Annotated in this window: 54 protein-coding genes, 1 tRNA gene and 1 rRNA gene (1 of these 56 only partly in view); 25 read left to right on the top strand and 31 right to left on the bottom strand. The window is 35.5% G+C overall.

Going from position 1 to position 57,671, the window contains the following annotated elements; all coding sequences use genetic code 11:
* Positions 1–26: 26 nt before the first annotated feature.
* The 6 genes from ABVM53_RS01710 to ABVM53_RS01685 form a co-directional block, all read right to left on the bottom strand.
* Positions 27–878 (bottom strand): substrate-binding domain-containing protein, encoded by an 852-nt coding sequence (locus ABVM53_RS01710; RefSeq protein WP_405328751.1) that lies wholly within the window; start codon positions 876–878, stop codon positions 27–29.
* Positions 879–881: 3 nt separating this feature from the next.
* Positions 882–2,933 (bottom strand): polyphosphate kinase 1, encoded by a 2,052-nt coding sequence (gene ppk1 / locus ABVM53_RS01705; RefSeq protein ID WP_405328748.1) that lies wholly within the window; start codon positions 2,931–2,933, stop codon positions 882–884.
* Between the two features lie 70 nt (positions 2,934–3,003).
* Positions 3,004–3,876: a nucleoside phosphorylase gene (locus ABVM53_RS01700; protein ID WP_405328745.1), complete on the bottom strand. Its 873-nt coding sequence runs from the start codon at positions 3,874–3,876 to the stop codon at positions 3,004–3,006.
* Positions 3,857–4,813, bottom strand: coding sequence for a DUF1835 domain-containing protein (locus ABVM53_RS01695; protein ID WP_405328742.1), 957 nt, complete (start codon positions 4,811–4,813; stop codon positions 3,857–3,859). Before ABVM53_RS01695 ends, ABVM53_RS01700 begins: the two co-directional genes overlap by 20 nt.
* A gap of 10 nt (positions 4,814–4,823) precedes the next feature.
* Positions 4,824–5,156: a translation initiation factor gene (locus tag ABVM53_RS01690; protein ID WP_405328740.1), complete on the bottom strand. Its 333-nt coding sequence runs from the start codon at positions 5,154–5,156 to the stop codon at positions 4,824–4,826.
* Between the two features lie 3 nt (positions 5,157–5,159).
* Positions 5,160–6,110 (bottom strand): isopenicillin N synthase family dioxygenase, encoded by a 951-nt coding sequence (locus tag ABVM53_RS01685; protein WP_405330836.1) that lies wholly within the window; start codon positions 6,108–6,110, stop codon positions 5,160–5,162.
* Positions 6,111–6,262: 152 nt separating this feature from the next.
* On the opposite strand from ABVM53_RS01685, the gene ABVM53_RS01680 reads away from it, so the two are divergent.
* From ABVM53_RS01680 to ABVM53_RS01625, 12 genes are all read left to right on the top strand, one after another.
* A complete protein-coding gene (locus ABVM53_RS01680) occupies positions 6,263–8,272 on the top strand; it encodes a thiamine pyrophosphate-dependent enzyme (RefSeq protein WP_405328737.1) in 2,010 nt (669 codons plus the stop codon).
* 145 nt (positions 8,273–8,417) lie between these two features.
* Positions 8,418–8,576 (top strand): DUF1328 family protein, encoded by a 159-nt coding sequence (locus ABVM53_RS01675; RefSeq protein WP_128757448.1) that lies wholly within the window; start codon positions 8,418–8,420, stop codon positions 8,574–8,576.
* Between the two features lie 24 nt (positions 8,577–8,600).
* Positions 8,601–9,083: a lipocalin family protein gene (locus ABVM53_RS01670; RefSeq protein WP_128757447.1), complete on the top strand. Its 483-nt coding sequence runs from the start codon at positions 8,601–8,603 to the stop codon at positions 9,081–9,083.
* 86 nt (positions 9,084–9,169) lie between these two features.
* A complete protein-coding gene (locus ABVM53_RS01665; RefSeq protein ID WP_128757446.1) occupies positions 9,170–9,874 on the top strand; it encodes an OmpA family protein in 705 nt (234 codons plus the stop codon).
* A 106-nt stretch (positions 9,875–9,980) separates the two neighbouring features.
* Complete coding sequence (locus ABVM53_RS01660; RefSeq protein WP_405328734.1) at positions 9,981–11,105, top strand: NAD(P)/FAD-dependent oxidoreductase; 1,125 nt, start codon at positions 9,981–9,983, stop codon at positions 11,103–11,105.
* Entirely contained in the window at positions 11,102–11,803 is a 702-nt protein-coding gene (locus tag ABVM53_RS01655) for a methyltransferase domain-containing protein (RefSeq protein ID WP_405328731.1), read from the top strand. The genes ABVM53_RS01660 and ABVM53_RS01655 overlap by 4 nt, the downstream gene beginning before the upstream one ends.
* A complete protein-coding gene (locus ABVM53_RS01650; protein WP_405328728.1) occupies positions 11,779–12,846 on the top strand; it encodes a type III polyketide synthase in 1,068 nt (355 codons plus the stop codon). Before ABVM53_RS01655 ends, ABVM53_RS01650 begins: the two co-directional genes overlap by 25 nt.
* Positions 12,840–13,646 carry an enoyl-ACP reductase gene (locus ABVM53_RS01645; protein WP_405328725.1) on the top strand — a complete coding sequence of 269 codons (807 nt, stop codon included), beginning with the start codon at positions 12,840–12,842 and terminating at the stop codon, positions 13,644–13,646. Before ABVM53_RS01650 ends, ABVM53_RS01645 begins: the two co-directional genes overlap by 7 nt.
* 26 nt (positions 13,647–13,672) lie before the next feature.
* Positions 13,673–14,692 carry a threonine aldolase family protein gene (locus ABVM53_RS01640; RefSeq protein WP_405328722.1) on the top strand — a complete coding sequence of 340 codons (1,020 nt, stop codon included), beginning with the start codon at positions 13,673–13,675 and terminating at the stop codon, positions 14,690–14,692.
* Between the two features lie 261 nt (positions 14,693–14,953).
* Positions 14,954–18,307 carry a DUF2126 domain-containing protein gene (locus ABVM53_RS01635; RefSeq protein ID WP_405328720.1) on the top strand — a complete coding sequence of 1,118 codons (3,354 nt, stop codon included), beginning with the start codon at positions 14,954–14,956 and terminating at the stop codon, positions 18,305–18,307.
* 16 nt (positions 18,308–18,323) lie between these two features.
* Positions 18,324–20,882, top strand: a complete 2,559-nt coding sequence (locus ABVM53_RS01630; protein ID WP_405328717.1) for a circularly permuted type 2 ATP-grasp protein — start codon at positions 18,324–18,326, stop codon at positions 20,880–20,882.
* Positions 20,882–21,772, top strand: coding sequence for a transglutaminase N-terminal domain-containing protein (locus tag ABVM53_RS01625; RefSeq protein ID WP_405328714.1), 891 nt, complete (start codon positions 20,882–20,884; stop codon positions 21,770–21,772). Before ABVM53_RS01630 ends, ABVM53_RS01625 begins: the two co-directional genes overlap by 1 nt.
* A 2-nt stretch (positions 21,773–21,774) precedes the next feature.
* Here ABVM53_RS01625 and ABVM53_RS01620 read toward each other — a convergent pair whose 3' ends face one another.
* From ABVM53_RS01620 to ABVM53_RS01605, 4 genes are all read right to left on the bottom strand, one after another.
* Positions 21,775–22,233, bottom strand: a complete 459-nt coding sequence (locus ABVM53_RS01620; RefSeq protein ID WP_128757437.1) for a GNAT family N-acetyltransferase — start codon at positions 22,231–22,233, stop codon at positions 21,775–21,777.
* Between the two features lie 231 nt (positions 22,234–22,464).
* Entirely contained in the window at positions 22,465–22,698 is a 234-nt protein-coding gene (locus ABVM53_RS01615) for a hypothetical protein (protein ID WP_405328711.1), read from the bottom strand.
* 240 nt (positions 22,699–22,938) lie between these two features.
* Positions 22,939–24,249, bottom strand: coding sequence for a xylose isomerase (xylA, locus tag ABVM53_RS01610; RefSeq protein WP_405328708.1), 1,311 nt, complete (start codon positions 24,247–24,249; stop codon positions 22,939–22,941).
* A 2-nt stretch (positions 24,250–24,251) separates the two neighbouring features.
* Positions 24,252–25,742, bottom strand: a complete 1,491-nt coding sequence (locus ABVM53_RS01605) for an FGGY family carbohydrate kinase (RefSeq protein WP_405328705.1) — start codon at positions 25,740–25,742, stop codon at positions 24,252–24,254.
* A gap of 132 nt (positions 25,743–25,874) precedes the next feature.
* On the opposite strand from ABVM53_RS01605, the gene ABVM53_RS01600 reads away from it, so the two are divergent.
* Positions 25,875–26,576 carry an NUDIX hydrolase gene (locus ABVM53_RS01600; RefSeq protein ID WP_405328702.1) on the top strand — a complete coding sequence of 234 codons (702 nt, stop codon included), beginning with the start codon at positions 25,875–25,877 and terminating at the stop codon, positions 26,574–26,576.
* Positions 26,577–26,584: 8 nt separating this feature from the next.
* On the opposite strand, the gene ABVM53_RS01595 is transcribed toward ABVM53_RS01600, so the two are convergent.
* Positions 26,585–27,508: a mechanosensitive ion channel family protein gene (locus tag ABVM53_RS01595; protein ID WP_405328699.1), complete on the bottom strand. Its 924-nt coding sequence runs from the start codon at positions 27,506–27,508 to the stop codon at positions 26,585–26,587.
* A gap of 562 nt (positions 27,509–28,070) precedes the next feature.
* Positions 28,071–28,144: transfer RNA gene (locus ABVM53_RS01590), tRNA-Met, on the bottom strand.
* Between the two features lie 175 nt (positions 28,145–28,319).
* On the opposite strand from ABVM53_RS01590, the gene ABVM53_RS01585 reads away from it, so the two are divergent.
* The gene (locus ABVM53_RS01585; RefSeq protein WP_028375975.1) at positions 28,320–28,712 is read left to right on the top strand and encodes an START-like domain-containing protein; all 393 of its coding nucleotides are present in this window, start codon (positions 28,320–28,322) and stop codon (positions 28,710–28,712) included.
* 52 nt (positions 28,713–28,764) lie between these two features.
* Positions 28,765–29,604, top strand: a complete 840-nt coding sequence (locus tag ABVM53_RS01580) for an aminotransferase class IV (protein ID WP_405328695.1) — start codon at positions 28,765–28,767, stop codon at positions 29,602–29,604.
* Between the two features lie 5 nt (positions 29,605–29,609).
* Here the strand turns inward: ABVM53_RS01580 and ABVM53_RS01575 are convergent, their stop codons facing one another.
* The 5 genes from ABVM53_RS01575 to ABVM53_RS01555 form a co-directional block, all read right to left on the bottom strand.
* Positions 29,610–30,170 carry a YqgE/AlgH family protein gene (locus tag ABVM53_RS01575; RefSeq protein WP_128757433.1) on the bottom strand — a complete coding sequence of 187 codons (561 nt, stop codon included), beginning with the start codon at positions 30,168–30,170 and terminating at the stop codon, positions 29,610–29,612.
* A gap of 112 nt (positions 30,171–30,282) precedes the next feature.
* Positions 30,283–30,555: an HU family DNA-binding protein gene (locus ABVM53_RS01570; protein WP_128757432.1), complete on the bottom strand. Its 273-nt coding sequence runs from the start codon at positions 30,553–30,555 to the stop codon at positions 30,283–30,285.
* Positions 30,556–30,740: 185 nt separating this feature from the next.
* On the bottom strand, positions 30,741–31,700 hold the full coding sequence (gene fmt / locus ABVM53_RS01565; protein WP_405328691.1) for a methionyl-tRNA formyltransferase: 960 nt from the start codon (positions 31,698–31,700) through the stop codon (positions 30,741–30,743).
* On the bottom strand, positions 31,693–33,600 hold the full coding sequence (locus tag ABVM53_RS01560) for an ATP-dependent DNA helicase RecQ (RefSeq protein WP_405328688.1): 1,908 nt from the start codon (positions 33,598–33,600) through the stop codon (positions 31,693–31,695). Before ABVM53_RS01560 ends, fmt begins: the two co-directional genes overlap by 8 nt.
* Positions 33,591–34,133: an AAA family ATPase gene (locus ABVM53_RS01555; RefSeq protein WP_405328685.1), complete on the bottom strand. Its 543-nt coding sequence runs from the start codon at positions 34,131–34,133 to the stop codon at positions 33,591–33,593. The genes ABVM53_RS01560 and ABVM53_RS01555 overlap by 10 nt, the downstream gene beginning before the upstream one ends.
* A gap of 136 nt (positions 34,134–34,269) precedes the next feature.
* Between ABVM53_RS01555 and ABVM53_RS01550 the strand changes: the two genes are divergently transcribed.
* The 3 genes from ABVM53_RS01550 to murA all read left to right on the top strand — a co-directional run bounded on the left by ABVM53_RS01550 (position 34,270) and on the right by murA (position 36,651).
* Positions 34,270–34,560 (top strand): DUF493 family protein, encoded by a 291-nt coding sequence (locus ABVM53_RS01550; protein WP_128757428.1) that lies wholly within the window; start codon positions 34,270–34,272, stop codon positions 34,558–34,560.
* A gap of 120 nt (positions 34,561–34,680) precedes the next feature.
* Positions 34,681–35,319, top strand: a complete 639-nt coding sequence (locus ABVM53_RS01545) for a DUF4290 domain-containing protein (RefSeq protein WP_405328682.1) — start codon at positions 34,681–34,683, stop codon at positions 35,317–35,319.
* 18 nt (positions 35,320–35,337) lie between these two features.
* Positions 35,338–36,651: a UDP-N-acetylglucosamine 1-carboxyvinyltransferase gene (murA, locus tag ABVM53_RS01540; protein ID WP_128757426.1), complete on the top strand. Its 1,314-nt coding sequence runs from the start codon at positions 35,338–35,340 to the stop codon at positions 36,649–36,651.
* A gap of 69 nt (positions 36,652–36,720) precedes the next feature.
* Here the strand turns inward: murA and ABVM53_RS01535 are convergent, their stop codons facing one another.
* Complete coding sequence (locus tag ABVM53_RS01535) at positions 36,721–37,242, bottom strand: 5' nucleotidase, NT5C type (protein ID WP_405328678.1); 522 nt, start codon at positions 37,240–37,242, stop codon at positions 36,721–36,723.
* Positions 37,243–37,364: 122 nt separating this feature from the next.
* Between ABVM53_RS01535 and ABVM53_RS01530 the strand changes: the two genes are divergently transcribed.
* The gene (locus ABVM53_RS01530) at positions 37,365–37,664 is read left to right on the top strand and encodes a hypothetical protein (RefSeq protein ID WP_405328675.1); all 300 of its coding nucleotides are present in this window, start codon (positions 37,365–37,367) and stop codon (positions 37,662–37,664) included.
* Positions 37,642–38,328 (top strand): ATP-binding cassette domain-containing protein, encoded by a 687-nt coding sequence (locus ABVM53_RS01525; protein WP_405328672.1) that lies wholly within the window; start codon positions 37,642–37,644, stop codon positions 38,326–38,328. The genes ABVM53_RS01530 and ABVM53_RS01525 overlap by 23 nt, the downstream gene beginning before the upstream one ends.
* 22 nt (positions 38,329–38,350) lie before the next feature.
* Here the strand turns inward: ABVM53_RS01525 and ABVM53_RS01520 are convergent, their stop codons facing one another.
* Genes ABVM53_RS01520 through ABVM53_RS01510 form a run of 3 tightly spaced genes read right to left on the bottom strand, consistent with a single transcriptional unit; the run spans position 38,351 to position 40,899 of the window.
* Positions 38,351–39,655 (bottom strand): cryptochrome/photolyase family protein, encoded by a 1,305-nt coding sequence (locus tag ABVM53_RS01520; RefSeq protein WP_405328669.1) that lies wholly within the window; start codon positions 39,653–39,655, stop codon positions 38,351–38,353.
* Positions 39,656–39,684: 29 nt separating this feature from the next.
* Positions 39,685–40,383, bottom strand: coding sequence for an SDR family NAD(P)-dependent oxidoreductase (locus ABVM53_RS01515; protein WP_405328666.1), 699 nt, complete (start codon positions 40,381–40,383; stop codon positions 39,685–39,687).
* Between the two features lie 3 nt (positions 40,384–40,386).
* Positions 40,387–40,899, bottom strand: coding sequence for a cell division inhibitor (locus ABVM53_RS01510; RefSeq protein ID WP_405328663.1), 513 nt, complete (start codon positions 40,897–40,899; stop codon positions 40,387–40,389).
* A 280-nt stretch (positions 40,900–41,179) separates the two neighbouring features.
* Between ABVM53_RS01510 and ABVM53_RS01505 the strand changes: the two genes are divergently transcribed.
* Positions 41,180–42,019, top strand: a complete 840-nt coding sequence (locus ABVM53_RS01505) for a DUF2911 domain-containing protein (protein WP_405328660.1) — start codon at positions 41,180–41,182, stop codon at positions 42,017–42,019.
* Positions 42,020–42,069: 50 nt separating this feature from the next.
* On the opposite strand, the gene ABVM53_RS01500 is transcribed toward ABVM53_RS01505, so the two are convergent.
* From ABVM53_RS01500 to ABVM53_RS01460, 9 genes are all read right to left on the bottom strand, one after another.
* Positions 42,070–43,041 carry a Gfo/Idh/MocA family protein gene (locus ABVM53_RS01500; protein WP_405328657.1) on the bottom strand — a complete coding sequence of 324 codons (972 nt, stop codon included), beginning with the start codon at positions 43,039–43,041 and terminating at the stop codon, positions 42,070–42,072.
* The gene (locus tag ABVM53_RS01495; protein WP_405328654.1) at positions 43,041–44,768 is read right to left on the bottom strand and encodes a sodium:solute symporter; all 1,728 of its coding nucleotides are present in this window, start codon (positions 44,766–44,768) and stop codon (positions 43,041–43,043) included. Before ABVM53_RS01495 ends, ABVM53_RS01500 begins: the two co-directional genes overlap by 1 nt.
* 108 nt (positions 44,769–44,876) lie before the next feature.
* The gene (locus ABVM53_RS01490) at positions 44,877–47,375 is read right to left on the bottom strand and encodes a PIG-L family deacetylase (protein WP_405328652.1); all 2,499 of its coding nucleotides are present in this window, start codon (positions 47,373–47,375) and stop codon (positions 44,877–44,879) included.
* Between the two features lie 150 nt (positions 47,376–47,525).
* Positions 47,526–48,107, bottom strand: a complete 582-nt coding sequence (locus ABVM53_RS01485) for a Maf family nucleotide pyrophosphatase (protein WP_405328649.1) — start codon at positions 48,105–48,107, stop codon at positions 47,526–47,528.
* Positions 48,108–48,136: 29 nt separating this feature from the next.
* Entirely contained in the window at positions 48,137–49,048 is a 912-nt protein-coding gene (locus ABVM53_RS01480) for a geranylgeranylglycerol-phosphate geranylgeranyltransferase (protein WP_405328646.1), read from the bottom strand.
* A gap of 80 nt (positions 49,049–49,128) precedes the next feature.
* On the bottom strand, positions 49,129–49,863 hold the full coding sequence (locus ABVM53_RS01475; RefSeq protein WP_405328643.1) for a head GIN domain-containing protein: 735 nt from the start codon (positions 49,861–49,863) through the stop codon (positions 49,129–49,131).
* 25 nt (positions 49,864–49,888) lie between these two features.
* Positions 49,889–51,622, bottom strand: a complete 1,734-nt coding sequence (locus tag ABVM53_RS01470) for a PspC domain-containing protein (RefSeq protein ID WP_405328636.1) — start codon at positions 51,620–51,622, stop codon at positions 49,889–49,891.
* Positions 51,615–51,959 (bottom strand): PadR family transcriptional regulator, encoded by a 345-nt coding sequence (locus tag ABVM53_RS01465; RefSeq protein ID WP_128757411.1) that lies wholly within the window; start codon positions 51,957–51,959, stop codon positions 51,615–51,617. Before ABVM53_RS01465 ends, ABVM53_RS01470 begins: the two co-directional genes overlap by 8 nt.
* Before the next feature lie 67 nt (positions 51,960–52,026).
* The gene (locus ABVM53_RS01460; RefSeq protein WP_405328632.1) at positions 52,027–52,536 is read right to left on the bottom strand and encodes a DUF4870 domain-containing protein; all 510 of its coding nucleotides are present in this window, start codon (positions 52,534–52,536) and stop codon (positions 52,027–52,029) included.
* A gap of 143 nt (positions 52,537–52,679) precedes the next feature.
* Here ABVM53_RS01460 and ABVM53_RS01455 point away from each other — a divergent pair, with 143 nt between their 5' ends.
* From ABVM53_RS01455 to ABVM53_RS01445, 3 genes are all read left to right on the top strand, one after another.
* A complete protein-coding gene (locus tag ABVM53_RS01455; protein WP_371457226.1) occupies positions 52,680–53,147 on the top strand; it encodes a DUF4442 domain-containing protein in 468 nt (155 codons plus the stop codon).
* 64 nt (positions 53,148–53,211) lie between these two features.
* The gene (locus ABVM53_RS01450) at positions 53,212–54,012 is read left to right on the top strand and encodes a TIGR00266 family protein (RefSeq protein ID WP_405328629.1); all 801 of its coding nucleotides are present in this window, start codon (positions 53,212–53,214) and stop codon (positions 54,010–54,012) included.
* A gap of 135 nt (positions 54,013–54,147) precedes the next feature.
* Positions 54,148–54,345 carry a hypothetical protein gene (locus ABVM53_RS01445; RefSeq protein WP_128757407.1) on the top strand — a complete coding sequence of 66 codons (198 nt, stop codon included), beginning with the start codon at positions 54,148–54,150 and terminating at the stop codon, positions 54,343–54,345.
* A 52-nt stretch (positions 54,346–54,397) separates the two neighbouring features.
* On the opposite strand, the gene ABVM53_RS01440 is transcribed toward ABVM53_RS01445, so the two are convergent.
* The gene (locus ABVM53_RS01440) at positions 54,398–55,348 is read right to left on the bottom strand and encodes a LysR substrate-binding domain-containing protein (protein WP_128757406.1); all 951 of its coding nucleotides are present in this window, start codon (positions 55,346–55,348) and stop codon (positions 54,398–54,400) included.
* A gap of 976 nt (positions 55,349–56,324) precedes the next feature.
* Between ABVM53_RS01440 and ABVM53_RS01435 the strand changes: the two genes are divergently transcribed.
* Positions 56,325–57,671, top strand: a 16S ribosomal RNA gene (locus ABVM53_RS01435) (it continues 175 nt past the right edge of the window).

The raw sequence follows: 57,671 nt of genomic DNA, 5'->3' as shown, positions 1-57,671 counted from the left end.
CGAATTAACTACTTATAAAAGTTTCATTAAATGATAGTTAAATAAAAACTAACGTCTTGCTTTTTATCTATCATATCGAGTTCTAGAAGGTGGTTTTGTACATCTTCAATTTCACTATGGGGAAGTTGGTCCTGAGACCATTCTGTTTTTGAAAGCCAAGTTTTTATATCTTCTAATTTCTGATTGTAACGTTTTGCTAGAAGCACATCTACCTCATTGATGTTTTTGAAGGAAGATGTCTTAGTATTAAGAACTTCTAAAAAAGAACTGATGGCATCTTGTTTATCAGCTAAAGCCTTTGATGTTGCCGCAATTACAAAACTAGACCACGGGGTGGGGAAGTCGCTTACCCGTCTAAAAATATTTGAATCAACAAGTGGTTTAGTAGTATAATGTTCCCACATAAAGTAATCTGCTTCTCCTTTACTAAGAGATTGAATAGCATTGTCAAGATTATTTACTACAACACAATTTATGGCCTGGGTATTCCAATTTAATTTTTTTGCCTGAACATAAGCCATTACGTGAGATCCAGAACCAAACCGACTTATTGCAGGTCTGGTATCCTTCAAATCGTCTAGTGTATTAAATGGGCTATTAGCCGCTACGTGAACTCCCCAAATTAAAGGTGTCGATACATAATTTTGGATAATCTTAGATTCATTTCCTGCCGCGATATCTTTGACAATACCTTCAGTAAGAATTATAGCAATATCAATTTCTCCATTTCTAAGAGCTAAATTCATCGCTCCAGTACCTCCCGGAAACTCTATCCATTCAACATCGAGTCCCACATTTTTGAAGAGACCTTCTTCAATACTTAGATGTATGGGTAAATTAAAATGCTCAGGAACACCACCTATTTTAATTTTTGTCATTTGTTAGTTTTTTGATTTTAAGTAATCATAAATAGCATATTGAGAACGTATTTCAGCTTCTCCATCTAACTTCTCAACATATAGATTCTGCTCTTCTGCGTCTTGAATACGTGCCTTACAATTATCATTCAATTGCAGGATAAAAATGTCCTTCAATTCGGTGAATAGATTTTTATCATAAATAGGAACTAAAACTTCTATACGCCTGTCTAGATTACGAGTCATCCAGTCTGCAGAACCTATATACATTTGCTCATCACCACCATTATGAAACAAATAAATACGACCGTGTTCTAGATATCTATCAATAATGGAGGTGATGTAAATATTCTCGCTTAGTCCTTTTACTCCGGGTATTAAACACGTAAAACCTCTAATGATTAGACGAATTTGTACTCCTGCCTGGCTCGCTTTGTATAATAATTCTATGATATCTTTATCCTCAAGGCTATTCATTTTTGCGGTAATCTTTGCAGTCTTACCAGCCTGAGCTGCTTCAATTTCTGAATGAATTAGTTTTTCAAACGTACGCCTTGTAGTAAATGGAGAAATAAGTAAATGTTTATTTCTGGGCACAATAAGCTTACCTTCCAGAACTTCAAACACCCTACTTAATTCTTTGGCAATTTTGTTATTAGCAGTAAATAAGCCGTGGTCGCAATATATTTTAGAAGTATCACCATTAAAGTTTCCGGTCCCGATATAAGCGTATCGTTTAGATTTATCATTTTCGGTACGTTCTACCATTAGAATCTTTGAATGAACCTTAATACGTGGGTAACTATATATTACGCGCGCTCCTTTTTCTTCAAATTTGCGTCCCCACGTGATATTATTTTCTTCATCAAAACGTGCTTTGGCCTCTATAAATATGGTTACCTGCTTTCCATTTTCAATGGCCCTTAGTAACGAGGTTGTGAGTGCAGACTCATCTGCAACCCTGTATAATGATATTTTAATGTGAGTAACATCTTTGTCATTTGCAGCTTGTTCTACAAAGCGTTCTACATAGTTGAAACTCATAAATGGAAAATGCACTAAATGATCTTTACTACGTATAGCATCAAAATAATTTGTTGCATTCTCTAAGGCTTTATGCTTAATTACCGGCTTATCTTCATAATGAAGTTTTTCATTATTTGTAGGATCTGGAAACTTAAAGAAGTCATTAAAGTTATGATAGCGACCTCCGGGCATCATATCTATTTTGCCAAGCTTCAAAAGCTTTCGCAATTTTTTAGCAACTGGTTTTGGCATACTTGCATCATAGAGTAAACGTGTAGGTTGTCCTTCTTGACGTTGCTCTAAGGATTTATATATACGTTCTGCTAGTATACCATCTAGTTCATCATCGATATATAATTCTGCATCTCTAGAGAGTTTGATTTCATAAACTCCATCGATAGACTGTGAATCAAATATAGTAGCAATTTCGTGTCTTATAATGTCATCCAGGAAGGTAATAGAATAGGTGTCATCTTGTTTTCCTAATTCTACAAAACGATCATTTGTATCTGTGGGTATTTTTACAAATCCTATTTTTTTTGAATCTGAAAAGGTAACACAGAAATAGAGGCTTTGATTTTCAAGAAAGATTTCACTTTCTGTTGCAGGATTGAATAGAAAGGGATTAACTGTATTTTTAAGATGAGAAACATACCACACATTAGCAATCTGTTTCTGAACTTCTGTATATTCTTCGGAAGCAACAAGCACAATATGGTTTGCTGCTAATTCTGGTTTTATTTCATTGTTGAAGATTGCTCCAAAAATCTCTTGTTGCTCTTTTACTCTGGCAATTATCTCCTTAACAGTTTTATTAGGTCTTAACGCAAGTTTTTTACGAATGCTTTTTTCTACTCGTTTAATTTGCCTTAACTGACTTACACGTACCCTGAAATATTCATCAAGATTAGAAGAATAAATAGCTAAAAACTTCATTCGCTCAAAGAGCGGATTAAATCTTTTGTCTTGTGCTTCTTGTAAAACTCGAGCGTTAAAGCTTAGCCAGTTTAAATCTCTATGTTTTAAGTTATCAGCTATTTCTGAATCCATTTATGATCGTATTTTCATCAAAAATACGAAAGCCTGCTACGGTCTGAATTAAGCTTTTGTTAAAAGAAATTTATAGTAACGCGATTCGGTCTAGTGCTTGTATGATCATACGTTCAACGGTTTTTGATCCTTGTTTGCTAAAGGTGCCATTTATTCTATTTGCCATTATAGCATTAATAGAAATTGCACGGTGACCTAGTAATAAACTCAATGCGTAAATGCCTGATGTTTCCATCTCCAGATTTGTGATTTTCTCTGTATTATATTGAAAATTTTCAATCTTAGTATTCAACGCATTATCTGCAAGTTCAAGTCTTAGTTTCCGTCCTTGTGGACCATAAAACCCAATATTTGTCGCAGTTACACCTTTATAGGTGTTTTCATTATCAAAATGTGTGATTAAATCTGAATCCCCAGGCACACAATAGGGATAATTTTTAGCCTCATCCCATTGTGTTTGCTCTACAAATGCATTTTCAAATGCCAAATCTCTTAAATGCTTAGACTCGTAATAATGAAGGAGTCCATCAAACCCAAGTGCTTTTTTACTTATTAAAATCGAATCTATAGGTATGTTTTGCTGTATTGCGCCGCTCGTACCCAAACGTACGATATTTAAGGAAGTCAATTCTTCTTTGAGTTGGCGTGTTTTCAAATCAATATTAACTAAAGCATCAAGCTCATTTAAAACAATGTCAATATTGTCTGTTCCTATTCCCGTAGATATAACTGTTATTCGTTTATTTTTATAATAGCCCGTTTGCGTTTTAAATTCTCTTTTGTGTTTGCTAACCTCAATTTTATCAAAAAAACGGGTCACGCTTTCAACCCTTTCCGGATCGCCAACGGTGATTATAGTATCTGCAATTTCTTCTGGTAAAAGATTTAAATGGTAGATACTGCCATCTTCATTAAGTATTAATTCAGATTGTGGAAGTTGCATTCTCACTGTGTTTAATAAGTTTGTGATTTATAGGGTCATACAGATAATCATATTTACGTGTACCTCCAAACTGAAAATCATTTTTCAAAATTGAGTAAAAATTTGTGACACCTTCTAAAACCTGATTACCCTGTCGAGTTAATTGTAAAATACCATTCTTTTGTGCATAAAATGGGCGTAGGGTTTTAATCATATTTTCAATTTGCACATCTCCATAACCATAATACCCTTGGTAATTAAGTGCGTAATCGCATAACTGACTTTCACCTGTAATTTGATGCAGATCAATAAGCTTTAAAATATTTGTTTCAAGCGTATTTAATCCGGTGTTTATACTCGGAAAGCGCTCAATGTGAGCACGTATACAACTAGACAGGTAATTAAAATTAGATTTTTTGCTTATTTCTGCTTTCAGTTCGATTGGTTTCTCTTCACAATAAAGCTTCCATATATGATTCGCTACAGTCAAATCATCTTGCGTTAGCGCAAGTTTATTTGTGTAATGCATTGCTAGCTGTTCATCGGTGAGATCTGAAAGCGCTTTGAGTTGAGCAAGACCTTTTACCCAACCACTACAGACCATATAAATAGGTGCTGTTTTATGATGTTGCATTAAGTAGCTTATGGCTGCCAACATATTTATATGACAAAAAAGATCGAACTCAAACCAGAGGACGATCTTTTCATAATTTTGTAAGGTTGCTAATTTCTCAAGCTCGTGTTCAAATTTCTCTTCATAATCTGAAGGTGAAATTTTATATTGCTCACTAAGAAATTTTTTTCGGGTTTCAAAAAAACTCTGAGATCCTACTTCAACTGGTGTGGGGCCTTCGCATAGCATCTCTCTCCAAACAATAATGTCACCTTTGAGATTTAAACTTTCTAGACGTGTAGTTAAATTATCACCATTTGTGATATGCAATACAGAATTTCCCATAGCTTTAATATTAACCGCCTACCCGTTTTGTCTTAAAGCCTTTATCTTTTAAGAAAGACATTATTTTATCGCGGTAATCACCTTGAATTATTATTTTTTCTTTTTTAAAACTACCACCTACACCTAACATTGTTTTTAATTCTTTAGCAAGAATTTTAAAATCACTATCAGCTCCTGTGTATCCTTCTATAATTGTAATAGGCTTTCCCTTCCTTTTTTCGTATTTACATAATAGTGGATCTTCTTGCATCCAGATCCCTAAATCATTAGAATCTTCGGTATCATTAGACTCCTCAGGCGTATGATCTGGAAATAGATTTTTCAGTTGGTCAGAAAGGTCCATAAATTATTTTTTGATCAATCCGATTTCAACAAGACGTTGATGTAAAAATTCTCCAGCAGTAATATCTTCAAAAGCTTTTGGATGCTCTTCATCAATACATTCTTCTAGACAATTAAGAGGCATTTCGCTACGCGGATGCATAAAAAATGGAATGGAATAACGTGGTGTATCCCACTGCTCTTTAGGAGGATTAATTACACGATGAATTGTAGATCTCAACTTATTATTAGTAAGTCTCTCCAGCATATCACCTACATTTATCACTAGCTCGTCCTCGTTAGGAATCGCATCAATCCACTCTCCATCTTTACGTAAAACCTGCAAACCACCTGCCGAAGCACCCATTAAAAGTGTAATGAGATTAATATCGCCATGGGCACCTGCACGTACAGCACCTTTAGGTTCTTCTGTGATAGGAGGATAATGAATAGGTCTTAAGATGCTATTTCCATTTTTTGCCCAATGGTCAAAATAAAATTCATCCAATTCAAGATATAAAGCTAAAGCTCTTAAAACGTAAATTCCGGTTTTTTCAAGCATTTTGTAGGCTTGCATTCCAGTTTCGTTAAAATTTTCTAACTCTTTTACAGTTACATTTTCAGGATACTCTTCAATAAGATTTGCATCTGCTTCAGCCTCTTGGCCAAAGTGCCAAAATTCTTTTAAATCTCCCTCTTTTTTTCCTTTAGCGTGCTCTTTACCAAAAGATATATAACCCCGTTGTCCACCCAGACCTTCTATCTCATAGCCTTGTTTGATATCTTCAGGAAGATCAAAAAATGATTTAACTTCAGAATACAAATCATCTACTAAGGCATCATCAAGAAAATGATTTTTTAAGGATACAAAACCGATCTCTTCGTAGGCTTTACCTATCTCATTAACAAATTTTAATTTGCGGCTTTTATCTTCACTAAGAAAATCTGCTAGATCTACACTTGGAATATTATTCATAACTAATTGTGAATTCAATAAAACATTTGACTTTCAAATATAACATAATAGATAACCAAAAAATTATAACTAAACTTAAATAAATAAGGCTGCATTATAATTTCTGATTACAACAGAGATATTAATTACTTTTAAAATACCAAAAATGAAATATGATATTAACTCGTAATCTTTCCGATGTTTTAGAATTTGAACGGTATGGTCATGGCGATGAAGTACTTATAAACTTGTACAGAGATTTATTGAAACCTCGGGTTATTGAAGAGAAGATGCTTTTACTACTTCGCCAGGGAAAAATAACGAAATGGTTTAGTGGTATCGGGCAAGAAGCTATTGCAGTAGGGGTAACTGCCGCACTGCATTCTGATGAGTATATTTTACCTATGCATCGCAATCTGGGAGTTTTTACTCAAAGAAATGTGCCTTTAGATCGGTTATTTAGTCAATGGCAGGGAAAAGTAAATGGATTTACCAAAGGTAGAGATCGCAGTTTCCATTTTGGAACCCAAGAATATAAGATTATAGGAATGATATCGCATTTGGGTCCGCAGCTTGGCGTTGCAGATGGGATAGCTCTAGCTCATAAATTAAAAAAAGAAAAGAAAATCACAGCCGTTTTTACTGGTGAAGGAGGTACTAGTGAAGGGGATTTTCACGAGGCACTTAATGTTGCAGCGGTATGGGATTTACCGGTTTTATTCTGCATAGAAAATAATGGATACGGACTCTCAACACCTACAAATGAGCAATACAGATGTGAGCATTTAGCAGATAGGGGTAAAGGATATGGTATTGAAAGTCATATCGTACAGGGAAATAATATACTTGAAGTTTATAATCTGGTAAGCCGTGTGGCTCAGTCTATGCGGGAGAATCCCAGACCCGTATTATTAGAGTTTAAAACTTTTAGAATGCGTGGCCACGAAGAAGCCAGTGGTATTAAATATGTTCCCGAGCATTTATTATCCCATTGGCAAAACTTAGACCCTTTAGCAAATTATAGATCATTTTTACTGCGTGAGAATATTTTATCTGCGGAAAATGATACACTTATAAATTCTGAATTTGCAGAAGAAATTGACACAGCTCTTAGTAAGACGTTTTCTGAAGCCGAAATTGAATCTTCTGAAGCCCTAGAATTAAACGATGTTTATGCTCAGAATACCTCAAAAATAATTCATTCTAATGCTTCTTCTCTTAAAGAAATACGATTTATAGATGCAATTTCTCAAGCGCTCGATTTGAGTATGCGCAAATTTGATAACCTTGTAATTATGGGTCAGGATATCGCCGAGTATGGAGGAGCTTTTAAGGTTACAGAAGGTTTTTTAGCCACCTATGGAAAAGAACGGGTGCGCAATACGCCTATTTGTGAATCGGCAATTGTTGAGGTGGCAATGGGTCTGGCTATACATAATTTTAAAGCTGTTGTAGAAATGCAATTTGCAGATTTTGTGAGCAGCGGATTTAATCCTATTGTAAATTATTTAGCAAAATCACATTACCGATGGGGGCAATCTGCAGATGTGGTTATACGTATGCCTTGTGGAGCAGGAGTGGGAGCGGGACCCTTTCATAGCCAGACTAACGAGGCTTGGTTTACCCACACTCCAGGCTTAAAAGTTATTTATCCAGCTTTTCCTTATGATGCTAAGGGATTGTTAGCTGCGGCTATAGAAGATCCTAATCCCGTGCTTTTCTTTGAGCACAAAGCATTATATAGGACATACCGGCAAGAGGTTCCTCAGGACTATTATACATTAGAAATAGGTAAAGCATCGGTTATTAGAACTGGAGATCAAATTACAATTATATCGTATGGAGCACCGGTACATTGGGTTCTTGAAGTGTTAGAAACTGTAGAGGACGTGCGGGCAGATGTAATTGATTTGCGATCGCTGGTTCCCTTAGATTTTGAGACAATAAAAGCTTCAGTACACAAAACGGGCAAGGTATTATTAGTTACTGAAGATTCGTCTTTTGGGACGATAATGGCCGATATCTCGGCACGTATTTCAGAAGAGTTGTTTAATTATTTAGATGCCCCAGTTAAGCGTTTAAGTAGTATTGATACGCCCATTCCATTTGCAAATGCGCTGGAAGAGATTTATTTACCCAAGCGAAAAATTAAAGAGGCCTTACTCGAAGTACTTGCCTATTAATGTTAAAATTTTATTGAAATCCAAATGTGCATTAAAATTTGTTAACTGATTTTAACAGCTTCTAGTTAAACACTATTAATAAATAGAAACACATTCTAGGCTAACATTACTTTTGAATCATTACTAACCAAAAAAATCAAAAATTATGTTACGTTGGACAGTTATATTTATCGTCATTGCTATAATCGCAGCAATATTCGGATTTGGTGGAATAGCTTCAGGAGCTGAGAGCATCGCAAAAATCTTATTCTTTATTTTTATAGTATTATTCTTAATTAGTCTTTTATCAAGATTGTTTAGATAATATAGTACAAACCAAAATTCAATTATGAAAAAAGTAATCACACTGGTTTTAGTTTGTTTAGTTCTTGCATCTTGCGGATCTAGTCAAGTTGTAAAGGAGTCTAGAAAAACTCTTAAAGGCTATTGGAATTTAGATAATATCAATTACAACAATGCTACAGGCATTTATGATGTGACTCTTTTTGGAGACGCATCTTCAGAATGTTTTGTAGGAAGCACTTGGAGATTTATACCGAATAACAATTTTGGTAATTATGAAATCTCAGGTAGTACATGTTCAGATGGTCAGCGTTTCTTCGTATGGAGTATTCCAGAACAAGAAGGCACAACATCATATGATATTTTACTAAAGCCTACAGATGCTAAGATGAAATCTACAATGAACAATGCAGGTTTTAGACTTAACATCAATTACTTATCAGAAAACCAATTGACCTTTACACAAACCGTACAAGTTGATGGAAAACCATTCACAATCGTGATGAACTTTTCTAAAATTTCTGAATAACAATAATTTAATGTAATGCTTTCGATTTAAGTGAATTAACTTAAACTGAAAGCATTATTTTTATGCTAACTAATAATACAATAATTATGAAATCTATATTAAGAAATGTTTCGGTATTAGCTATTGCTATTACTATGCTTACAGGCTGTGAAGCCACTAAAAATGCTAATAATCAGCAAAAAGGTAGTGTAATAGGTGCTGCTGGTGGTGCTATTATAGGTGCGGTTATAGGAAACAACGTAGGTACAAAAGGTGACGGTGGTGCTTTAGGTGCTGTAATAGGTGGTGTTGTAGGTGGTGCTGCTGGTAATGTTATCGGTAAGCGTATGGATAACCAAGCAAAACGTATTGAAGAAGAAATTCCAGGAGCACAAGTAGAACGTGTTGATGATGGTATTATCGTGAACTTTGATGAAAACAGTGGTGTTTATTTTGCTACTGCAAAATATGATATCAATGCAGCCTCTCAACAAACTTTAAATGGTCTTTCTACAGTAATGAAAGAATACCCACAAACTAACGTACTTGTAGTAGGTCATACAGATAGCAGTGGTGCCGCAGAATACAATATGACATTGTCTAAAAATAGAGCACAAGCTGTGACTAACTATTTAACATCACAAGGTATTAGTGCTGGTAGATTTACTACGCAATGGTATGGTGAGGAGCAACCTAAGTATGATAATAATACTGCAGAAGGTCGTTCTAAAAACCGTCGTGTAACGTTAGCAATTGTTCCTAATCAAGAGATGAAGAATGAAGCTATTAAAGAAGCTGGCGAAGGTCAATAATTAAAAGTAATGCACACTTCTGTGTGAAATTAAAATATAAACCTCATTGTAAATTTCTTTACAATGAGGTTTTTTTATGCGCCGGAATGAGTATCTTCAATATGCTTTGAAGAGAATAGAACGAATAGGAATTATAGGTGGTGGACTTGCCGGTTTAACAGCTGCTTTGCATCTAAGTAAGGCCGGTTTTGAGGTGCTTCTTTTTGAAAAAGAAAATTATCCCAAACATAAAGTTTGCGGGGAATATATTTCTAATGAAATTCTACCGTATTGGACTACTCTAGGCGTAAATCCCTTTGAATGGGGAGCAGTGCCAATAACAAATTTTGAATTCACAACTGTTCAAGGTGAGCCCATTGAAGCCGAACTTCCTCTCGGAGGTTTTAGTATAAGTAGATATTTGCTTGATTTTAATTTAATGGCTGCAGCAAAAAAAGCAGGTGTAAGAATAGTGCAAGAGCAAGTGCAATCTGTAGAAAAAAACAACGAAATTTTCAGCCTTCAGACCTTGTTAGGTAACGAATACGAGGTGAATTTAGTTATTGGAAGTTATGGGAAAAGGTCTAATCTAGACAAAGCGCTCCATCGTAGATTTATAACTTTAAAGACTCCGTGGCTCGCTGTAAAAGGCCATTACTCAGGATCTGTAAATAGTAATACCGTGAGTTTACATAATTTTGATGGTGGCTATTGCGGTATTTCTAGTGTGGAGAAGAACAGAATAAACGTGTGTTATATAACACACCTGGATGCTTTTAAGGAACGGTCTAACCTAGAAAATTTTCAAGAGAATGTACTAGAAAGAAATCCGAAATTAAAGGCATTTTTTAAGGAGGCTACACCGCTATTTGAAAAACCATTAACCATAAGTCAAATCTCTTTTGATCACAAGAAGGTTGTAGAAAATCATATATTCATGTGTGGGGATAGTGCAGGTCTTATACATCCTTTATGTGGTAATGGGATGGCTATGGCTGTAAGAGGTGCTCAACTATTATCTGAGCATATCATTAAATTTGATACGGGTAATTGGAGTCGATCACAACTAGAAAGAAATTATGAAAAAAGCTGGAAAAAAGAATTTAATTCCCGATTACAAATTGGGAGTGCGCTGCAAACACTATTTCAAAATAGATTAGCGACACGCTATAGTTTTAAGCTTATACAGAACTTTCCATTTTTGTTAAAATACATAATTAAAGCTACTCACGGCAAACCTGTAAAGAATTGAAAAATAGAAAGCTTACTCCAGAATTAATGGATGACCCTACACTTGATCCTGTAACCCTTCAATCTGCTCTAAAGGATGTTACTTTAGTTAACAAATGGCTGGGAGGTGAACACATTACCGTTGAGGGAATTCACTATTTTATAAATAAATTTCCGCAGGAGAAGTATAAAATTGTAGATCTAGGTTGTGGTGATGGTGCTATGCTTCGAAAAATTGCAAACCATATGCGTGCACAACGTATACAGGTAGAATTAGTAGGACTCGATCTTAATGAAAAGAGTCTTGATCTGGCAAGACAACAATCTAAAGACTATCCTGAAATAGTATATAAAAAACAAGATATTCTACAATTAGAAAGTACCTCTTTTCAATGTGATATTATTATCTCTGTACTTACGATGCATCATTTTACAAATGATGAAATTCTTATATTTCTTAAACAATTTCTAAAGCTTTCTAAGTTAGGCGTGGTAATTAATGACTTACATCGTTCTAAAATTGCGCATATTCTGTTTAAAGGCTTTAGTACTGTATTTATGAAAACACATATAGCCCGGCACGATGGATTGATATCTATTGAACGGGCATTTAGTAAAAACGAATTATTAATGTTTACAAGCAAGCTCAAAGTCGCGTCTTTTAAATTGAACTGGCGATGGGCTTTTAGATATTTATGGATTTTAGAAAAACAGAAGTAAAAGTTACTAGTGTAGGTAAAGCGATTCCTCAATATCATAGGGAAACTCAGGATATAATGCCACTTTTAGACAGTTGGTTAGAAAATCAGGAGGAGCGCTTTCGCAGAAAGGTAAAGAAGATATTTACTAATGCTGCCGTTGATAAGCGGTACAGTATTATGGCTCCGGAAGAGGTGTTTACAGCTTCTTCTTTTGAAGAAAAAAATGAAATTTATTCTAGAGAGGTTATTAAACTTGGAGAAACAGCTTTAAAAGATGCCCTAGAAAAAGCGGATTGGGATGCACAAAGTATAGACTATATCATTACGGTAAGTTGTACTGGAATTATGATTCCGTCGTTAGACGCATATCTTATTAATAAATTGAAGCTGAGACAAGACATTGTTAGGCTTCCGGTCACCGAGATGGGCTGTGCTGCAGGAATTTCCGGAATTTTATATGCTAATGATTTTTTGAAAGCCAATCCCGGTAAACGTGCGGCAGTTATTGCGGTAGAAAGTCCCACAGCTACTTTTCAACTAGATGATTATTCAATGGCAAATATCGTGAGTGCTGCCATATTTGGGGATGGAGGTGCATGTGTATTATTATCCTCTAAAGAAGAAGATAGTGGTCCCAGGATAAAAGATACGGGAATGTATCATTTTTATGATGCAGAACATATGATGGGATTTAAACTTACAAATTCCGGATTAAAAATGATCTTAGACCCGAGTGTGCCAGATACTATTGCGTCGCACTTTCCTTTATTAATAAATCCGTTTTTAGAGAATAATAATCTTTCGATAGAACATATAAATCATTTGATTTTTCACCCTGGCGGAAAGAAAATTGTACAAACCGTTGAAGGCCTGTTTGGTGAGATGGATAAAAATATCGATGATACTAAAGAAGTTTTGAGAGCGTACGGCAATATGAGTAGTGTTACGGTGTTGTATGTATTAGAACGTTTTTTAAATAGAGAGATTGAAAATAGAGAATACGGACTAATGCTTAGTTTTGGACCTGGATTTTCTGCACAACGTATATTGTTACAATGGTAAATTTTGAATTTAACACAAAAGCACATTCAAATTCATGGGCACTTGTTTTAGGCGGTAGTAGTGGCTTGGGCTTTGCTTCAGTTAAAAAACTTGCACAGCACGGGTTGAATATTTGTATCGTACATCGTACAAGAAGAAGTAAACTTGAAGAATTTAATGCTGCTTGCGATAAGCTTAGAGAGCTTGGAGTAAAAATAAGTTGTTTTAATAAAGACGCTCTCCAGGAGGAAACCGTCGAAGAAGTGATCCGTTTTTTTAATGACCGGCAAGCTACTTTAAAATTACTCTTACACAGCATCGCTAAAGGAAATTTAAAACCCATCTATAGTACAGATAAAAGTATAGCAACCCTCACCGGTACAGACTTTCTACTTACTGCAGATGCAATGGCTGTGAGTCTTTATACTTGGGTAAAAGCCTTTGTAGCTGAAAAATTATTTGAAAAAAATAGCAGAATATTGACCTTTACGAGTGAGGGAAGCACAAAACCTTTACCTAATTATGCTGCGGTATCTATGGCTAAAGCTTCGCTTGAAGCTATAATACGTAGTATGGCTTATGAATATGCACCATTATATATAACAGCAAATTGCATACAAGCAGGAGTTACAAATACTGAAAGTTTAAAACTTATTCCGGGAAGTGATTTGTTAATAGATCAAGCATTAGAGCGCAATCCACAAAAGCGATTAACAACACCAGAAGATGTTGCCAATGTGGTTTACCTATTGGCAAAGCCTGAAGCAAACTGGATTAATGGTACAGTGATTCCAGTAGATGGGGGCGAGCACTTAAGATAAATACAAGAAAATTTAAAATATATACTATGAGAATAGATTTGCGTAGCGATACGTTGACTAAGCCATCAAAAGGAATGCTTGAAGCAATGATGCGTGCCGAAGTGGGTGATGATGTTTATAAAGAAGACCCTAGCGTTAATAGACTTGAAGAACATATTGCAGAACTTTTTGGGATGGATAGTGCTTTATATTTTCCTACCGGAAGTATGACTAATCAAGCAGCAATTAAAATTCATACACAGCCTGGCGAGCAGTTAATAGCAGATAAGTATGCGCACGTATATAACTATGAAGGAGGAGGAGTTTCTTTTAATAGTGGTGTGTCTTGCAGGTTACTTGATGGTCATCGTGGGATGATTACCGCAGATCAGGTTGAAGAAAGTATAAATCCTCCAGACTTTTATCACAGTCCATTAACCTCTTTAGTTTGTTTAGAAAATACGACTAATAAAGGTGGTGGTGCTTGTTATGATTTTAGAGAGATTCTTAAAATAAAGAAAGTATGTGAGGACAATGGTCTAGGTTTTCACCTTGATGGTGCACGCTTATGGAATGCTCTTGTGGTAACCGATGAATCTCCTAAAGATTATGGAGCTGCTTTTGATACGATATCTGTATGCTTATCAAAAGGTCTTGGCGCTCCTATGGGATCTGTTCTTGTAGGAAAGCAAAAGTTTATGGATAAAGCAATGCGGGTACGCAAAGTGCTTGGTGGGGGAATGCGTCAGGTAGGTTTTGCAGCGGCAGCAGGTCTTTATGCATTAGAGCATAACTGGCAGCGAATGGATGAAGATCATAAAAAAGCTCAGGAACTTTCAATAGCCTTGATGAAGCATCCCGACGTAGCGCATGTGGAGCCTGTAGAAACAAATATTTTAATTTTTAATCTGAATGCCAATGCAAATGAGTTACAATTCATCCAAAAATTACAAGATGAAGATATTCATATCAGTGCCTTAGGGAAAGGTAAGTTGCGTATAGTAACTCATTATGATTATACAGACCAAATGCATAAAAGATTTCTCGAGTTTTTAAATACACATTAATTGTTAACTAGTAAGGCGAGTAATTTATAAAAGCAGAATGGGTATCCTACCTCTTTCTGCTTTTGTTGTTTTTAATAATATTATTCTGTTTTGATTGATGATATAAGCTTGATAATAGGATTAAATAATAATTGTTGAAAAGTAAGATTGTAGTAAACACTTTTTGAGCCTTTTGGCAATAATTTAGTATCTGTGTGCTATATTTAATATGTGGTTGCTAACTTGGGTTAGGCTACTTAATATATATTAATACAGCATTTTATGGCGTTAAAAGTCGTTATTTCTCATAAAACAAAATATAAGTATGATAAACGTATTTCGCTTTCGCCACATATATTTAGATTACGCCCTGCTCCACACAGCAGAACTCCTATTGAGGCTTACTCCTTAAAAATTAAACCCGAAAATCATTTCTTTAACTGGCAGCAGGATCCATTTGGGAATTATTTAGCACGTGTGGTCTTTCCTGAAAAAACAGATGAATTATCTATTGATGTTGAGATATTAGCCGACTTAAAAACGATTAATCCTTTTGACTTTTTTGTTGAAGAAGCTGTCGAAAATTTCCCGTTTAAATATTCAGAATCATTAAAAAAAGAATTGCTTCCTTATCTTGAAATTACAGATAGCGGACCTCTATTGGCCTCTTTTTTAAAGACTATAGATACAAAAGAGCAATTAACTATTTATTTTTTAATAGGCATTAACAGACACATTAATGAATATCTAGACTATACTGTACGTATGGAACCGGGCGTACAAACGTGCGAGCAAACCTTAGAAAAAAAACTGGGTTCTTGTCGGGATTTTGCCTGGTTACTTGTACAATCACTACGTCACCTCGGGATGGCAGCACGATTTGTGTCGGGTTACCTGGTACAACTTAAATCTGACGAGAAATCACTGGATGGTCCTTCTGGTCCCGAGGAAGATTTTACAGATTTACACGCCTGGGCTGAGGTGTATGTTCCCGGAGCGGGATGGATAGGTCTTGATGCTACTTCAGGACTTTTAGCAAGTGAAGGTCACATACCCCTTGCGTGCACACCATCTTTTGAAAGTGCTGCTCCGGTAGTTGGGTTTTCTGATCCTGCTGAAACTGAATTTGAGTTTGATAATTCGGTGACGCGTATTTTTGAATCTCCCAGAGTTACAAAGCCTTATACAGAAAGCCAATGGAAGGAAATATATGAATTAGGTTTTGAAGTAGAAGAAGAACTACAAAAGAACGATGTGCGCCTCACTATGGGCGGTGAACCTACATTTGTCTCTATAGATGATATGGAGTCTGAACAGTGGAATACTGCAGCAGACGGACCTGAAAAACGTAAACTTTCCGAAGATTTATCAAAAAGGCTACTAGATAAATTTGCCAAAGGAGGAATGTTTCATCACGCTCAAGGAAAATGGTATCCGGGTGAGCCTATTCCGCGTTGGGCAATCGGCATGCATTGGCGTAAAGATGGTGAACCTATCTGGAAGGATGAAGGGCTAATGGCATCATTTACTAAAGAATATGAGCTTCCGCAGGGTATTACTAAAATGTTTCTACAAGACTTGGCCCTTAATCTAGGGGTGCGTTTGGAATATATTATGCCGGCGTATGAAGATGTATTTTATTTTATGTGGGAAGAGGGGCGATTGCCCATGGATGTAGATCCTCTAAAAGGGGATGATACCGCTACATCAGTACGTAACAGACTTAATAAAATATTAGAACAAGGACTTGATAAAAAAATAGGGCATGTTATGCCACTAGCGAATATTAGAGGTAAATGGGTTACCAATGCTTGGGAATTTAGACAGAAAAAATTGTTTTTAATACCTGGCAATTCTCCCGTCGGTTATAGATTACCTCTTAATTCCCTAATTGAAAATCCAGAAACCCCTTCTCAGGATATCGCAGAACCAGATTTATTTGATAAACGCAAACCCTTTGGTGCTTACGGTGAAGCTTTAAATAAAAGACGAAATAAAAAAACAGAAGTTTCTAAAAGTAAGATAGATTATAGAGCAGATAAAAAAGAGAAGAATCCATTTGCACGCACAGCTATTTGTGCTGAGGTACGAGAAAAGAAATTGTATCTTTTCTTACCGCCACTTGATGATGCAGAGACTTTTCTAGATCTTATCGCCTCGATAGAGACTACCGCAAAGGCACTTAATGTGCCTGTTCTAATTGAAGGCTATGAACCTCCAAGAGATATTCGGTTAGAAGTTTTAAAAGTTACGCCAGACCCTGGAGTGATAGAAGTAAATGTTCACCCTTCTAAAAACTGGAGTGAATTAACAAAAACGACCCTTACGTTGTATGAGGAAGCAAAAAAGAGCCGTTTAGGTACTGAAAAATTTATGCTTGATGGCAAGCATACCGGTACCGGTGGTGGTAATCATGTTACTTTAGGAGGGACAACACCTGCCGATAGTCCGTTGTTACGAAGACCCGATATGCTAAGAAGTTTATTAACGTTCTGGCAGCATCATCCTGGATTATCGTATTTGTTTTCTGGAGGATTTATAGGATCTACCAGTCAGGCGCCGCGAGTAGATGAAGGTAGAGCTGAAAATCTTTATGAATTAGAAATTGCCTTCAATCAAATTCCGGAAGGGGAAGAGGTTCCTTACTGGTTAACAGATCGATTATTTAGGCATTTGCTCACAGATATAACGGGTAATACACACCGTGCTGAGTTCTGTATAGATAAATTGTATTCACCAGATTCGTCATCGGGACGTTTAGGCATTTTAGAATTACGCGCCTTTGATATGCCACCACATCCACAAATGAGTCTTATGCAAATGTTGCTGGTGCGCACACTGGTCTCTTGGTTTTGGAAAGAGCCTTATAAGCATAAATTAGTTCGATGGGGTACACAATTGCACGATAAATTTTTAATGGAGCACTATGTAAAAGAAGATATAAAAGATATCGTAAATCAGTTAAATACTGCTGGTTATCCATTTAAATTGGATTGGTTTGATCCGTTTTTTGAATTTAGATTTCCGTTGTATGGCCTTGTAGATATTAAAGAGATGCAGATAGAATTGCGAGCTGCTATTGAACCCTGGAATGTGCTTGGTGAAGAAATGACAGGAGGAGGTACTGCACGTTATGTAGATTCTTCACTTGAGCGTGTACAGATAAAAATCTCAAACTTTAATGATGAGCGTTATGTAGTAAGTTGCAATGGGGTTAAAGTTCAGCTCAGTAAAACTGAAGTAAAAGGAGAATATGTGGCCGGAGTGCGGTATAAAGCATGGGATCCTTGGTCGGCATTACATCCTACTATAGGAGTAGATACGCCCTTAGTATTTGATGTGGTAGATTTATGGAATCAGCGATCAATAGGTGGTTGTACGTATTTTGTGTCTCATCCCGGTGGAAGAAGTTACGAGACTTATCCTATAAACAGCTTAGAAGCAGAATCCCGACGCATTAATAGATTTTGGGAGATGGGGCACACGCAAGGCACAATTAATCCTTCGGAAACTGAGCCGGTTACCGGGACGGTTACACGAAGCTTTAAAACAACAAGTTCTGAAAAAGCCTTCAACTTTAAAGAAATTCCTGTAAATCCCGAATTTCCACACTTATTAGATTTGAGAAAAAAATAACTATAGAACCCTAACTATGACCGAAGCTAAAAATGCTTGGTTTTCAAAATACTTTACAGACAATACCTATGACGAGATGTTTACAGCAGATCTTGATGTTAAAGGGGATTGGAACAAGCTATTAGAAAATTTTAAAGATATAGGTGTTGATGGTCTCACGCAGCGACAAAATGATATAAACTGGTTACTTGAAGAAAATGGTGTAACCTACAATGTTTATAATGATCCAAACGGACTAAATAGACCGTGGAATCTTAATGTAGTTCCGTTTTTGCTAGATTATAAGGAATGGCAACTTATTGAAAAAGGACTTAAGCAACGGGCAGATATTTTAGACAGAGTTCTTAAAGATATTTATGGAGACCGTAAATTAATTAAAGAAGGTATTGTCCCACACGAGGTGATTTATGGTCATCGTGGGTTTTTAAGGCAATGTGATAAAATTCATTACAAAATAGATAGACATCTATTACTATATGCCGCAGATTTGGCGCGCGGTAGTGACGGTAGAATGTGGGTGGTAAATGATAGATCCCAAGCACCTTCTGGTATGGGTTATGCTTTAGAAAATAGATCTACCGCCAATCGTGTTTTTTCAGATGTCTTTGCAGATATGAATATTAAAAGGCTGTCTGAATTTTTTAAAGAATTCAACGAGCTACTTATTGAAGCATCTCCCGAAAAAATCGAAAATCCTAACATCGTTATTTTAACACCAGGATCTCATAATGAAACCTATTTTGAACACGCTTATTTAGCATCTTTTTTAGGTTACCCATTAGTGCAAGGCAATGATCTGGTTGTTAGAGACGGTTTGTTATATATGAAATCACTCAAGGGTCTTAAGCGCGTACACGTGGTTTTGCGCAGAGTAGACGATGTTTTTGCAGATCCTTTAGAGTTACGCGAAGATTCTCATCTGGGTGTGGCGGGTTTGCTCGATGTTGTAAGACGGCAAAACGTAGCAGTAGTAAATCCCATTGGTAGCGGAATTCTTGAAAACCCGGGGTTAATACCTTTTATGCCTGCTATTTGTCAATTTTTTTTGAAGGAAGAATTAAACCTTCCGCAAATCGCATCTTGGTGGTGTGGTCAAGAAAAAGAACGCAAATTTGTACTTGAGAATTTAAACAAGTTGGTTATTAAGCCTATAGATCGTACAAATAGAGAACACATTCACTTTGGAGAATTGCTTTCAGCTATAGAATTAGAAGCATTAAGAATAGAAATAGAAAAGAAACCTTACCACTTTGTAGCTCAAGAACATATAAGTTTTTCTACAACTCCTAATTATAGTAAAGGAAATTTTGAACCCCGTAATATGGTTGCCAGAACCTTTACAATGGCTGGTAAAACGGGGTATAATGTTATGCCCGGTGGTCTGGTACGCGTAGCCCCAGAGCGGGATAACATTAGAGTTTCCAATCAACGCGGCGGTACCAGTAAGGATTTTTGGATTATAGGAAATTCTAAAACAGATGAGCAACCGAGTTTTAACTGGAATAGAAAATCTGCAGTTTCAGTAAGTGGTCTTGATGACTTGCCAAGTTTAACTGCTGAAAATTTGTATTGGGCAGGAAGGTATGTAGGCCGAACACTTGTAAACGCGCGATTTCTGCGAATGGTTCTTAAACAAATAAGTGCTCCTGAAGCGCATGCGCAACAGAATACAACCAATGGAAAGTTAGAAGTTCTTTTTAAGGCGGTCACACAAATAACCGGAACCTTTCCGGGGTTTATGAAATCTGACACAACTCAATTATCAAGTGATCAAATTCTTGCGGAGTTGACAGCAGTACTATTAGACCGAAACAGAGTAGGAAGTTTGGCTAATACGATGAGTATGTTTAGCAATTCGTATTATTCTATACGCAATTTATGGAGTAGTGATATGTGGCGGGTATTTGAAAATATTCAGAAGATATGGCGTAATCTGGAAGGTGAAAAAAACCTAACGGTTACTAAGTTGATTCGCGCTTTAAATCAGCTAATCACTCGGTTAATTGCTTTTATGGGACTTATTGAAGAAAGTATTATGGTAGATCAAGGATTGCTTTTATACTTTATAGGACTGCAACTGGAGCAAAGTATGCTTACCATAACTAAATGTCGTGCTCTACTGGTAATTAAACAATCTAGTCAAACGGAATATGAAATTCTAGAATCTCTTTTAAGTAGTCACGAAAGTCTTAATATCTACAGATATAGCTATCGTTCCTATATACGCATAGAACCGGTTATAAGTTTGTTGTTGATGGATTTACATTATCCCAGATCTTTAGCTTTTCATCTAGGCAGGTTACAAAAAGATATTGCTCGTTTACCACATTCAAAAAAATCTGATGTGCTTATGAATTACGAAAAATTTGTATTTGAGGCTTTTTCAAGTTTGCGTCTGGCAAGTTCAGAAGCATTGGCAAATTCCAATACAGATGGTTTGCTTAGAGAAGAACTTGATAATTTATTAGAAAAATTAAGTGACCTTTTGTTTAAAACTTCACAATCAATATCCAATACCTATTTTAATCATACCTATAAACAAAGTCAGTTAGTAGATCAAAATTTTCCTATATAATGCTCTATTCTATTTCGCATACCACAAAATACGATTATGATGCGCCCGTAAGTTATTGTCATAATATTGCGGTGTTGAAGTCTAGACGTTCACTTGGGCAAGAATTACTTGAGTATAAAATTCACATAAGCCCCGAAGCTGATGAAATTTCAGAGCGTGTAGATTTTTTTGGTAACTATATCACTCGGTTTTCAATACAGAAAGAGCATACCCAATTAAAAGTTACAACTGTAAGTAAAATACGGCGGGAATATGAGCAATTTAAGAATGATTTTAGATCAGATGTTTGTTCAAAGATATCCTTAGATCAAGCTAAGAAATCATTATTAAAGACAGAGCCAGATATATTAGAAGCAAAACAATTTGCTTTAGAGTCTATATTCATAAAAAAGACAGACGAAGCTATTTCTAATTATGCAAAGGAAAGTTTTAAACCCAATCGCTCCATATTTGAAGCTGCGGAAGAATTAATGCAGCGTATATATATTGATTTTGATTTTGTTTCCGGCTTCACGAGTGTATCTACTCCTATTAATGAAGTGATGAGAAATAGAAAAGGAGTATGCCAAGATTTTGCTCAGATAGCCATTGCCTGTATCAGATCTGTGGGATTACCAGCACGATATGTAAGTGGTTATATTGAAACAATACCTCCAGCAGGACAAGAAAAATTAGTCGGAGCAGATGCGAGTCACGCTTGGTTTTCGATATTTATTCCCACCTTTGGATGGGTTGATTTTGATCCCACAAACAATCAAATCCCTGGAGATCAACATATAGTAGTAGGCTGGGGTCGTGATTATTATGATGTGCCACCATTAAAAGGAGTTGTTTATGGCAGCGGAAAAAGTAAACTTAATGTAGAAGTAGATATCTCTAGAGTTCTTTAAGATTATAAGGGCGACAAGTATTTTATAAAACACATACTACCACCTACACCACTATACTGACCGTAATTAGGAATTATATCATAATTTCTACGTTTGTAGAGTGCGATTGCCGGAGGTTGAAAAATTCCAGTTTCTAAAATGCACTTCGTATATCCCAATTCTAACCCCCAATTTTCTAAGGCCTCTAAAATAAGACTTGCATAGCCTCTTTTTCTGTACAAAGGTCTGGTGTACATTCTTTTAATCTCTACACTCTTAGGCCCATATTCCCTAAAAGCACCACAACCTACGGCGATACCACTTTCATAAGCTACGATTACATTTTTTATTCTATCTAACGAATTAAATTGATTGTAAAATGCGTGATCGTCACCATCGGTAAGTTTAAGAGTTTCATCTAATTCCTTTATTAATTTTAAGAAATCAGCATTTTTTGAGTCTGTACGAATGAGGTTAAGCATATTTCTAAAAGATCAATACGGTTGGTTGAACTTGAAAGATACATTTCCTGACAACGAATTTCAAGATTTAGCTTAATTATTTATTGCGAATTATCGAAATTGAAACTGAAGATGTTTCAAATAAAAATGATCAAAACTAATATGTGTATAGTAATAAAAGTTTGATTTTTTAGTAAAAGAATTTACTTGGAGTGTGGTGCTTTGATCACGAGAATATTACAACTTGAACTACTAATGTTCTTGCAATTCTGTGAAAACAATAGGTTCTCCTACAGAGAGTCCCAGACAATAAAGTTCTTTCTTAATGCGCTCATAAACACTGGGACGAAAATAATCAACCGAAATGGTATTTTGGTTCAAATTAATTTCTAAAACTCGTACCTCCATAATTCTATTAAGGCATTGCTTAATAACCTCTTGCGTACAATTTATATTGTTTTCAATTATCTCAAATGTCGCTTTCATTAGTTGTAGTATTAAGTTAACCGTTTTGGAGACTTAAAATTACAACAGATGTTTATCAACTCAAACATTATAGTTGAGTAAATAATTTGATTTTCAGTTAATTAATGTTAATTTTTTAACTAAACCGATTAAGCTCATTTTTCAATTTTGCATAATTATTAATGAAATCTTAAATTATTCTTAATTATAATTGGAGCAAGTAATACATAAATGAAAGAATATTATTGATGATTCATACCTTTAAAATGAGTTTGCAATAATCTGTTCGAATAATTCTTGTTGACCGCTGAATCCTTTAGGTTCAATATTTCTTCTACCTAAATCACTTAGTTGTTCTAGAGAAAGAGTTCCATTTTCAAAGGCTGCACCATTACCTGAGTCAAATGACTCATATCTTGTTTTTCGCAATGCTTTATAATTTGTATTCTCTAAAATATGATCTGCCGCTATTAAACCTCGTGCAAACGTATCCATCCCAGCTATGTGAGCAATAAATTTATCATTAAGCTCTGTAGAGTTTCTACGTACTTTAGCGTCAAAATTAATTCCACCGCCATCTATTCCACCACCTTCTAAGATAACAAGCATAGACTGGGTAATTTCAAAAACATTAATAGGAAACTGGTCTGTATCCCACCCATTTTGATAATCGCCACGGTTAGCATCAATGCTTCCTAGCATACCGGCATCTACAGCAACTTGTAATTCGTGCTCAAACGTATGACTTGCCAGAGTTGCGTGATTTACCTCAAGATTCAGTTTGAAATCGTTTTGTAAGCCATATTTATTGATAAAACCCAAAGTAGTAGCTGCGTCAAAATCATATTGATGCTTTGTAGGTTCCATAGGTTTTGGTTCGATTAAGAAATTACCGGTAAATCCTTGTTTACGCCCATAATCTTTGCACATATTTAAAAACTGCCCTAGATGGTCAAGTTCACGATTCATATCTGTATTTAACAAACTCATATAGCCTTCACGCCCCCCCCAAAACACATAATTAGATCCTCCTAGCTCAATAGTTGCATCTAAAGCAATTTTAAGCTGGGCGCCCGCATAAGCCACTACATCAAAATTAGGATTTGTAGCCGCACCGTTCATATAACGCGGATTGCTGAAAAGATTAGAAGTTCCCCATAAAAGTTGAATACCGCTATCTTGTTGCTTAACTTTTGCATAATCTACAAGAGCACGCATTCTGTTTTCAAATTGACCCAGAGTAGGAGCCTCATCAACAATATCTACATCATGAAAGCAATAGTAGGGAAGTCCTAGTTTTGTCATAAATTCAAATGCGGCGTCCATCTTATCTTTTGCACGTGCTACAGGATCTGTATTTTTGTCCCATTCAAATGTTTCTGTGGGCGCCCCAAAAGGATCAGAACCCGTGTTATTCATAGTATGCCAATAAGCCATTGCAAACCGTAAATGCTCTTTGAGTGTTTTACCGGCAACTACTCTATTTTCATCATAATATTTAAAGGCGAAAGGATTATCGCTTCCTTTTCCTTCAAATTGAATTTTTTTAACGTCTTTAAAATAAGTACCCATAATTATTTATTTATTTGAATGTTACTTTTCCACAGTTTATAAAATTCTGCATAGCTAGAACTCAAAGCAGCATTAGGTTCTATGGTTTTAATTAATTTTAAATTTTCGTTTGCTTCATTTAAGGTTTTGTAATGACCAAAACCAAATGCAGCTCCTCGTGCAGCACCTTCGGCTCCATTAGTTTGGTAAAGTTCTAAGGTAGTTTGGGTAGTATTCACAAAAATTTCTCTAAAAGCAGGACTCAAAAAGAGGTTGGCATTTGAGGCTTTAACTAGATTACCGCCGGCACCTATTTCATGCATAATCTCAAAACCATAATTCATTGCAAACACAATTCCTTCACACGCTGATCGTATTAAGTGAGCGGTGTCATGTCTGTTGAAATTGAGATTTTGCAAACCTGAGCTAGCTTCTTTATTATTAAAGATACGTTCAACTCCATTTCCGAATGGGTAAAACCGAAGGCCATCACTTCCTGCAGCAACTTTAGCGGCTTGTGCGTTTAAAAAATCATAAGAAGCTAAATTTTTCAAGCTTCCAGAGATTATTTTGCGTAGCCACTGATATAAAATACCCGAGCCATTGATACATAATAATATTCCATTACGCTTTTGAACTGGAGTATTATTTACGTGTAGAAAAGTGTTAACCCGGTTATTTTCATCAAATGCATCTATATCACTTACCGAATAAATTACAGCAGAAGTACCAGCAGTAGTTGCAATTTCACCGGGTTTATTCACATTTAAGGATAATGCATTATTAGGTTGATCACCTGCTCTGTATGTTATTTGTACATCATCTGATAAGCCTAAATCTTGTGCTATTTCCCTAAGAATCGTCGATTGATTCTCAAAATTAGATACGATCTCAGGAATTAAATGCGATGGTAATTCCATAGCATTTAATACATCAGTAGCGAGAGCACCTTTTTTAAAATTCCATAGTGCAGCTTCAGAAAGACCAGACTTACTTATTTGAGGAATGCCCGAAAATTTAGCTGCAATATAATCTCCCGGAAGCATCAAATGACAAGCTTGATCGAAAAGATGAGGTTCATTTATCTGAATCCATTTAAGTTTCGCAGCGGTAAAATTACTAGGACTACCTAATATCTTTTCTTTAAAAAAAGTTGGACCTTTATCAATATATATTTTATCACCTATAGGTGCTGCTCTACTATCACACCATATTATAGAAGGACGTAACACATTAAGTTTACGATCTGTAAGTACAAGACCATGCATTTGATAGGAAATACCAATTGCTTTGATTAATTTAATATCTATTCCATTGAATTTAAATTGTTTAATACCCGTGCAAACGTATTTCCACCAGAGTTCAGGATCTTGTTCTGCCCAGCCCTGCTTAGGAGCAAAGATTTGCATCTCCTTTTCAGGTACGGTTGTGTTGGCAATCGCTTTGCCAGTATTTCCGTCAAGAATTGCTAGTTTAATTGCTGAGCTTCCTAAATCAATTCCTAAAAAATACATGAATATATATTAAAGATTAAATTAGTGATCTTATAGTTATTTTGACTACAAGTATATGCATAAAATTTTATTCCACGTAATTTTTATATTTTAGCCCCTAAGAAATTAATTTTATATTTCAAGTTTTAGTTAATGAATTTTGATCAAAATGGTACGAAGGCAGTCATTTTAGATAGTATATCTATAGATTGCGTAATATTTGGTTTAAAAGATGGATCGCTGGAGGTACTACTCGTTCAACATGCAGAAGGTTTAAATAAAAATAAATGGGCTCTTCCGGGAGGGTGGATTTATGAGGATGAAGGTATAGATGCAGCCGCAAATAGACTCTTGCTTGAACTTACGGGAATTGAAGATGTTTATCTAGAGCAGCTAAAGGCTTTTGGAGACCCTAATCGCTTTCCATTATCTCGAGTTATTACTATAGGGTATTACGCATTGATTAAAGAAGAAGATTATAATCTTACTCCAGGATTTACCGCAATGAATGTAGCATGGTTTAAAGTATCTCAAGTAGAAAATTTAATATTTGACCACACTCAAATCTTAGCATTAGGGTTAAGAAGATTACGACGAAGAATACGTCAAGAACCGATAGGTTTTAACTTGCTTCCGCAGAAATTTACCTTATTGCAATTGATGAACCTTTATGAGCAAATATTAGGTAAAGAATTAGATAAGCCTAATTTCAGAAGAAAAATTCTAAAAATGAAATTGTTAACCGCATTAAATGAAAAGGAGAAAGATGTATCACATCGTGCAGCTATGCTTTATCAATTTAACCCGGAAACTTACCAAAATCTGTTAGAAAAAGGTTTTAATTTTGAATTTTAGATATAAATTCAAGAATTTTCACTTGTAACCTTAATGACATTCTTAAATCGATCGATTTGTTTTTCTTTAAAAACGACAGTTTGATGTGGAAAGGGTATCTCGATATCTTCTTTGTCAAACCTCTTCTTGATACTTTCAAAGAGATCACATTTCATTGAGAAAGCTTGATTGTAATTGCTTGCCCATGTCCAAGCTCTAATGACTACAGCAGAGTCCCCGAGTGAAATTACACGCACTGCAACCTTAGGTACATTATTGTACTTATCTAATTCACTCCTATTATCTATTAGATTAGGATGATTCTCACATTCGTCACGCATAATTTCTTTTGCCAAATCAATATCACTACTATATGATATTCCAATCTCAATCCACTGGCAGCAAATAGGGGTTCCCAGATCGTAATTGATTAGTTTCTCTTTATTAATAATGGCATTAGGAATTACAATCATTTTATTTTCATAATTGCGTATTATGGTATGCCTTAAGGTAATGTCTGTTACTGTACCTACCATAGACTCATCTACTTTAATAATATTTCCTAATTTAAAAGGTTTAAAGAAGATTATAAAAAGTCCTCCTACTAGGTTAGATAATGCTTCTTGGGAGGCAACCCCTGCTACTACGGCAATTATACCTGCACCACCTAGTGCAGTGGCTGCAAAACTTCGCATAGATTCAAATGCGATAAGCATAAGGATTACACCAAGAAAGTAAACTGCAAAAATGGCTATATATCTTAGAAATTTATAGCTTGTTATATCCTCATTATTTTCTATGCGTAATTTAATATTTCTCCTAAACCACGTCTGTACGAGAGAGGCGGCCACTAATGTAAGAACGGCCACTATACCTAAGTAAAAAACTAAAAAGAAGTTTTCGCGTGCAGTTATGTAGTGATCCTCGTCTATAAAAATGAAACCTAAAGCCATTATTCCCAAAACAAACCATAACGCATTAAGTATCTTTTGCGTAAGATGTATCGTTGCTGGATCTTCATTGGGGAATTTTGCAAGTGCTCTTTTTTCAAGCCATTTATGTAAATTGCCTTGTTATAAACCGAAGAAATAGCACTACAGCGATGACTATAAATGCGTAGATTATTGCCTCTCGATTGGCAGTCCAGAATTCATTCATATAAATATATTAGGGTGAGAATCACTTGAAGATTCTATGTATTTGTAAAATCAAAAATTTCACAAAAAAACAAAGTAAAAATAAGTTTAATAACTCTGTTGGGTCAAATTTAGAGATTCATTTTCGTGAGATGTAATCCCAACTAGTGCTTAAATTATCGAATTTGCTTCGGAATAGCTCACTTAAAACAGTGGATTAAGTAAGAAAAGAGAGTTCAATAAGGATTTGTGAGCTTGAAGAACATCTATTAGGTATGATAATTCTAGATTAATATTATCTCCATTTATTTTAATACAAGGAAAAAAAGGTATTATTAAAGGAATAAAAAAAGGCTTCACATTGCTGTGAAGCCTTTAGTAGCGAGAGGGGGGCACGATCCCCCGACCTCCGGGTTATGAATCCGACGCTCTAACCAACTGAGCTACCTCGCCAAAATTCTATCTAAAAGATAATTTTAATAAATTCGCCAGCTATTTGCTAAGCGGGTGCAAATATAACAACAATTACGAACTCTGCAAGCTTCTTAAATATAAAATAAAAAATTACTGCTTTCTTTTTTACTGAACAATTAATATTTATATTGGCGACCCAACCGAATAAAAGAAAATGGAAGAAAAAATAAAATTTGAAATCGAGTTTCCTATTCAGGCCTCACCGTCACTTTTGTATCAATATATGTCTTCACCTTCAGGAATGTCTGAGTGGTTTGCTGACAATGTGAACTCACGTGGAGAATATTATACATTTATTTGGAATGGAAGTGAAGAAAAGGCAAAACTCTTAGGTAAGAAAAGTGATGAGCGTATAAAGTTCAGATGGATGGACGATGTAGAGGATGAAAACCTGTACTATTTTGAGTTACGTATCGTTGTTGATGAGATCACAAAAGATGTTTCACTTATAGTTACAGACTTTGCAGAGCCTGGGGAAGAGGATGAAGGTAAAATGTTCTGGGAAAATCAAATTTCAGAACTGAAACATATCATAGGTTCTAACTAGAAACAAGTCGTAAATAGTATATTTGTCCCTTCTCAAAAAAGGGACTTTTTTTATGATTAATTTTAATGGAATAATTACTGATAAACCTGAATTTTCTGCTCATAACAGAGGTATGCTTTATGGCGATGCTGTTTTTGAAACTGTACGATACAGTAGTGGAAAAATTTCTTTTTGGGAAGATCATTATTTCAGACTTATGGCTTCTATGCGCATATTGCGTATGGAGATACCTATGAATTTTACACTAGAACTGCTAGAGGCCGAATTATTAAAAACAATCGATGCTTCCGATCTCAACGATAAATCTGCTAGTGTGCGTTTAACTGTTACTCGTAATGCAGGTGGTAAGTATCTGCCTGAAGATAACAATGTGTCTTTCTATGCATTTGCAAGCGAGTTAAACGATCCGTTTTTTATAATGAACGAAGCAAATTATGAAGTTGATTTGTACAAAGATCATTATCTAAATGCCGATTTATTAAGCACATTAAAAACTGCGAATAAGTTGATTCATGTTACTGGAAGTATTTTCGCTAAAGAAAATAACTTGGCTAATTGTTTACTCATTAATACTAATAAATCCATAGCAGAAGCTTTAAATGGAAATCTCTTTCTAGTAAAAGACAATCACATAAAAACGCCACCTTTAACTGAAGGTTGTTTGCGAGGAATAGTAAGAAAACAGCTTATTGATATTCTTGAGAAGATAGATACTTATACATTTGAAGAGGCTCCTATATCACCCTTTGAGCTTCAAAAAGCAGATGAACTTTTTATCACTAATTCGATTATGGGAATACAACCCATAACTAAGTACAGAAAGAAAGTATATACAAATCTAGTAGCAAAGAACTTGCTGGGTAAGTTAAACGCTAAAGCGCGTTTAGGATAAAATATTTAATTATAACTCGGATTTTCTGGTGCATTCGACCAAATAATATAGTCTCCACCTAACTCAATCATTTTTTCACGCCAAAATTCAGGGAAACACTTATTTATAATTTCCTTGTCATAAATATTCTCGGCAACTATCCAGGAATTGGCATTTAATTCGTCATCTAGTTGATCACAATCCCACCCAGAGTAACCTAAGAAGAAGCGAATCTCTTCCGCATTAATTTTATTTGATGTGATTAGTTCGATTACGGTTTCAAAGTCACCACCCCAATATATGCCGCTCGCAATTTCTATACTATCAGGAATAAGGTGCGGCACCTTATGTAGAAAATACAAATTATCTTGTTCTACGGGCCCGCCATTATAAATTTGCATCTCAATCTCAATTTCGGGAATTAATTCATTGAGGGTAAATGTCAGGGGTTTATTTAAAATAAAGCCTACAGATCCTTCTTCACTGTGGTTTGCGAGCAAGACAACAGACCTGTTAAAAGAAACATCGCCTATAATAGCCGGTTCCGCTATAAGTAAATTGCCTTTTTCAGGTTTGTTAGTAGTCATAAATAAAATCTTTCAACTAATCTAAACTTTTTATTTTAATTAACAAAAAAATAAGAAAAATAAAAAAAGCCCTTTTAAAAGGGCCTTTGAAAAATATTTAGAAGCTATGTAATTAGTTTACAGCGTCTGATAAGTCAGAACCTGCTTTAAACTTAACAACATTTTTAGCTGCAATTTGAATAGTTTTTCCAGTCTGTGGATTTCTTCCTTCACGAGCTGCGCGCTGAGATACAGACCATGATCCAAAACCTACTAAAGAAACGCGATCTCCGCTCTTTAAAGATTTCTCAACATTGCCTAAGAAAGATTCTAATGCTTTTTTAGCTGCTGCTTTTGTAATTCCAGCACTTTCTGCCATTGCATCGATTAAATCTGATTTGTTCATAATGTAAATTTTAAAATTAAATCTCGGTTAAACTTTTATATATTATTCTAACAAATTTAGACGGATATTTCGTTCACGCAAGTAATAGCGCAGGAAATTCACTTTTATGTTGATAACTTTAACATTTTGTTGACAAGGATTCCGTTTTTTGACAGATTTTAACTAACATCAACAATCATGCGGGTTTAGAGCATTTTGGCATTTTGATCAAAGGTAAATCCATTTAGTAAATCTTTTACCTGCATTTTTTTCTTCCCCGAAAGCTGAATTTCTAATAATTCTATCCATCCGTCAATACTGGCAACAAATAGTTTATTTTCTTTTGTAATTATCTTTCCAATTGTCCCATTTGACTCTAAATCGATATTACTAGCTTTTGAGGCAGCGTATACTTTTAATTGGTGTTCTTTATCATCTCCATTAACAAAGTGCGTGTATGCTACCGGATATGGACTTAAACCGCGTATTAAATTGTGTATTTCTTCAATAGGACGATTCCAATCAATTCTGGTATTTGTACGGTCAAGTTTGTATGCAGTGTGAATTTGTTCTTGTTTAGGTTGAATTCGGGTTTCAACGGGTCCTTTTTCTATTAATTTTACAGTCTCTAAAATTAAATCACTGCCCATATGCATAAGGCGATCATGGAGGCTACCGGCATTTTCTTCAGGGCTGATTGATAATTTTTTCTGAAGGATTATAGCTCCTGTGTCTATTTTTTCATCTATAAAAAAAGTACTCACACCTGTTTCTGTCTCTCCTTTAATTATGGCCCAATTAATAGGGGCTGCTCCTCTATAATCTGGTAATAAGGAAGCATGTAAATTAAAGGTCCCTAATTCGGGCATTTTCCAAACCACTTCAGGAAGCATTCTAAAGGCAACAACTATTTGTAAATTAGCATTTAAAGATTTTAATTCTTCAATAAACGATGCGTCTTTTAAATTTGTAGGCTGTAGCACCTTTAAATTCTGACTTTGAGCATAATTTTTGACGGCGCTTTGCTGTAATTTTTGTCCGCGTCCTGCAGGTCTGTCTGGAGCAGTAATGACCCCGACGATATTATATTTGTTTTCTACCAGTTTCTGTAAGCCTGCAACAGCAAAGTCTGGTGTTCCCATAAAAACAATTCGTAAATCACTCATTTAGTTTGTATGTATTTGAAGATGTTATCTGTATTTTTTGTGTCGCTAGAAGATTTTTTAGTGCATCAATGATCGCAGAATCGGGTAATGGCGCTAAGGCCTCAGAAAGCGATAATGATGTGTATTCTTTTAGCTTCAGTAAATCTAATAGTTTAGATTCAATCGATTTCTTATTTGGCTTTTGTGTATTGCGAGTTCTATTAATACAAACGTCACATATTCCGCAGGGTACCACTTGCTTTTCTTCAAAATAGTCAAGAAGTTGAATGCTTCTGCAGACTGTAGCGGTTTTTAGGTATTCTTTTATACTATTTACTTGATTTATCTTACGCGTATTTTGCGCTTTTATGTGCTTCGCAATTTTATTAATTGTCAGCTCATCTTCACGCTGCACCAGAAAGGTTACGGCAGAATCATAATTTGTATGATCATAAATAGCGATGTCATCTTTATCTAACTGAAGTAAAATCGTGTGTATATAAGCCAGATTAACGCCAGCTTTTTTTGCAATAACAGTATGATCAATAGCTAAGGGCTGATCATAAATACCTCCATAGGTTCTCAAAATACTTTTGACAACAGTATCAATACCCGGATTTTTTATTAAATAATAGGTGAGATTCACCGGACTTATTTTAAACTGAAGGGTAGATTTTCTATAGAATTCTTGTGATAATATTAATACGCTATTGCGATCTAAGAGTTGTAAAGCATTAAAGGTTATAAGGGTTTTAAAATTATAGGCATTACAAAATTTCATAAAATCAAAACGGAAAGTTTCTTGTTCCCCTTCGCCATAAGAAATCTGGAAGTAGCTGTTTAATTTTTTATATACTTTCTTAACGTAATCGACAGATGGTAAAACATTTAAAAATTGATTGTTTAGCCTTTGCTCGTCTGATGGGGTGTATAGAATTATACTTCTTGCAGTAGAACCGTCTCTACCAGCCCTGCCGGCTTCTTGAAAGTAGCTTTCGAGGCTTTCTGGTAATTCAACGTGTACAACTGTCTTAACATCTGCTTTATCGATCCCCATCCCAAATGCACTCGTAGCAACCATGACCTGTACTATGTTACTCGACCAATCTTCAAAATAAAGCTGTCGCTCTCCATTGCCAAGACCGCCATGATAAAAATGTGAAGTAATCCCATTAGCTTTTAGAAAAGACGCATATTCCTGCGCAGTTTTACGGCTGCGAACGTAAACTATGGCACTACCCGTATATTTTCTAAAAATATGTAGTAATCGGCCAAATTTATTTTCTTCCTGAAGTATTAAGTAGCCTAAATTTTTTCGCTCAAAGGAATCTCTAATAATTACAGCTTCTTGCATAGCAAGTTGATCGACTATATCATCTTGAACATTTTTAGTAGCCGTAGCAGTAAGTGCAATACAAGGAACATTTGAAAAATCTTCTCTAAAGGAAGCTATATTGCGATATGCAGGTCTAAAATCGTGACCCCATTGTGATATACAATGAGCCTCATCGACTGCAATCAATGTAATATTCATTTGTCTTAATCTGGCAAGAACGAGTGCGTTTTGTAATCGTTCTGGAGAGAGATAGAGTAATTTGTAATTTCCGTAGATACAATTATCTAAAAGTGTGTCAAGGTCATTATAATGAATACCTCCCGGAATGTATAATGCTTTTATACCGCGTTGTGCTAACTGGGTAACTTGATCACGCATGAGAGAAAGCAGGGGGGAGATAACAAGTACAATTCCCTCATTAATAAGAGCGGGTACTTGATAACAAATAGACTTGCCGCCTCCTGTAGGTAATAAAGCAAAGGTGTCTCTTTTATCTAATACAGCCGAGATTATTTCAAGCTGCTTTGGTCTGAATGAATCGTAACTCCAATATTTTTTTAAAACATCTAATGGAGTTAGCGACATATATCAAGATTTTGTAAAATAAAATTTACCCGTTCGTCCACACTTGTTTTAGGGACTTCAATAGGTGAGTACCCAAATGCTTTGTAGGTTTTGATTAATTCATTCTGAATATTTACAGCTTCATCAAAACTCTCGTAACGTTCTTGATCTGTAGTATGTATATCTTGCCAGGGAGGTAGGATAAATATGTGATCGTATTTATAGTCTAAACAGGCTTTTTTGAAATTTTCCGGGTATTCTTGACCTATAAAATCCATATAAGCAGTTACATCTGGAATGCCGCGATCTATAAAAACAAGGTCTTTATTTAGTGATGGAGCTAATGTATATTGCTCTATTCTTTTATCTAAAAGCATCTGGCTGAAAAGCAACGGTTGCGTTAGAAAAAGCTGATCAACTCCTTTTTCTTGTGCGGCTTTAGTAACCTCTCTGGAAACTTCATCTAAGCAGGTGTGTCCTTTTGCCCTCAGCGCATTAAGAAGTGTGGTTTTTCCGGTGCTGGGGCCTCCAATAAGAACAATACGTTTTGTCATCGATTATATTCAATTTAAATAAACACGTAAATTAGATAGTATGATGTTTATTTATGATGTTGGTAAAAATACTCAAATAGAACTCGATTAAAAAATTAGTTGTAGAATGGTATCTTTGCGATAGAAAAACACAATTATGAGTACAGATAAAAATTCTGACGAATTTTACGCAAAGCTGAAAGGCAGACTGGAAGAGACTACCAACTGGCCAGCAGAATATTTATATAAATTTATTGTTCCTTCTGATGCAGATAAGATAAATCAAATCGAACAAATTTTTGATAATATGGGAGCAGTGATTAGTACAAAAGCTTCTAGCAAAGGGACCTACACAAGTGTTTCAATAAACTTAAGAATGAAAAATCCAGATGCAGTAATTGCGAAGTATCGGGAAGTAGCTGTCGTGGAAGGTGTTATTTCATTATAATTATTGAAAATCCTTATAAAATGGGGTTAATTTGGCTAGGGAGGCTAGAGATTTGTACATTTTTTAGTACTTTGCCACAAGGTTTTGTTTACAGACCACACTTCACTTAAATTTTTACAATTGATAGATCAATTAGAATATAATACTGAGCGCGAAAAGCTCATAATACCTGAATATGGCCGTCATCTCCAAAAGATGGTTAATCAGGCAATCGCCGAAGAAGACGAAAAAAAAAGAAATATTATTGCTCGTAGTATAATTGCTGTAATGGGTAATATACAACCTCATTTTAGAGATGTTCCAGACTTTCAACACAAGCTTTGGGATCAGTTATTTATAATGAGCGACTTTAAATTGGATGTAGAATCTCCATATGAAAAACCTTCTCGCGAAAAGCTAGAAGAGCACCCAGATCCATTAGAATACCCTCAAAATTACCCGAAGTATCGTTTCTACGGAAACAATATCAAGCGTATGATTGATGTGGCTGTTAAATGGGAAAAAGGACAAATGCGTGAGGCTTTAGAATTTACTATAGCCAATCATATGAAAAAGTGTTTCCTAAACTGGAATAAAGACACTGTAGATGATGAGGTTATTTTTAAGCATCTCTTTGAATTAAGTGACGGTAGTATAAATCTCGCTAAAAAAGAGGAAGACCTTAGAGATACGCAAAAACTTATGCGTCCTAAAAAAACAAATAAATCTTCTAGCTATCGTAAAAAACCTGCGCGTAGTGGAGGTAAAAAAAGATATTAAAAAACAGCTATTTCTTTAATGGGAACATTTCAAATAGAAGGAGGTCATCAACTTAAAGGGGCTATTCAACCTCAAGGTGCAAAAAATGAGGCATTGCAAATTTTATGCGCAGTGCTACTTACACCACAGGAAGTTATTATAAATAACATACCAGATATTGTTGATGTAAATAAGCTTATAGATATTTTAAGTAATCTAGGAGTTAAAATTCAAAAATTAGGAAAAGGTAAATACTCTTTTATTAGTGATGCTCTTAATCTAGAATATCTCGAGAGTGAACGCTTTAAAAAAGAGGGTGGCGGACTTCGAGGTTCTATAATGATTGTGGGACCTTTATTAGCTCGTTTTGGTAAAGGATATATTCCGAGACCAGGAGGTGATAAAATAGGGCGACGCAGATTAGATACCCACTTTGAGGGTATGATAAAATTAGGTGCTAAGTTCAGATACAATAAAGAAGAGCGTTTCTACGGCGTTGAGGCTCCAGACGGTTTAAAAGGAACTTTTATGTTACTTGATGAAGCCTCTGTTACCGGTACTGCAAATATAGTTATGGCCGCAGTTATGGCTAAAGGAGAAACTACAATCTATAATGCAGCCTGCGAACCCTATCTTCAGCAATTGTGTAAAATGCTGAATAAAATGGGAGCAAAAATCAGTGGAATAGGTTCTAATATGCTAATTATTGAAGGTGTAGAAGAACTGGGAGGTTGTGAGCATAGTGTATTGCCAGATATGATTGAAATAGGATCTTGGATAGGTCTGGCTGCTATGACAAAAAGTGAGGTTACCATTAAAAATGTTAGTTGGAATGATTTAGGTATAATCCCGGCAACTTTTAGAAAATTAGGAATCACTGTAGAACGTAGAGGGGATGACATATTCATTCCTGCTCACAAGGATGGTTACGAGATTGAAACGTTTATTGACGGATCTTTTATGACTATTAGTGACGCGCCTTGGCCTGGATTTACACCAGACTTACTAAGTATTATTTTAGTAGTAGCAACTCAAGCTAAAGGGGAAGTACTCGTTCACCAAAAAATGTTTGAAAGCCGTTTGTTCTTTGTTGACAAACTCATAGATATGGGAGCAAAAATTATTCTCTGCGATCCACATCGTGCAACCGTTATAGGTCACGATTTTAAATCTAGTTTAAAAGCAACCACAATGACCTCACCAGATATTAGAGCGGGTATTTCATTACTTATTGCAGCTCTTAGCGCAAAAGGTACTTCGACTATTCACAATATTGAACAGATCGATCGGGGTTATGAAAATATAGATGAACGCTTGCGAGCGATAGGCGCTAAAATTATTAGAACAGCCTAACCCAAGAATATATAGCATAAAAAATCCCGAAATTTATTTCGGGATTTTGTTTTTAGCGCTTTGATCAATTTATAGAAGCAAATCTGCAACATCTTTCCACGTATCTACTCTATCAAATGCGGTAGTTTTTGAATTGTGTGGGGAAGAAAACTGAATTCCTCTACCATCAAAGGCTTCAAGATTATAAGAACGGTCATCAATCAAAATATCGCCTTTTAATATGTGTTTGTGTCCACATAGAATTCGGTTCTCCCAAGGTATAAAAGGGAAATGTCTATCTAACCAATCTGCCTTATCTTCGAGACTTGATTTAAACTGCATTGCCGCAGATGCAATGTATAGCTCGTACTTATCTTGCAAAGCTCTTAGTACTTCTGGACTATCTTTTATCACAGCAAGATCCTTAAAGAAACCTCGTTCATTTGCGTGATTGCGTATATAAGCCTGATGTTCTTCAGGAACCATTTGCCAAACCTCAGAACCTAAGCATTGTTCTTTAGTAAGAGTTGCACAGTATTTTGTATTGTATAAATCGATGTGTGCTTGGTACGTGTCAGCGATGACTTCGTCCATATCTATAAATAGGGTCATATAATAATTTTAAGTGTTCAAAATACGGCTTGTTTATAAGATAGCTATTCCGGGAGTATATAATTCTACTATCGTAGGATAGATATTATTTGTAATTGTTATTTTTAAGTAGAAACTATATTATGTGGAGGTTTTATAAAGATGTCACTAGTTACGCATTACTAATTTTAGTGATAACCTTATTCTTTGGGAATGGTACTATCGCTATTGTTTTCTTCGGAATTTTAGGAACACCTATAGGATTTCTTGCATATAATTATTTTCAGAAAGATGAACTCTATGGTTATTATAATTTAGGATATACAAAACCTAAACTTCTAGCTAAATGTTGGTTAATTAATTTTATACTATCTCCACTATTGATTCTAATAGTTTTACTCATTTCAAAATTTCTATCAATTGGCGCTCCTACAAGTTATTAATCTACACAAAAGCTATGGAGAACGAAAATTGCTTAATTCGTGCAGTTTTAAACTTCAAACTGGAGAAATTATAGGAGTGTTTGGTTGTAATGGAGCTGGTAAAAGTACGTTACTCAAAATTTTATTTGGCACTACCACCGCACAAGAAGGCTGTATCAAATTTAATGAATCACGATTTTCAGTAAGACGAACGTGTTGGGACAAGAACACCATAATCTCTAAAGGATTAATAGGGTATTTGCCACAGTTCAGTTTTTTACCAAAGGCTGTGAGAGTTTGGGATATAATTCCACATTATTTTAATGGCGAGGAACAAAATTTAATTTTTACAGCACCTCGTATGGCAGATATAGCGAAACGTAAAGTAAATGAATTGTCGCTAGGGCAGAGGCGATATCTGGAGGTTTTGATTTTGGGAAATTTAAAGCATCCTTTTTTACTCCTCGATGAACCTTTCTCTATGGTAGAGCCCTTATTTAAAGAACTAATTCACGACTTCTTGTTCTCGCTTAAAGAAAAAAAAGGAATTTTAATCACAGACCACTATTATCAAGATGTTTGGAAGCTTTCAGATAGAAAGTTGATTTTAAATACAGGTAAACTAATTCCTATCGAGAATAAAAGTGACTTAGTTAAATATAATTATATTCTGGGAGACATTTAATAGTTGTTCTACTAAGACAAAATTAGGAAAGTGCTTGTTTGTATGTTTTTAGGCAACGCTCACGAGCCTCTTTATGATCTACCATTTTCTTAGGGTACTCTGAAGTATCGTATTCAGGAATAAATTTTTTAATATATTTTCTTTCTTTGTCAAATTTATCCACTTGAGTCATCGGATTAAAAATGCGAAAGTAAGGAGCCGCATCCACGCCACTTCCTGCTGCCCATTGCCAATTTCCCACATTGCTCGCTTGCTCATAGTCTAATAGCTTTTCAGCAAAATAGGTTTCTCCCCAGCGCCAATCTATTAATAAGTGTTTACATAAAAAGCTCGCTGTTAACATACGTACACGATTATGCATGTAACCGGTAGTATTGAGTTCGCGCATCCCGGCATCTACTAAAAGAAATCCCGTAGTACCGGTCTTCCATTTTTCAAATTCCTCCTCATTATTACGCCAGTCTATACGATCGTATTTTTTTCTGAAAGCATTATTCACCGTTTCAGGATAATGGTAGAGAATCTGCATAAAAAATTCACGCCAAACCAATTCACTCCAAAATACCTGATTATTTTCAGCAAGTGCTTTTTTAACCATTTTCCGAACGCTTACGGTACCAAAACGTAAATGAGGCCCCAATCTTGAAGTCCCATCTTGCGCAGGAAAATTGCGTGTATCTTCATAATTATCAATTAAAGTAGGGGTAACATCATAATCCGGAACTTTTAGAGAGGAAGTTTCAAACCCCATTTCGCTCAAAGTCAAATTGGGTAATCTGCTATTTTCAACAAGATTGTTGAGATGTTGACTTGTATAATGAATTTTTAAATCGTTGTTTTCATTAAAAGTTTCCAGCCATTTATTTTTATAAGGTGTATATACGATATAGGGTTCTCCATCTCCTTTTACCACGTCATCTTTTTCAAATATCACCTGATCTTTAAAGGTCTTAAAGTCGATATCTTTTTCTTCAAACAAAGAACTTATTTCTTTATCCCTTTTTTTTGCATAGGGTTCATAATCTCTATTTGTATATACTTCTTTAACCTCATAGTCTTTTAAAACCTGTTTCCATATATCTATGGGTTTTCCGTAAAATAACGCCAAAGAACTCGTATGATCATTTTGCAAACGATCACGCATTTTCTGCAAAGTTTCATATATAAAAGTTACACGCGCATCATCTTTAGGAAGTTTATCCAGAATTTCTTTATCAAATATAAAAATAGGAAGTACTGGATAATCTGATTTTAAAGCTTCGAGGAAACCCACATTGTCATCAAGTCTTAGGTCTCTTCGGAACCAAAAGATGGAAACAGAATTCATAGTAATTGGTTATTTTTTATAGATAAAATTTAATTCACATTTAAGGTAGACATTCCGCCATCAATTCCTAATACCTGACCGGTAACCCAACTGCTATCGTCGCTAAGTAAAAATGCTGCTACTTTAGCAATGTCGTCAGCCTGGCCTACACGTTTTAAAGGATGACGGGCATCCATCATTTCACGTTTTTTATCATTTGCCAAGAGTTTTCCTGCCAGTGGGGTGTCTGTAAGTGATGGAGCAATAACATTAACTCTAAAAGATGGGGCATACTCAGCAGCTAATGCTTTTGCAAAACCTTCTATAGCACCTTTGGATGCAGCAACACTAGTATGAAACGGCATACCCACTTTAACCGCCACTGTGCTGAAAAAAATAAGACTGGCTTGTTCTGATTTTTTTAATCGGTCTGTAACCGCTTTCAATGACTTTACTAATCCGAAAAAGTTGAGATTCATGTCATCTTCATAGGTAGCTGCAGATAGCATTTTAAATGGTTTCAAATTAATATTTCCAGGACAGTAGATAAAACCATCTAACTGATCAGGAAGATTAGTAGTATCTAAATCCCCATCAAGTACATCATATTGAATGTGGGTTATTTCAGCAGTATTTAAATCTTCGCTAGATCTTGAAGCAACATAAATCTTATAATCATTCTGTACTAAATCTATTAGTGCTTTGCCAATTCCGTGAGAGCCTCCTATAAGTAATATATTCTTTTTCATAGTTTAGTTGAGTATGTCCTTTTTAGTAATTCCAGTGTCTTTAAAATCCTGCTTTTCATAAGGACCGAACATTTTTAGTAATTGTTCCTGTCTATATTTAAAGATTGAATCTAATTTTGGCTTAACGAGTATTGGGTGAGCAAGTCTTCCTAGAAAACCCAGAGGTAATTTATAATCCACAGTATCTTCCATAAGTACACCACCAGGAATTTCAGATAAGAAATGTTTATGATGCCAAAAAGCATAAGGGCCATAAAGTTGTTCATCTATGAAGTATTTCTTCTCTTCTACAGCTGTTATTTCTGAAACCCACTTCGTATTAAATCCCGGAAATGGTGTTACCGTATATTGCAGTAATTGACCCGCATACATCCTGCGATCTGCTCCCGAATAAACTTTAAAATTCATTCCAGAAGGAGTTAGCTTTTCTAAATTTTTAGGATCTGTCAAAAAATCCCAGGCTTGATCAAGAGTTATAGGGAGTTTTTGTTTGCTGTGTAGATTATAAATTTTCATAAGATGAATTATAGAAGTCTATGATGCCTCTTGTAACAGGCTGAGTGGTAAAGATAGTAGGTATTTTGTTTAAGTTAAAGGTAATTAAGTTAAACAAAACTAAAGAGTACGTATCTATCTAATTTTTGATTCATTCCTTTCCTACTTTTATAGTGGAACACTTCGTCTTTAATTAGTAATTTCTTAACATTTATGAGGTGTCAATAAATTATCTTGTGGTAGCTTTTTATTAAAGGCAATGTATTGATTAATAGTACGATAACATTAAAATTATAATAAGATGAAAAAAATTATGCTGGTCTGTTTTATCGCTTTTAGTTTAGCAACTCAAGCACAAATACAAACTCCGTCTGCTAGTTCACATGCAATGATGGAACAAGTTGTAGGACTTACAACAGTTAAAGTGGATTACTCTCGACCTAATATGCGTGGACGTGAAGTATTTGAAAATTTAGTCCCTTATGGAAAAATATGGAGAACAGGAGCTAATGCAACAACGAAGTTTACAGTAGATAAGCCGGTTGTAATAGCAGATAAAGAATTGGCAAAAGGAACTTATAGTATTTATACTATTCCAGGTGAAGATATGTGGGAAGTAATTTTCTATACAGATGATGCAAATCCATTATTGACCGAATTTGAAGATAGTAAAGTGGCTCTTCGTACTATGGTAGAAACCGTAGATATGCCCATGGATATGGAGACTTTTACAATTGTAATCGATGACGTTATGACAGATAGTGCAGTTTTAAGTATTCTCTGGGCTAACACTATTGTTCCTATAAAATTTAATGTTTTAACCGATAACGAGGTGTTGGCAAGTATAGATCAAACTTTATCAGGGCCTGCATCTGGAGATTACTTTAACGCCGCAGTATATTATTTAAATAGCGGAAAAGATATTGATAAGGCGAAGACCTGGATGGACAAGGCTATGAGTATGAATAAAAATCCACGTTTCTGGGAACTACGTCAGCAATCTTTGGTTTTAGCAAAAGCAGGGGATAAAAAAGCAGCTATTGAGGCAGCAAAAAAATCGTTAGCTGGAGCAAAAGAAGCAGGTAATGCAGATTATATTAAAATGAATACAGATTCTCTTAAAGAGTGGGGAGCATTATAATAATCTGAAACTAAAAAAAAAGCCGCAAATCTTAAGATTTGCGGCTTTTTTTATGCATAATGCAACCCGATTAAATCCCGAATTTCATCTAGTGTTAGTATTAGCATCCTACTAAACTCAAAACTCATTAACGGACTTTCAGTTTTGCCAGCTCTTAAGAGGTCTGCAAAATGCATTATTTCGAAAGTATAGCCCTTAGCATTATAACTAAAGTCATGCTCCACCTTGATGCCATTTAAAAGTGTGGTGACTTTATCGGTTTGATGAAATCTGCTATGTAAGAATACTATCCCATTATCACAAATTAACGTAGCTGTAGTAGGCGTATTTTTTAAAATGCTTGATGATAGAAATGCGCGTGTATCTGTTTTGTAATTAAAAGTAATTTCTATTTCTTCATCAATTTGTGTCTTACCTATTTTACCTTTTGCAGTAATAGATTCTGGTTTTCCCAGAAGAGCTAATGCGCAAAAAACGGGATAGATACCTATGTCAAGAAGAGATCCACCTCCAAGAAATTTATTGTAAAGTCTCCCATCAGGGTTTACGGGTGCCTTAAATGAGAAATCTGCATGGAGCGATTTAACTCTGCCATATCTACCACTTTCTAATTCTTCCTTTACAAATTTAAAATGGGGCATAAATCGGGTCCACAATGCCTCCATCAATAAAACATTATGTTCTTTAGCTTTTGCGATCATAGAATCTACTTCTTGCAAATTCATAGCAAAAGGTTTTTCGCATAATACAGCTTTATTGTGTGTTAAACAGAGTAAGGTGTCTTGAGCATGACGCACGTGTGGTGTTGCGATATAGATAGCATCTACCTGCGGATCTTGGGCTAACTCCTCGTAGCTATCGTAACATTTATCAACATTATATTTAGCACCAAAGTCATTTGCCTTTTCCTGCGATCTCGAAGCCACGGCATATATTATAGAATTATCTACCTGCTGCATATCTGTAGCAAAGCTATTTGCTATTTTACCAAGGCCTATAATTCCCCAACGTATCATTTTCATTATTCACGTGTATCTAAATTTGTATTCTTAAACCCACTTTGAAAAACCAGTCCTATTATTATAACCAGAATGCATCCTATGAAATTGAGCCATAGGTAAGGTAATTTTATATATTCTAATTTATCTAAACTGAAAAGGGCGATCACGATTAGCTGAGTAATAATAGCTGCGATAAAAACGGCCTTAGACTGAATGCGTTTTATAAAAAATGCAGACATAAAGATCCCGAGTATTGTACCATAGAATATCGACCCAATAATATTTACAAGCTGAATTAAGTTGTCAAAAAGGTTAGCCGTACAAGCGATTAATATTGCTAAAATTCCCCAGCTTAGCGTAAACCACTTGGTAGCATCTACAAAATGAGTTTCCTCTTTTTCCTCACTAAGATTACGCCTGTAAAAATCAACTGTTGTAGTTGCCGCAAGAGCATTTAGTTCAGAGGCTGTAGATGACATAGCAGCCGATAATATTACAGCCAGAAGAAGACCTATCAAACCTCTTGGAAGATTATTTAAAATAAAATGGATAAAAACATAATCCTTATCATTTACTTCCACATTTTGATCTGCCTGATTAATGACCATACGGGCTTTTTCGCGTATGATTTTTTCTTCTTCATTTAGACTAGCTAATTCTTCAGTAGCTGTACTGTTTGATCCGTTAGCAGCTATAATGGGTGTTTTCGGATTTTGAGAAACCATATAGCTTAGTTCTGATTTATCAGAGCGTAACTCATTTAGTTCATCCTGAAGGAGATTGTATTCTTTTTCAAACGGAGTTCCCTGAACGGCTTTTGTAGCTGCGGGATTAAAATTTAATGGAGTAGGGTTAAATTGATAGAATACAAATACCATCACACCTACCAGCAAAATAAAGAATTGCATAGGTACTTTTAAGATACCATTGAAAATCATACCTAGTTGCATTTCTCGTAAAGACTTTCCGCTTAAATAACGTTGCACCTGGCTTTGATCTGTACCAAAATAGGAAAGCATTAAAAATGTTCCACCTAATATACCACTCCAGAAGGTGTACCTATTGTCAAAATCAAATGAAAAGTCGAGAACATCCAGCTTGCCGCTAGCACCTGCGATTTCTAAAGCATTATTGAAGCTGATATCTTGTGGTAAATAACTAATTATAAGAAAGAAAGCAACAAACATTCCCAGGAAAATAACTCCCATTTGCTGTTTCTGAGTTACAGTCACTGCTTTAGTACCACCAGAGATTGTATAGATTACGACTAGTAAGCCTATTATTATATTCAATGTGTTGAGATCCCATCCTAAAACAGCAGATAGAATTATAGAAGGAGCAAATATGGTTATACCTGCTGCTAAACCACGAGATAATAAAAACAATCCCGACGCTAATGAACGGGTACGTTTATCAAACCTACTTTCTAGATACTCATATGCTGTGTAGACATTAAGTTTGTAATAGATGGGAATAAAAAATATACAAATCACTATCATCGCAATAGGAAGTCCAAAATAAAATTGAACAAAACCTAAACCATCATTATAAGCCTGACCCGGTGTGGATAAAAAAGTAATAGCACTAGCTTGCGTGGCCATTACAGATAAACCTACCGTCCACCATTTTGATTCATTTCCGCCACGTATATAATCTTGGACATTATTACGACCACGAGTTTTATAAACCCCAAAAAGTACGATAAAAGCGAGCGTAGCAACTAGAACTATCCAATCTATAGTTTGCATTCTAAGCGGTATAATAATTCATTAATACAAAAAATAAAATGATATAAATCGCATTCAGCACGAGAACAAGCGTATAGTATTTAGACCATTTATTTTTTTTGGGTGCTATCATGGTTTAATTTCTTGATTATTTTTTCCTACGGAAAGCATATTTGCAAAAAGTCTAAACGCTCCAGATACACCAGCGGGAAGTTCTCTAAAAAAACTGAGTCCGGTATAAATATAATGACCTTTCCCGTATTGTGCTATGAGTAAACTACCTTCACTGGATTTCTCATTTTTATCATGCATTGAAAGTATGGGCGTATAAGCTGCATCCCACTCGTTAGGAAAATACAAGCCACGCTCTTGAACCCAACCTTCAAAATCTTTTGAAGTTATCTTATTCGGATAATTCAAAATCTCTGCATCGGGATCTAATATTGTAATTTCTGCCCGTTCGTCTGTAACTCTATCACTACTTAGATGCAATGGATAAGGACCTAAATTTTCAAAATCAAAACCTCTCGCCGTATTGTATTGTACAATCATTGTACCTCCATTTGATACATAATCCAGTAGTAGCGATTGTTTGTACTTAAGCTCGTCCAGAATATTATAAGCTCTTACACCCATAACTACAGCATCAAATTGGTTTAACTTCTCTGTTGTTATTTCTGAAACATTCAATTGAGCAACTTGATAACCTATTTCATTAAGACTTTCAGGTATTGCATCACCAGCCCCTGCAATGTAGCCTATATAATCACCTTTTTTTGCAATATCGAGACGTACTAGTTTATTTTTAGAAGGGAGTACAAGTGTTTGCAAGGGAATGTGATCATAATCTATTGTAACAACTTTAGTAAATATATCAGTCCCATCGATATTAATAATCGGTTGTAAAATGCCCTCACTAGCATTTTTTGGAGGGGTAATAGTGAATTTTAGACTTTTTGTTTCCCCTTTATTTGATATACTTATTTTTTGAGGTTCAGAAACTTTCCAGTTTTCTGGAACTTGTAGCGAGACGATACCATTAATATTTGAAGTATATGCGGTAATATTGGTAGTTATTACTTTAGATTCTGTAGTAGGAAATATCACAACAGGCTCTTTAATTTCCACAGAAGCTTTTGGTACGATTTCAAAAGGTTCATAAACTTCACCATTTACACGATCATTGTATTTGTAAATTAGATCTGTGGTAATAGGTATTAGCATATCATCAATTCTAAAATTGAAAATTGCTTTGTTTTTTTTAGGTGTTTCCGGGAGACCTATTAAGTGTTGATCAGCAACGGCATACATTCCCTCTGTACCTTCCTTTGTTAACCAATATGCTGTGGTAAGTGTTGCCTCTGCTAAAGTAATCTCAACACTTTTGCTGTAACGGGTATTAAAATTTAAGTTTTGAGAAATTGCTAATGTCTTTTCTGAAGGGAGAAGAGTAATAGATTCTAATGTAATAGGATATTCACTCCGATTAATAGCCTCTATTTGTAATGCTATTTTTTGGTTAGCAGTGGCCGTTTGTTTTGAAGTTGCCGTTTCAATATAGAGTCCGGCACATGCTTTAATGATTTCGATAATTTCTAAACTTTTTAATTCTCTCCAGTGCTTATCTTCTAGCTTGGTGATTAGTTTATAGGCATTCAATAAATCGGGTAAACTAGCAGCAGGATTTTTAAAGTCATAATTCTTTTCTACAGCATTTAGAATTGTTCCTACAGCTTCTCCATCAGAAAGTCTATTCCACGAAGTGTCTATACCTTCAAAGAGGTTTCCGTTTTGAGGATATTCTCCTTTTAAGAGTTCGAGATATTCTATTTGATTTCCACGGGTTCCTGTATTGCCAAATCCTTGTGATTTATGCTGACTGCGGCTCAGCGCAGATATTTCAGTATTACTTAAACCAAACGCAGGATAAAAACTACCCACATCAACTTTAACCAAATTACTTTTATCGGCTTTATTAAATGCATCTTGGCTACCATAAAACCAATAGGAGGTATTAAAAAATAAACGCTTTGGTTGCCAGGCATCAGTTAGTTCTAATTGATCTGAATAACGTGTAATATCATTTGCCAGCTCAAAGGCCTCAACACTTAGCATAGCTGATGTGGTATGATGACCGTGAGTTGTGCCTGGAGATCTATGATCAAAACGATTAATTACTACATCTGGTTTAAAATTACGTATAGCCCAAACCACATCACTTAAAACCTGATCGCGCTCCCAAAACTCCAAAGTTTCTTCGGGATTTTTTGAGTACCCGAAGTCATTTGCTCGTGTAAATCGTTGTTCGCCACCATCTGTACGGCGAGCTGCTAGTAATTCTTGCGTACGTATAACACCGAGAAGTTCACGAATTTCTGGACCAATTAAATTTTGTCCACCATCACCACGGGTAAGTGCTAAGTAGCCAGTACGTGCGTGAAGGGTATTTGAAAGGTAAGAGATCATTGCGGTATTCTCATCATCTGGATGAGCGGCAACGTATAAAGCAGATCCTAGAAAATTTAAACCCTTGATTTGTTCGTAAATTTCTGAAGAAGATGGCTTTTTAGGTTTTTGAGCTTGTAGCTGCCAAGTTAAGCAGCAAATAAGAGCGATTAAAAAGCGCATGAAATAAAAATTTTAAGTTAGAACAGGTAGTTTCAAAGATAGGTAAAACGGTATCTAAGCAGATTCCTTTAGAGTTTCTTTAACAGAAATTACATCTCGAATTTCCTTGATAATTTCTTAGGAGGATTAGATATATTTATTAATAATTATTTAGACTTTTAAAAGCAAATCATAAAGTTTTTGAGTAGGTAAACCCATTACCGTATTATAAGAACCTTCTAATTTCTCTAAAGCTACGTGGCCTATCCATTCTTGAATTCCGTAGGCACCAGCTTTGTCGAATGGCTGATATGTTTTGATATAATGATCCATTTCATTCTCTGTAAAATTCCTGAAGTAAACAGTAGCGGTATCATATGTAACCCATTGGTGCATTGAGGTAGTAACACATATTGAAGATATAACCTTATGACTTGTGCCACTCAATAACTTCAACATTCGTTTTGCATCGGTAGCATCTGTAGGTTTTCCTAGGGCCATATTCTCTTTAAAAACTAATGTATCGCCAGTTATTAGTACTTCATTGTCTTTCAACTCAGGAACAAAAGCAGCTGCCTTTTTCTTTGCGATGAACTCTGCGATTTGGAATGGAGCTAGTCCGTCTGGATAACTTTCATCTATAGGTTTTAAATGTACTTCAAAATCGACACCCAAAGCAGCTAAAAGTTCTTGTCGTCGTGGTGATTGAGAAGCAAGTATAAGATGTTTTGATTGAAGTAAATCTTTTAGCATATAAATGATATGTTTAAATATAAAGCGAATTAGTACTTTAAGGTTAGAGTAAGTATTCCTATTGATAGAATACCCATTAACATGATAAATTTTAGCAATCCAGATAGATATGAATAATGCTTTTGTTTGTCTGCATACCGTGCTTTTATACAGAAAAGTACTAACGGAATTATTTGCGCAACAACTAAATAGAGTGATAACCAGATATTTTCCTGAAGATAAACATAGATATAACCTATTAATATAAATATGTAGACAACCCCTATATAACCTGCTACTTTTGCAGTGCGCTCTAAGCCCAGAACGATTGGTAACGAATTAATCCCTACAGCATAATCTCCTCTCGCATCCTCAATATCTTTAACAATTTCTCTTAAGAAATTTAGCATGCAGGCAAAAACAGCATAATCTCGTAAAATATTAAAAGGAATCATTAGCTCATCCTGATTAATTCTTAATAGGGGAAGTAAGTCAAATACGACTAGGATAATAATAGAAGAAGCAACGAGGGCGCTTACTAATAAATTACCTATAAGTATAACCCGTTTTATAAAGTTCGCATAAACATAGAGTAGTGCAGATATAAGAACAAATAGGGTTGTGAAATTAGAAAGGCCCATGCGGGAACATAGAAAGAAACCTATACCAACACCAGAGATATTTAAAACTAGGTAATAATTAAAAGCTGATTTTTCGGAGATAGCGGAAGGAATATATGATCTATCTGGTTTGTTAATGATATCGCTATCAATATCGTTTAAATCATTTATTACATACCCCGCAGCAGCAATTAAGAGGGTTGCAGCAATAAGTAGGAAAAAATTAAATGATGTTAATGCAACAGGTAGATCCAATGCTTTTAGAAAGCCATAATGAACCAATACTTGTGTTAAGATAATCAACAGTAAGTTCTTGTAGCGTATAAGTTTTAGTAAAATCAATTTTAGGCTTTAAGAAATGCCAAATATAATAAAAGCCACGCTTCGCGTGGCTTTTAAGATTAATTGATGAATGAAGATTTTTATTGTTTACTAATACTTCCGCCGCTACTCTCTACTGCCGCTACTTTTTGTGGTGTACCCCAATAGTCTATATCTCCGGCACTTGAGGCTTTTGAAGCAATTTCTTTAGAAACATAAATACGTATACTACCTGCACTTGAAGCTTCAGCATCACAAAATTCAGATTTAAGATCTTTAGCATTTATAGTTGCTGCAGAGCTTACATCAAATTCTACCGTCTGTGCTTCTCCTTCAAGATTAAGAGTGGCCGCACTACTAGCATCTGCAATTATTTCACGAATTTCTACAGGTAGTTTTACGGTAGCGGCACTCGACAGATCAAATTTTATACGATCACCGGTTAACGATTCTAAGGCTGTAATACTTGATGCACTACTTGCTTTAATCTCTTCAATAGGTTGTGTGTAAGTGACCACGATTTTCTTAGATGTAGCTTTACCTATATTTGAATTATCTGAAGTTTCTATGCGTAAAGTATTTCTATCAAAATTAATATCTAAATACTCAAGCAGATTGTCATCCATCTCTGCTACAATTCCCGGTTTATCTCCTTTTTTTAGAATTATATCCCATCCATTGCTAGCATTGATTTTTGTAAACTCATTAGATAAATTTAAATCTTTTACAACAACATTGCCATTGCCATTAGTTTGACCTATTTCAAAATTGAAATTACAAGATGTTAATAAGAATGCGGTAAAAATACCTACCAATAGTTTGATTAATGTTGTCATAACGTTGATTATTTGATTGATTAAATTAATTTATTGAATCATTTCTGAATACCACAGTGTCCTTGTCAATGTTGCGTTTTACATTAACTCCATCTTTACTTGGTTTTACTTTAGCTTTATATTCATAAATGCCATCTGTAGCTGTTGTGTCTAGTGTTGTTTCAGAATATTCCCAGTCATCAAAATCATCTTCTACATCATCAGGACAATCTAAACACTCTAGATCATTGGATCTCATTATTATGTGACTTCCTATAAAATCATGATCTAGTAAATCTGAATAGCGACTTCTATGATAGGAAGAAATGTTTTCATCGGTTAGTAACAAGGTTCCTTCAGGGATAGCTAATATTAACTCTATTTCTTGATCTCTAAATTTGTTTTTTAAGTCTGTAATAAAGTAATTATCAAGTAATAAGGTATTGTTCTCGAATTTATAGCTATAAATTATATTTCCAGCAAGTTGTTGAGCATCACTATACGAACTTCCCTGAGCATTCTTTTTAATGATAAGCTTGGCATCTGGAGAATCACTTTTCTGAATGCTTAGATTAACATCTCTATTATATATTACTTTATTACCATTGGCATCTGTACGTATTTTCCAGCTTGAATTGTGATACTTATCTGCGCCATATTGATTTTGGGTAACCATCTTCACCCGCAGTGTATCTGTTTTAGAAACCGGTATTACTTCTGTGATGAGTACTTCTCCGTCAACTGCAGCCGCAATTCCTTGGCGTATTCCTAAAACAGCTAGCACAATTAGAGAGATTAACCATAAACCGAGTAGGGTTAATTTAGCAGTTGTACCTAATCTTTTTAAAGTATTTACAAGGATGCGAAGTCCTAAATAAAACAACATAAAGAACGGAATACCTACAGCAACAAACGTTACGAGTATTAATACCCAAAGTGGAGCTCCTGTGGTATTTACCATCCCTACGTAATCTGCGATTGTACCATCAACAAAATCTAATGTACCAGCTGTAAACAGACCCACAAAGAGACCTATAAGCGTAGAGCCACCTACCAGAATTAAAAATATACCTATGAATTTTACAAATATTTTGAGGAAGAACATAACAACTTTCCCTAAACTACCCGCTAGAGAATCTGCTCCTTTACGAGCTTGATTGCCATATTTAACATAGTCAACATTTTTTACAGAGTCTGCAACAGTATCAAAGCCCTCTTTTACTTTACGCTGTATATTGTCTATGTTCACGACCTTTCCCCGCATTTCGAGTTTTTCGGTTGTTGTGCGGGCTACGGGTACAAAGATCCAAAAAGCTAGATAGATTAAAATAAAGCCACCCCAAGAAAAAATAGTGAGCAAAATAAGTGCAACGCGTATCCATATAGCATCAATGTGGAAATAATGTCCTAATCCAGAACAAACTCCTCCTATAAAGGATGCATCTGTATCTCTATATAATTTTTTAGAAGTGTTAGAAGCATAAGTAGGCTGAGGTTCATCTTCAAAAAGATCTTCATCCAGGCGATAATCTTCGGGTTGCCCCATAATATTTATCACTTCATCGACCTCGGTAAGACCTATTACCTGACGCTCGTTTTTGACACGTTCATTAAAAAGTTCTCCTATGCGAGCTTCTATGTCTTGTATGATTTCTTCACGTCCCTGAGCATCTGTAAAAGACTTTCTAATGGCGTCGAGATACCGCTGCAGCTTTCCGTAAGCGTTCTCATCTATATGAAAAAATAATCCTGCTAGATTTATATTTACTGTCTTATTCATTGTTTTTAGCTTTTTGATTGGTTACCAGTTGAACGGCTTTCTGCAAGTCATCCCAGGTCGATGATAGTTCGTTTAAAAAGAGCTTTCCAGTTTCAGTTAGGCCATAGTACTTACGTGGCGGACCACTAGTAGATTCTTCCCATCTGTAGTTTAATAAGCCGGCATTTTTAAGTCTGGTTAGTAGCGGATAAATTGTTCCTTCAACAACCAGTAATTTGGCGTCCTTAAGGGTTTCCAGAATTTCAGCTACATAAGCATCTTCATCTTTTAAAATAGATAAGATGCAATACTCCAGAACACCTTTACGCATTTGCGCTTTTGTGTTTTCAATCTTCATAGATTCTCATTGTTAATCGATTAATAACTGTTCGTTTTTTGACTCACCATTAGGTGAAATATTTTGCTTAAGCTTTAGTTGATGAATCTAAAGGGCTCTCCTTTTCAGAAAGACTAAGCGGTTTTAAAAAGTTTATAGTAAGTGGATATTTATATTCTTCACCATTACTCGCGCTCACAGCTGCAGATATTACACAGAAAAGTGTAATGACGCATAGTGCTAATAGCAATATTCCAAATATTAGAGCTGTCATTATTAGTCCCACAGCATCTGCAGGCACAACAAAGCTTTCATAGGATTGATTGAAGAGATTAAGTTCTCCTGATGCATTAACGAGATGCCAGATAGCAAATGGAATTGCTATAAGAACAAGTGTAATTGCATAAAGGGTAATACTCATTTGAAAATTAAGAGCTCTTCTCCCGTGATTATCAATATATATAGATTCTTTTTTTAAAGCAGCCCATAACAATAGGGGAGCGATAAAGTTTCCTAATGGGAAAATGAATTGTGTAAAGACTGATAGATGTATAAAAGTCGCTACATTTTTTTGATAGGTAGTAATGCTAGTTTCCATTGCTTATTATTTTCTTATGCAAATATATATACAAAGGCAGGTATTTTGTATTGCATAGTACTTAAATTTAACTTTATTTTAACAAAAAAGAAAATTTCAGATGTAGTTTGATAAGTCTAACTTTGATGAATAAAATCTTATATATGTCACTAACAGCGAGCAAATTCAACAAGTTTATAATGTTTAAGTTACCATCTGCTTGGCTTTGTGGCGTTCGGGTAAAGTCAATTTCTGAAAGATCAAGCTCCACAACAGTAAAGCACAAATGGATCAATCAAAATCCGTTTAATTCCATGTTTTGGGCTGTACAAGGAATGGCAGCAGAGTTAAGTACAGGAAGTATGGTAATTAATCAAATAAGACAAAGTGGTCATAAAATTTCGATGTTAGTGGCTAATAATAAAGCGTCATTTACAAAGAAAGCTTCCGGAAGAATCACATTTACCTGTAATGATGGTGATAAAATTGCAGACGCTATTCAAAACACAATTAGAACAGGTGAAGGACAAACCTTTTGGATGCAAAGTATAGGTACAAATGAGGATGGGGTTGTAGTAAGTACATTTGATTTTCAATGGACAGTAAAGGCAAAGCAAAATGCAAAACATTAATTGATTTGTAACATTTTTCTGAGGAACGACACCTATTAGTATATCTAACTAAGAATTTAAATTGATGACAGCACACGAGATAGATTACCAGATTTTTGGAGAGGAAATGCAGTATGTAGAAATTGAGCTTGATCCTCAAGAAGGCGTTATTGCTGAAGCGGGTACTTTTATGATGATGCAAGATGGTATTCAGATGGAAACAATCTTTGGTGATGGTTCTAAAAATGATACAGGGCTTTTAAATAAGATATTTGGAGCCGGAAAGAGATTGCTCACTGGTGAAAGTATGTTTATGACAGTCTTTTATAATAATCTAATAGGAAAGCGTAAAGTAAGTTTTGCATCTCCCTATCCGGGTAAAATCATTCCTATTGATTTAAGTAAAAATGGCGGAAGGTTTATATGTCAGAAGGATGCATTCTTATGTGCTGCAAAAGGAGTTTCGATCGGAATAGAGTTTTCAAAAAAAATAGGTAGAGGTCTTTTTGGAGGTGAAGGTTTTATAATGCAAAGGCTTGATGGCGATGGGATGGCCTTTGTTCACGCTGGCGGTACAACATTTACTAAAGAATTACAGGCTGGCGAAAAATTAAAAGTTGATACCGGCTGTATCATAGGTTTTGATCATACTGTTAATTATGATATAGAATTTGTAGGAGGTATAAAAAACACGTTGTTCGGAGGAGAAGGTGTGTTTTTTGCAACATTAACTGGTCCGGGTACAGTTTACATTCAATCCCTGCCTTTTAGCAGATTAGCTAAACGAGTGTGGGCTTCAGCTCCACAAGGTGGAGGAAAAGACAAAGGAGAAGGAAGTATTTTAGGTGGAATAGGAGATCTGCTAGATGGAGACAATAGATTTTAATTGAATAAATTATAGTATTTGTTTATTTTTAACAAAATATTTTAATTTAATAGATTATTTTTAAACAAAATCACAAGAAACTGCTTATTGATCAAAAATTACTTAAAAAATTTTCTAACCTAAACTGATTCAAATATGGCAAGAGCAATGTTTGAGTACACTAAGACGATCTTAAAAAAAGTAAGTTTTGACAGTGTACTTTTTTGCAAAGAATTACAGAAAGCAGCAAAACGTTTACTCCCTTACGAAATAGAGGAATTAAGAGTCTGGATTCAAGAAATAACCAAAACCAATCCAGAATTAAACCAATGTATGATTTATTTAAAATCGTAGATTGAGAGAGCTCTAAAAGAAAAGGCTTCCTATTAGGAAGCCTTTTTTTATTTTAGGACTTAAATTTTTGCGGTAACGGACTTATAATTTGAACATTTTGGAAGGTTATAGCTCCTTTAACCACACCAGCAATTGTATTCCGCAGCGATTCTATTATCTGCATTTTCAACTCACTTTTGTGATAGAGTAACGAAACTTCACGAGCAGGTGCAGGATCTTTAAACATATGCAGATACTTTTTTTCTTCACTTTTAACTTCTAAGGTATGTAAATAGGGTAGAAGAGTCATACCTAAACCTTCATTGGCAAGACGTACTAAAGTTTCAAAGCTTCCGCTCTCTAAAGAAAATGTATCATCCTCATAATTTCTATTGGCTTTACATAAATTAATAACTCCATCCCTAAAACAATGACCATCTTCCAGCAATAGCATATTATTTAAATCTAAATCCTCTATGGTAATTTTTTCGGTGTTATGTAATTCGTGATTTGAGGGTATATAACCTACAAAAGGTTCATAATATAAAGGTCGCTCTTTAATAGATTCTATATTAAGTGGAGTTGCGGCAATTGCAGCATCTAGATGCCCATCTTCAAGTCGCTCTATAATAGTATCTGTTGGCAATTCCTCAATCTTTAATTTTACCTTCGGGTATTTATTAATAAAATTTCTAAGAAACATGGGTAGCAGAGTAGGCATTACAGTGGGTATTACACCTAGCCTAAACTCACCACCTATATATCCTTTTTGTTGATCTACTATATCAGTAATGCGATTGGCTTCATTAACAATATTTCGAGCCTGAGTTACAATCTTACGACCTACATCTGTAAGTTCTATGGGTTTTTTACCACGGTCAAATATTATAATGTCAAGCTCATCTTCTAACTTTTGTATCTGCATACTTAAAGTGGGCTGCGTTACAAACGTTTTTTCTGCGGCTTTTGTAAAATTCTGATTCTCGGCAACAGCCAGAACATATTTTAGTTGTGTGATGGTCATAAGTATAATTTACACTTCAAAAATAAAACGACCAAATGATTTTCTTTAATAAATCTTCTACTATTATCTAATTTCCTTGTTGTGCTTAAAAGGTTTTAATACTGAAAGATTGTATGTCCTATAATTACTTCCTTAAACTTCACCTTTCGATTTGGTTTAGTTTGGAATTTCTTCTTGTAATAGAATGCTACTCGTTTATGAGTTGATGTATATATAGAAGTAAGGTTTAATAGAACTTCTATTACTGAAGATACCTGCAGAGATCCAGCTGCAGATTATAAAAACTGAAATAGATGTCATTGATCGAGTAGAATCAGAAAATTTCGAACTTCTGATGCTTTGTAAGCCCTGCAAGAATTCTCCTCGTACTATATAGGAGTGCCTTTTAAGAATCTTTTAAAATTATTTTTAGTTTTAACGTATTGGTTTATAGGGGTTCTATAAAAATATTAAAATTAGTTTGAGAAAGTGCTTGCGGGGTTAAATAATGGTTCTATATTTGCGCCTCCAAAATCGGGTATAAGAATCGGTTTTACGTTCGTTGAAGAGAGGTTATAAAAATAAAGCAAATAAAAAGCTTGCTGAATTAAAAAAGGGTGTTATCTTTGCCCTCCGGTTTTCGGGTATGGAAATTGGGTTTAGTTCTTGAGTTATTTATTAGAAATTAGCTTAAAAAAAATATAATTTTTAGCTTGTTTGGTAAATAAAAAAGGTTGTATATTTGCAGCCGCTTTCAGAGCAAGCGATGCACATTGAAAAAGGGTGATTTGGCAATAAAAATTAAGGTTCGATTCCTTAGCATCTACCGAAGAAGTTCTCTTATTAAGAGAAAGTTCCTTGACATATTGAATTGACAACGCGTATTATTTAGAGATAGATAATATTTGAATTAAAGACTAGAATAACCATTTTGAGCACCTACTTTTAGGAGTAGGTAATTAAATTTCCTTATATCGTGGATATTATAAAAAACACTACGATGAAGAGTTTGATCCTGGCTCAGGATGAACGCTAGCGGCAGGCCTAACACATGCAAGTCGAACGGTAACAGTTCCTTCGGGAAGCTGACGAGTGGCGCACGGGTGCGTAACGCGTATGCAATCTGCCTTGTACTGGAGTATAGCCCAGGGAAACTTGGATTAATCCTCCATAGTCTATATGATTGGCATCATTTATATAGTAAAGGTTACGGTACAAGATGAGCATGCGTCCTATTAGCTAGTAGGTGTGGTAACGGCACACCTAGGCTTCGATAGGTAGGGGTCCTGAGAGGGAGATCCCCCACACTGGTACTGAGACACGGACCAGACTCCTACGGGAGGCAGCAGTGAGGAATATTGGACAATGGGCGAAAGCCTGATCCAGCCATGCCGCGTGCAGGAAGACGGCCCTATGGGTTGTAAACTGCTTTTATACGGGAAGAATAAGGCCTACGTGTAGGCTGATGACGGTACCGTAAGAATAAGCACCGGCTAACTCCGTGCCAGCAGCCGCGGTAATACGGAGGGTGCAAGCGTTATCCGGAATCATTGGGTTTAAAGGGTCCGTAGGTGGACTAATAAGTCAGTGGTGAAAGTCTGCAGCTCAACTGTAGAATTGCCATTGATACTGTTAGTCTTGAATTGTTATGAAGTAGCTAGAATATGTAGTGTAGCGGTGAAATGCATAGATATTACATAGAATACCAATTGCGAAGGCAGGCTACTAATAATTGATTGACACTGATGGACGAAAGCGTGGGGAGCGAACAGGATTAGATACCCTGGTAGTCCACGCCGTAAACGATGGTTACTAGCTGTCCGGCTCGATTGAGAGCTGGGTGGCCAAGCGAAAGTGATAAGTAACCCACCTGGGGAGTACGTTCGCAAGAATGAAACTCAAAGGAATTGACGGGGGCCCGCACAAGCGGTGGAGCATGTGGTTTAATTCGATGATACGCGAGGAACCTTACCAGGGCTTAAATGTAGTCTGACAGATTTGGAAACAGATTTTTCTTCGGACAGATTACAAGGTGCTGCATGGTTGTCGTCAGCTCGTGCCGTGAGGTGTCAGGTTAAGTCCTATAACGAGCGCAACCCCTGTTGTTAGTTGCCATCGAGTAATGTCGGGAACTCTAACAAGACTGCCAGTGCAAACTGTGAGGAAGGTGGGGATGACGTCAAATCATCACGGCCCTTACGTCCTGGGCCACACACGTGCTACAATGGTAGGTACAGAGAGCAGCCACGTCGCAAGGCGGAGCGAATCTATAAAACCTATCACAGTTCGGATCGGGGTCTGCAACTCGACCCCGTGAAGCTGGAATCGCTAGTAATCGCATATC

Source organism: Leeuwenhoekiella sp. LLG6367-2.1 (assembly GCF_045055775.1).
GTDB classification, from domain to species: Bacteria; Bacteroidota; Bacteroidia; order Flavobacteriales; family Flavobacteriaceae; genus Leeuwenhoekiella; species Leeuwenhoekiella aequorea.
This window is presented reverse-complemented; position numbering and strand designations above follow the sequence as displayed.

Coding starts and splice junctions, on each gene's coding strand:
- ABVM53_RS01710 (WP_405328751.1), bottom strand. CDS start 878: ATGACAAAAATTAAAATAGGTGGTGTTCCTGAGCATTTTAATTTACCC.
- ppk1 (WP_405328748.1), bottom strand. CDS start 2,933: ATGGATTCAGAAATAGCTGATAACTTAAAACATAGAGATTTAAACTGG.
- ABVM53_RS01700 (WP_405328745.1), bottom strand. CDS start 3,876: ATGCAACTTCCACAATCTGAATTAATACTTAATGAAGATGGCAGTATC.
- ABVM53_RS01695 (WP_405328742.1), bottom strand. CDS start 4,813: ATGGGAAATTCTGTATTGCATATCACAAATGGTGATAATTTAACTACA.
- ABVM53_RS01690 (WP_405328740.1), bottom strand. CDS start 5,156: ATGGACCTTTCTGACCAACTGAAAAATCTATTTCCAGATCATACGCCT.
- ABVM53_RS01685 (WP_405330836.1), bottom strand. CDS start 6,110: ATGAATAATATTCCAAGTGTAGATCTAGCAGATTTTCTTAGTGAAGAT.
- ABVM53_RS01680 (WP_405328737.1), top strand. CDS start 6,263: ATGATATTAACTCGTAATCTTTCCGATGTTTTAGAATTTGAACGGTAT.
- ABVM53_RS01675 (WP_128757448.1), top strand. CDS start 8,418: ATGTTACGTTGGACAGTTATATTTATCGTCATTGCTATAATCGCAGCA.
- ABVM53_RS01670 (WP_128757447.1), top strand. CDS start 8,601: ATGAAAAAAGTAATCACACTGGTTTTAGTTTGTTTAGTTCTTGCATCT.
- ABVM53_RS01665 (WP_128757446.1), top strand. CDS start 9,170: ATGAAATCTATATTAAGAAATGTTTCGGTATTAGCTATTGCTATTACT.
- ABVM53_RS01650 (WP_405328728.1), top strand. CDS start 11,779: ATGGATTTTAGAAAAACAGAAGTAAAAGTTACTAGTGTAGGTAAAGCG.
- ABVM53_RS01645 (WP_405328725.1), top strand. CDS start 12,840: ATGGTAAATTTTGAATTTAACACAAAAGCACATTCAAATTCATGGGCA.
- ABVM53_RS01640 (WP_405328722.1), top strand. CDS start 13,673: ATGAGAATAGATTTGCGTAGCGATACGTTGACTAAGCCATCAAAAGGA.
- ABVM53_RS01635 (WP_405328720.1), top strand. CDS start 14,954: ATGGCGTTAAAAGTCGTTATTTCTCATAAAACAAAATATAAGTATGAT.
- ABVM53_RS01630 (WP_405328717.1), top strand. CDS start 18,324: ATGACCGAAGCTAAAAATGCTTGGTTTTCAAAATACTTTACAGACAAT.
- ABVM53_RS01625 (WP_405328714.1), top strand. CDS start 20,882: ATGCTCTATTCTATTTCGCATACCACAAAATACGATTATGATGCGCCC.
- ABVM53_RS01620 (WP_128757437.1), bottom strand. CDS start 22,233: ATGCTTAACCTCATTCGTACAGACTCAAAAAATGCTGATTTCTTAAAA.
- ABVM53_RS01615 (WP_405328711.1), bottom strand. CDS start 22,698: ATGAAAGCGACATTTGAGATAATTGAAAACAATATAAATTGTACGCAA.
- xylA (WP_405328708.1), bottom strand. CDS start 24,249: ATGGGTACTTATTTTAAAGACGTTAAAAAAATTCAATTTGAAGGAAAA.
- ABVM53_RS01605 (WP_405328705.1), bottom strand. CDS start 25,742: ATGTATTTTTTAGGAATTGATTTAGGAAGCTCAGCAATTAAACTAGCA.
- ABVM53_RS01600 (WP_405328702.1), top strand. CDS start 25,875: ATGAATTTTGATCAAAATGGTACGAAGGCAGTCATTTTAGATAGTATA.
- ABVM53_RS01595 (WP_405328699.1), bottom strand. CDS start 27,508: ATGGCTTTAGGTTTCATTTTTATAGACGAGGATCACTACATAACTGCA.
- ABVM53_RS01585 (WP_028375975.1), top strand. CDS start 28,320: ATGGAAGAAAAAATAAAATTTGAAATCGAGTTTCCTATTCAGGCCTCA.
- ABVM53_RS01580 (WP_405328695.1), top strand. CDS start 28,765: ATGATTAATTTTAATGGAATAATTACTGATAAACCTGAATTTTCTGCT.
- ABVM53_RS01575 (WP_128757433.1), bottom strand. CDS start 30,170: ATGACTACTAACAAACCTGAAAAAGGCAATTTACTTATAGCGGAACCG.
- ABVM53_RS01570 (WP_128757432.1), bottom strand. CDS start 30,555: ATGAACAAATCAGATTTAATCGATGCAATGGCAGAAAGTGCTGGAATT.
- fmt (WP_405328691.1), bottom strand. CDS start 31,700: ATGAGTGATTTACGAATTGTTTTTATGGGAACACCAGACTTTGCTGTT.
- ABVM53_RS01560 (WP_405328688.1), bottom strand. CDS start 33,600: ATGTCGCTAACTCCATTAGATGTTTTAAAAAAATATTGGAGTTACGAT.
- ABVM53_RS01555 (WP_405328685.1), bottom strand. CDS start 34,133: ATGACAAAACGTATTGTTCTTATTGGAGGCCCCAGCACCGGAAAAACC.
- ABVM53_RS01550 (WP_128757428.1), top strand. CDS start 34,270: ATGAGTACAGATAAAAATTCTGACGAATTTTACGCAAAGCTGAAAGGC.
- murA (WP_128757426.1), top strand. CDS start 35,338: ATGGGAACATTTCAAATAGAAGGAGGTCATCAACTTAAAGGGGCTATT.
- ABVM53_RS01535 (WP_405328678.1), bottom strand. CDS start 37,242: ATGACCCTATTTATAGATATGGACGAAGTCATCGCTGACACGTACCAA.
- ABVM53_RS01530 (WP_405328675.1), top strand. CDS start 37,365: ATGTGGAGGTTTTATAAAGATGTCACTAGTTACGCATTACTAATTTTA.
- ABVM53_RS01520 (WP_405328669.1), bottom strand. CDS start 39,655: ATGAATTCTGTTTCCATCTTTTGGTTCCGAAGAGACCTAAGACTTGAT.
- ABVM53_RS01515 (WP_405328666.1), bottom strand. CDS start 40,383: ATGAAAAAGAATATATTACTTATAGGAGGCTCTCACGGAATTGGCAAA.
- ABVM53_RS01510 (WP_405328663.1), bottom strand. CDS start 40,899: ATGAAAATTTATAATCTACACAGCAAACAAAAACTCCCTATAACTCTT.
- ABVM53_RS01505 (WP_405328660.1), top strand. CDS start 41,180: ATGAAAAAAATTATGCTGGTCTGTTTTATCGCTTTTAGTTTAGCAACT.
- ABVM53_RS01500 (WP_405328657.1), bottom strand. CDS start 43,041: ATGAAAATGATACGTTGGGGAATTATAGGCCTTGGTAAAATAGCAAAT.
- ABVM53_RS01495 (WP_405328654.1), bottom strand. CDS start 44,768: ATGCAAACTATAGATTGGATAGTTCTAGTTGCTACGCTCGCTTTTATC.
- ABVM53_RS01490 (WP_405328652.1), bottom strand. CDS start 47,375: ATGCGCTTTTTAATCGCTCTTATTTGCTGCTTAACTTGGCAGCTACAA.
- ABVM53_RS01485 (WP_405328649.1), bottom strand. CDS start 48,107: ATGCTAAAAGATTTACTTCAATCAAAACATCTTATACTTGCTTCTCAA.
- ABVM53_RS01475 (WP_405328643.1), bottom strand. CDS start 49,863: ATGACAACATTAATCAAACTATTGGTAGGTATTTTTACCGCATTCTTA.
- ABVM53_RS01470 (WP_405328636.1), bottom strand. CDS start 51,622: ATGAATAAGACAGTAAATATAAATCTAGCAGGATTATTTTTTCATATA.
- ABVM53_RS01465 (WP_128757411.1), bottom strand. CDS start 51,959: ATGAAGATTGAAAACACAAAAGCGCAAATGCGTAAAGGTGTTCTGGAG.
- ABVM53_RS01460 (WP_405328632.1), bottom strand. CDS start 52,536: ATGGAAACTAGCATTACTACCTATCAAAAAAATGTAGCGACTTTTATA.
- ABVM53_RS01455 (WP_371457226.1), top strand. CDS start 52,680: ATGTCACTAACAGCGAGCAAATTCAACAAGTTTATAATGTTTAAGTTA.
- ABVM53_RS01450 (WP_405328629.1), top strand. CDS start 53,212: ATGACAGCACACGAGATAGATTACCAGATTTTTGGAGAGGAAATGCAG.
- ABVM53_RS01445 (WP_128757407.1), top strand. CDS start 54,148: ATGGCAAGAGCAATGTTTGAGTACACTAAGACGATCTTAAAAAAAGTA.
- ABVM53_RS01440 (WP_128757406.1), bottom strand. CDS start 55,348: ATGACCATCACACAACTAAAATATGTTCTGGCTGTTGCCGAGAATCAG.